Origin of the sequence: Geminocystis sp. GBBB08 (assembly GCF_016743215.1) — a bacterium.
Classification (GTDB): domain Bacteria; phylum Cyanobacteriota; class Cyanobacteriia; order Cyanobacteriales; family Cyanobacteriaceae; genus Geminocystis.
The window spans coordinates 1-56,366 of record NZ_VRZC01000003.1; the positions used below are offsets into that span (position 1 = coordinate 1).

Annotated in this window: 65 protein-coding genes, 1 other RNA gene, 2 pseudogenes and 1 riboswitch; of the genes and pseudogenes, 23 read left to right on the forward strand and 45 right to left on the reverse strand. The window is 33.1% G+C overall.

Features of this window, described 5'->3' with window-relative positions; all coding sequences use genetic code 11:
• A partial coding sequence (locus FWJ34_RS00750; RefSeq protein WP_308253363.1) for a CmpA/NrtA family ABC transporter substrate-binding protein occupies window positions 1-993 on the reverse strand: 993 nt, incomplete at its 3' end.
• Window positions 994-1,496: 503 nt separating this feature from the next.
• Here FWJ34_RS00750 and FWJ34_RS00755 point away from each other — a divergent pair.
• Window positions 1,497-2,663: an aminotransferase class V-fold PLP-dependent enzyme gene (locus FWJ34_RS00755; RefSeq protein WP_308253365.1), complete on the forward strand. Its 1,167-nt coding sequence runs from the start codon at window positions 1,497-1,499 to the stop codon at window positions 2,661-2,663.
• The gene (locus FWJ34_RS00760; protein WP_308253366.1) at window positions 2,653-2,874 is read left to right on the forward strand and encodes a DUF167 domain-containing protein; all 222 of its coding nucleotides are present in this window, start codon (window positions 2,653-2,655) and stop codon (window positions 2,872-2,874) included. The genes FWJ34_RS00755 and FWJ34_RS00760 overlap by 11 nt, the downstream gene beginning before the upstream one ends.
• 209 nt (window positions 2,875-3,083) lie before the next feature.
• Here the strand turns inward: FWJ34_RS00760 and FWJ34_RS00765 are convergent, their stop codons facing one another.
• The 3 genes from FWJ34_RS00765 to FWJ34_RS00775 form a co-directional block, all read right to left on the reverse strand.
• Entirely contained in the window at window positions 3,084-3,410 is a 327-nt protein-coding gene (locus tag FWJ34_RS00765; RefSeq protein ID WP_308253367.1) for an STAS domain-containing protein, read from the reverse strand.
• Window positions 3,411-3,601: 191 nt separating this feature from the next.
• Complete coding sequence (locus FWJ34_RS00770; protein WP_308253368.1) at window positions 3,602-3,727, reverse strand: hypothetical protein; 126 nt, start codon at window positions 3,725-3,727, stop codon at window positions 3,602-3,604.
• Window positions 3,728-4,019: 292 nt separating this feature from the next.
• Window positions 4,020-4,721 (reverse strand): pirin family protein, encoded by a 702-nt coding sequence (locus tag FWJ34_RS00775; RefSeq protein ID WP_308253369.1) that lies wholly within the window; start codon window positions 4,719-4,721, stop codon window positions 4,020-4,022.
• 206 nt (window positions 4,722-4,927) lie between these two features.
• Between FWJ34_RS00775 and msrB the strand changes: the two genes are divergently transcribed.
• The gene (gene msrB / locus FWJ34_RS00780) at window positions 4,928-5,413 is read left to right on the forward strand and encodes a peptide-methionine (R)-S-oxide reductase MsrB (RefSeq protein WP_308253370.1); all 486 of its coding nucleotides are present in this window, start codon (window positions 4,928-4,930) and stop codon (window positions 5,411-5,413) included.
• Window positions 5,414-5,574: 161 nt separating this feature from the next.
• Entirely contained in the window at window positions 5,575-6,126 is a 552-nt protein-coding gene (msrA, locus tag FWJ34_RS00785) for a peptide-methionine (S)-S-oxide reductase MsrA (protein WP_308253371.1), read from the forward strand.
• A gap of 4 nt (window positions 6,127-6,130) precedes the next feature.
• Here the strand turns inward: msrA and FWJ34_RS00790 are convergent, their stop codons facing one another.
• Window positions 6,131-7,294 (reverse strand): mechanosensitive ion channel domain-containing protein, encoded by a 1,164-nt coding sequence (locus tag FWJ34_RS00790; protein WP_396231602.1) that lies wholly within the window; start codon window positions 7,292-7,294, stop codon window positions 6,131-6,133.
• 1,032 nt (window positions 7,295-8,326) lie between these two features.
• Here FWJ34_RS00790 and FWJ34_RS00795 point away from each other — a divergent pair.
• Window positions 8,327-9,406 carry a 30S ribosomal protein S1 gene (locus tag FWJ34_RS00795; protein WP_308253374.1) on the forward strand — a complete coding sequence of 360 codons (1,080 nt, stop codon included), beginning with the start codon at window positions 8,327-8,329 and terminating at the stop codon, window positions 9,404-9,406.
• 95 nt (window positions 9,407-9,501) lie between these two features.
• Here FWJ34_RS00795 and FWJ34_RS00800 read toward each other — a convergent pair whose 3' ends face one another.
• The 5 genes from FWJ34_RS00800 to FWJ34_RS00820 form a co-directional block, all read right to left on the reverse strand.
• Window positions 9,502-9,987, reverse strand: a complete 486-nt coding sequence (locus FWJ34_RS00800) for a hypothetical protein (RefSeq protein ID WP_308253375.1) — start codon at window positions 9,985-9,987, stop codon at window positions 9,502-9,504.
• A 267-nt stretch (window positions 9,988-10,254) separates the two neighbouring features.
• On the reverse strand, window positions 10,255-10,971 hold the full coding sequence (locus FWJ34_RS00805; protein WP_308253377.1) for a transglutaminase domain-containing protein: 717 nt from the start codon (window positions 10,969-10,971) through the stop codon (window positions 10,255-10,257).
• 55 nt (window positions 10,972-11,026) lie between these two features.
• The gene (locus FWJ34_RS00810; protein ID WP_308253378.1) at window positions 11,027-11,374 is read right to left on the reverse strand and encodes a hypothetical protein; all 348 of its coding nucleotides are present in this window, start codon (window positions 11,372-11,374) and stop codon (window positions 11,027-11,029) included.
• 308 nt (window positions 11,375-11,682) lie between these two features.
• Window positions 11,683-11,823 carry a hypothetical protein gene (locus FWJ34_RS00815; protein WP_308253379.1) on the reverse strand — a complete coding sequence of 47 codons (141 nt, stop codon included), beginning with the start codon at window positions 11,821-11,823 and terminating at the stop codon, window positions 11,683-11,685.
• A 150-nt stretch (window positions 11,824-11,973) separates the two neighbouring features.
• Window positions 11,974-13,446: a carotenoid oxygenase family protein gene (locus FWJ34_RS00820; RefSeq protein ID WP_308253380.1), complete on the reverse strand. Its 1,473-nt coding sequence runs from the start codon at window positions 13,444-13,446 to the stop codon at window positions 11,974-11,976.
• Between the two features lie 248 nt (window positions 13,447-13,694).
• On the opposite strand from FWJ34_RS00820, the gene FWJ34_RS00825 reads away from it, so the two are divergent.
• Together FWJ34_RS00825 and folE are read left to right on the forward strand one after the other, a co-directional pair.
• Window positions 13,695-14,423, forward strand: a complete 729-nt coding sequence (locus tag FWJ34_RS00825; protein WP_308253381.1) for an SDR family oxidoreductase — start codon at window positions 13,695-13,697, stop codon at window positions 14,421-14,423.
• 163 nt (window positions 14,424-14,586) lie between these two features.
• Window positions 14,587-15,312 (forward strand): GTP cyclohydrolase I FolE, encoded by a 726-nt coding sequence (gene folE / locus FWJ34_RS00830; RefSeq protein WP_308253382.1) that lies wholly within the window; start codon window positions 14,587-14,589, stop codon window positions 15,310-15,312.
• A 498-nt stretch (window positions 15,313-15,810) separates the two neighbouring features.
• Here the strand turns inward: folE and FWJ34_RS00835 are convergent, their stop codons facing one another.
• The 4 genes from FWJ34_RS00835 to FWJ34_RS00855 form a co-directional block, all read right to left on the reverse strand.
• The gene (locus FWJ34_RS00835; protein WP_308253383.1) at window positions 15,811-17,238 is read right to left on the reverse strand and encodes an NADP-dependent isocitrate dehydrogenase; all 1,428 of its coding nucleotides are present in this window, start codon (window positions 17,236-17,238) and stop codon (window positions 15,811-15,813) included.
• A gap of 147 nt (window positions 17,239-17,385) precedes the next feature.
• Window positions 17,386-18,189 (reverse strand): metal ABC transporter permease, encoded by an 804-nt coding sequence (locus tag FWJ34_RS00840; RefSeq protein WP_308253384.1) that lies wholly within the window; start codon window positions 18,187-18,189, stop codon window positions 17,386-17,388.
• A 381-nt stretch (window positions 18,190-18,570) separates the two neighbouring features.
• On the reverse strand, window positions 18,571-19,992 hold the full coding sequence (glnA, locus tag FWJ34_RS00850; RefSeq protein ID WP_308253385.1) for a type I glutamate--ammonia ligase: 1,422 nt from the start codon (window positions 19,990-19,992) through the stop codon (window positions 18,571-18,573).
• 391 nt (window positions 19,993-20,383) lie between these two features.
• Window positions 20,384-21,256, reverse strand: coding sequence for a CbiQ family ECF transporter T component (locus FWJ34_RS00855; protein WP_308253386.1), 873 nt, complete (start codon window positions 21,254-21,256; stop codon window positions 20,384-20,386).
• Between the two features lie 266 nt (window positions 21,257-21,522).
• Here FWJ34_RS00855 and FWJ34_RS00860 point away from each other — a divergent pair, with 266 nt between their 5' ends.
• Window positions 21,523-21,957 (forward strand): dTDP-4-dehydrorhamnose 3,5-epimerase, encoded by a 435-nt coding sequence (locus FWJ34_RS00860; protein ID WP_308253388.1) that lies wholly within the window; start codon window positions 21,523-21,525, stop codon window positions 21,955-21,957.
• Here the strand turns inward: FWJ34_RS00860 and FWJ34_RS00865 are convergent.
• On the reverse strand, window positions 21,920-23,080 hold the full coding sequence (locus FWJ34_RS00865; protein ID WP_308253389.1) for a glycosyltransferase: 1,161 nt from the start codon (window positions 23,078-23,080) through the stop codon (window positions 21,920-21,922). The genes FWJ34_RS00860 and FWJ34_RS00865 overlap by 38 nt on opposite strands.
• Window positions 23,081-23,248: 168 nt before the next feature.
• Between FWJ34_RS00865 and clpP the strand changes: the two genes are divergently transcribed.
• From clpP to FWJ34_RS00880, 3 genes are all read left to right on the forward strand, one after another.
• Window positions 23,249-23,965, forward strand: coding sequence for an ATP-dependent Clp endopeptidase proteolytic subunit ClpP (gene clpP / locus FWJ34_RS00870; RefSeq protein ID WP_308253390.1), 717 nt, complete (start codon window positions 23,249-23,251; stop codon window positions 23,963-23,965).
• A 47-nt stretch (window positions 23,966-24,012) separates the two neighbouring features.
• The gene (gene clpX / locus FWJ34_RS00875) at window positions 24,013-25,353 is read left to right on the forward strand and encodes an ATP-dependent protease ATP-binding subunit ClpX (protein ID WP_308253392.1); all 1,341 of its coding nucleotides are present in this window, start codon (window positions 24,013-24,015) and stop codon (window positions 25,351-25,353) included.
• 165 nt (window positions 25,354-25,518) lie between these two features.
• Window positions 25,519-26,367 carry an FtsQ-type POTRA domain-containing protein gene (locus FWJ34_RS00880; RefSeq protein WP_308253393.1) on the forward strand — a complete coding sequence of 283 codons (849 nt, stop codon included), beginning with the start codon at window positions 25,519-25,521 and terminating at the stop codon, window positions 26,365-26,367.
• 3 nt (window positions 26,368-26,370) lie between these two features.
• Here FWJ34_RS00880 and FWJ34_RS00885 read toward each other — a convergent pair whose 3' ends face one another.
• Window positions 26,371-27,375, reverse strand: coding sequence for a hypothetical protein (locus FWJ34_RS00885; RefSeq protein ID WP_308253395.1), 1,005 nt, complete (start codon window positions 27,373-27,375; stop codon window positions 26,371-26,373).
• 106 nt (window positions 27,376-27,481) lie between these two features.
• Here FWJ34_RS00885 and pdxH point away from each other — a divergent pair, with 106 nt between their 5' ends.
• A complete protein-coding gene (gene pdxH, locus FWJ34_RS00890; protein ID WP_308253397.1) occupies window positions 27,482-28,126 on the forward strand; it encodes a pyridoxamine 5'-phosphate oxidase in 645 nt (214 codons plus the stop codon).
• 320 nt (window positions 28,127-28,446) lie between these two features.
• Here pdxH and FWJ34_RS00895 read toward each other — a convergent pair whose 3' ends face one another.
• From FWJ34_RS00895 to FWJ34_RS00915, 5 genes are all read right to left on the reverse strand, one after another.
• Complete coding sequence (locus FWJ34_RS00895) at window positions 28,447-29,238, reverse strand: helix-turn-helix domain-containing protein (RefSeq protein ID WP_308253398.1); 792 nt, start codon at window positions 29,236-29,238, stop codon at window positions 28,447-28,449.
• A 90-nt stretch (window positions 29,239-29,328) separates the two neighbouring features.
• Window positions 29,329-29,631, reverse strand: a complete 303-nt coding sequence (locus tag FWJ34_RS00900) for a DUF2499 domain-containing protein (RefSeq protein ID WP_308253399.1) — start codon at window positions 29,629-29,631, stop codon at window positions 29,329-29,331.
• Window positions 29,632-29,663: 32 nt separating this feature from the next.
• Complete coding sequence (locus FWJ34_RS00905; RefSeq protein WP_308253401.1) at window positions 29,664-30,851, reverse strand: homocysteine biosynthesis protein; 1,188 nt, start codon at window positions 30,849-30,851, stop codon at window positions 29,664-29,666.
• Between the two features lie 18 nt (window positions 30,852-30,869).
• Window positions 30,870-31,067, reverse strand: coding sequence for a hypothetical protein (locus FWJ34_RS00910; protein ID WP_308253402.1), 198 nt, complete (start codon window positions 31,065-31,067; stop codon window positions 30,870-30,872).
• Window positions 31,048-31,323: a hypothetical protein gene (locus tag FWJ34_RS00915; protein ID WP_308253403.1), complete on the reverse strand. Its 276-nt coding sequence runs from the start codon at window positions 31,321-31,323 to the stop codon at window positions 31,048-31,050. The genes FWJ34_RS00910 and FWJ34_RS00915 overlap by 20 nt, the downstream gene beginning before the upstream one ends.
• Before the next feature lie 277 nt (window positions 31,324-31,600).
• On the opposite strand from FWJ34_RS00915, the gene FWJ34_RS00920 reads away from it, so the two are divergent.
• Complete coding sequence (locus FWJ34_RS00920; protein ID WP_308253405.1) at window positions 31,601-33,424, forward strand: iron uptake porin; 1,824 nt, start codon at window positions 31,601-31,603, stop codon at window positions 33,422-33,424.
• Between the two features lie 135 nt (window positions 33,425-33,559).
• Here FWJ34_RS00920 and FWJ34_RS00925 read toward each other — a convergent pair.
• The 4 genes and pseudogenes from FWJ34_RS00925 to FWJ34_RS00940 form a co-directional block, all read right to left on the reverse strand.
• Window positions 33,560-34,042 (reverse strand): annotated as a pseudogene (locus tag FWJ34_RS00925) (Uma2 family endonuclease); the annotation flags it as partial.
• Window positions 34,043-34,142: 100 nt separating this feature from the next.
• Window positions 34,143-35,030: a hypothetical protein gene (locus FWJ34_RS00930; protein ID WP_308253406.1), complete on the reverse strand. Its 888-nt coding sequence runs from the start codon at window positions 35,028-35,030 to the stop codon at window positions 34,143-34,145.
• Window positions 35,031-35,059: 29 nt separating this feature from the next.
• Window positions 35,060-35,656 (reverse strand): DUF1517 domain-containing protein, encoded by a 597-nt coding sequence (locus FWJ34_RS00935; protein ID WP_308253407.1) that lies wholly within the window; start codon window positions 35,654-35,656, stop codon window positions 35,060-35,062.
• Window positions 35,657-35,757: 101 nt separating this feature from the next.
• A complete protein-coding gene (locus tag FWJ34_RS00940) occupies window positions 35,758-36,600 on the reverse strand; it encodes a universal stress protein (protein WP_308253408.1) in 843 nt (280 codons plus the stop codon).
• Window positions 36,601-36,755: 155 nt separating this feature from the next.
• Here FWJ34_RS00940 and ssrS point away from each other — a divergent pair.
• A non-coding RNA gene (gene ssrS / locus FWJ34_RS00945) (6S RNA) lies at window positions 36,756-36,939 on the forward strand.
• A gap of 153 nt (window positions 36,940-37,092) precedes the next feature.
• Here ssrS and FWJ34_RS00950 read toward each other — a convergent pair.
• Window positions 37,093-38,163 (reverse strand): LOG family protein, encoded by a 1,071-nt coding sequence (locus FWJ34_RS00950; protein ID WP_308253409.1) that lies wholly within the window; start codon window positions 38,161-38,163, stop codon window positions 37,093-37,095.
• A gap of 65 nt (window positions 38,164-38,228) precedes the next feature.
• The gene (trxA, locus tag FWJ34_RS00955) at window positions 38,229-38,555 is read right to left on the reverse strand and encodes a thioredoxin (RefSeq protein ID WP_308253410.1); all 327 of its coding nucleotides are present in this window, start codon (window positions 38,553-38,555) and stop codon (window positions 38,229-38,231) included.
• A gap of 250 nt (window positions 38,556-38,805) precedes the next feature.
• On the opposite strand from trxA, the gene FWJ34_RS00960 reads away from it, so the two are divergent.
• From FWJ34_RS00960 to FWJ34_RS00970, 3 genes are all read left to right on the forward strand, one after another.
• A complete protein-coding gene (locus FWJ34_RS00960) occupies window positions 38,806-40,017 on the forward strand; it encodes a CCA tRNA nucleotidyltransferase (RefSeq protein ID WP_308253411.1) in 1,212 nt (403 codons plus the stop codon).
• Between the two features lie 20 nt (window positions 40,018-40,037).
• Window positions 40,038-40,205, forward strand: a complete 168-nt coding sequence (locus FWJ34_RS00965) for a hypothetical protein (protein ID WP_308253413.1) — start codon at window positions 40,038-40,040, stop codon at window positions 40,203-40,205.
• Between the two features lie 192 nt (window positions 40,206-40,397).
• On the forward strand, window positions 40,398-40,880 hold the full coding sequence (locus tag FWJ34_RS00970; protein ID WP_396231603.1) for a pentapeptide repeat-containing protein: 483 nt from the start codon (window positions 40,398-40,400) through the stop codon (window positions 40,878-40,880).
• Window positions 40,881-41,130: 250 nt separating this feature from the next.
• Here the strand turns inward: FWJ34_RS00970 and FWJ34_RS19500 are convergent, their stop codons facing one another.
• From FWJ34_RS19500 to FWJ34_RS00990, 4 genes are all read right to left on the reverse strand, one after another.
• A complete protein-coding gene (locus FWJ34_RS19500) occupies window positions 41,131-41,385 on the reverse strand; it encodes a type II toxin-antitoxin system RelE/ParE family toxin (protein ID WP_396231604.1) in 255 nt (84 codons plus the stop codon).
• Window positions 41,386-41,598: a hypothetical protein gene (locus tag FWJ34_RS00980; RefSeq protein ID WP_308253416.1), complete on the reverse strand. Its 213-nt coding sequence runs from the start codon at window positions 41,596-41,598 to the stop codon at window positions 41,386-41,388.
• 514 nt (window positions 41,599-42,112) lie between these two features.
• A complete protein-coding gene (locus tag FWJ34_RS00985) occupies window positions 42,113-42,262 on the reverse strand; it encodes a hypothetical protein (protein ID WP_308253418.1) in 150 nt (49 codons plus the stop codon).
• Window positions 42,259-42,465, reverse strand: a complete 207-nt coding sequence (locus tag FWJ34_RS00990; protein WP_308253419.1) for a type II toxin-antitoxin system HicB family antitoxin — start codon at window positions 42,463-42,465, stop codon at window positions 42,259-42,261. The genes FWJ34_RS00985 and FWJ34_RS00990 overlap by 4 nt, the downstream gene beginning before the upstream one ends.
• Before the next feature lie 187 nt (window positions 42,466-42,652).
• Here FWJ34_RS00990 and FWJ34_RS00995 point away from each other — a divergent pair, with 187 nt between their 5' ends.
• Both FWJ34_RS00995 and FWJ34_RS01000 read left to right on the forward strand, forming a co-directional pair.
• Entirely contained in the window at window positions 42,653-42,844 is a 192-nt protein-coding gene (locus FWJ34_RS00995; protein WP_308253420.1) for a DUF6888 family protein, read from the forward strand.
• 4 nt (window positions 42,845-42,848) lie between these two features.
• Complete coding sequence (locus FWJ34_RS01000; RefSeq protein WP_308253421.1) at window positions 42,849-43,025, forward strand: DUF6887 family protein; 177 nt, start codon at window positions 42,849-42,851, stop codon at window positions 43,023-43,025.
• A 132-nt stretch (window positions 43,026-43,157) separates the two neighbouring features.
• Here FWJ34_RS01000 and FWJ34_RS01005 read toward each other — a convergent pair.
• Window positions 43,158-43,415, reverse strand: a pseudogene (locus FWJ34_RS01005) (Txe/YoeB family addiction module toxin).
• Window positions 43,412-43,645 carry a hypothetical protein gene (locus FWJ34_RS01010; protein ID WP_308253422.1) on the reverse strand — a complete coding sequence of 78 codons (234 nt, stop codon included), beginning with the start codon at window positions 43,643-43,645 and terminating at the stop codon, window positions 43,412-43,414. The pseudogene FWJ34_RS01005 and the gene FWJ34_RS01010 overlap by 4 nt, the downstream one beginning before the upstream one ends.
• A 219-nt stretch (window positions 43,646-43,864) precedes the next feature.
• Here FWJ34_RS01010 and FWJ34_RS01015 point away from each other — a divergent pair, with 219 nt between their 5' ends.
• Both FWJ34_RS01015 and FWJ34_RS01020 read left to right on the forward strand, forming a co-directional pair.
• Window positions 43,865-44,071 carry a type II toxin-antitoxin system HicB family antitoxin gene (locus FWJ34_RS01015; RefSeq protein WP_308253423.1) on the forward strand — a complete coding sequence of 69 codons (207 nt, stop codon included), beginning with the start codon at window positions 43,865-43,867 and terminating at the stop codon, window positions 44,069-44,071.
• On the forward strand, window positions 44,068-44,298 hold the full coding sequence (locus tag FWJ34_RS01020) for a type II toxin-antitoxin system HicA family toxin (RefSeq protein ID WP_308253424.1): 231 nt from the start codon (window positions 44,068-44,070) through the stop codon (window positions 44,296-44,298). Before FWJ34_RS01015 ends, FWJ34_RS01020 begins: the two co-directional genes overlap by 4 nt.
• Window positions 44,299-44,413: 115 nt before the next feature.
• On the opposite strand, the gene FWJ34_RS01025 is transcribed toward FWJ34_RS01020, so the two are convergent.
• Window positions 44,414-44,671, reverse strand: a complete 258-nt coding sequence (locus FWJ34_RS01025; RefSeq protein WP_308253425.1) for a Txe/YoeB family addiction module toxin — start codon at window positions 44,669-44,671, stop codon at window positions 44,414-44,416.
• Window positions 44,672-45,027: 356 nt separating this feature from the next.
• Here FWJ34_RS01025 and FWJ34_RS01030 point away from each other — a divergent pair, with 356 nt between their 5' ends.
• Window positions 45,028-45,567 (forward strand): hypothetical protein, encoded by a 540-nt coding sequence (locus FWJ34_RS01030; protein ID WP_308253426.1) that lies wholly within the window; start codon window positions 45,028-45,030, stop codon window positions 45,565-45,567.
• Between the two features lie 7 nt (window positions 45,568-45,574).
• Here FWJ34_RS01030 and FWJ34_RS01035 read toward each other — a convergent pair whose 3' ends face one another.
• From FWJ34_RS01035 to FWJ34_RS01075, 9 genes are all read right to left on the reverse strand, one after another.
• Window positions 45,575-45,709: a hypothetical protein gene (locus FWJ34_RS01035; protein WP_308253427.1), complete on the reverse strand. Its 135-nt coding sequence runs from the start codon at window positions 45,707-45,709 to the stop codon at window positions 45,575-45,577.
• Between the two features lie 56 nt (window positions 45,710-45,765).
• Window positions 45,766-46,836: a chemotaxis-specific protein-glutamate methyltransferase CheB gene (cheB, locus tag FWJ34_RS01040; protein WP_308253428.1), complete on the reverse strand. Its 1,071-nt coding sequence runs from the start codon at window positions 46,834-46,836 to the stop codon at window positions 45,766-45,768.
• 25 nt (window positions 46,837-46,861) lie between these two features.
• Complete coding sequence (locus FWJ34_RS01045; protein WP_308253429.1) at window positions 46,862-47,938, reverse strand: universal stress protein; 1,077 nt, start codon at window positions 47,936-47,938, stop codon at window positions 46,862-46,864.
• Window positions 47,939-48,145: 207 nt separating this feature from the next.
• A complete protein-coding gene (locus tag FWJ34_RS01050) occupies window positions 48,146-48,325 on the reverse strand; it encodes a hypothetical protein (RefSeq protein ID WP_308253430.1) in 180 nt (59 codons plus the stop codon).
• Between the two features lie 144 nt (window positions 48,326-48,469).
• The gene (locus FWJ34_RS01055; protein WP_308253431.1) at window positions 48,470-49,621 is read right to left on the reverse strand and encodes a MotA/TolQ/ExbB proton channel family protein; all 1,152 of its coding nucleotides are present in this window, start codon (window positions 49,619-49,621) and stop codon (window positions 48,470-48,472) included.
• Between the two features lie 406 nt (window positions 49,622-50,027).
• Window positions 50,028-50,810, reverse strand: coding sequence for an ABC transporter ATP-binding protein (locus FWJ34_RS01060; protein WP_308253432.1), 783 nt, complete (start codon window positions 50,808-50,810; stop codon window positions 50,028-50,030).
• A 63-nt stretch (window positions 50,811-50,873) separates the two neighbouring features.
• Window positions 50,874-52,271, reverse strand: a complete 1,398-nt coding sequence (locus tag FWJ34_RS01065; RefSeq protein WP_308253433.1) for a CmpA/NrtA family ABC transporter substrate-binding protein — start codon at window positions 52,269-52,271, stop codon at window positions 50,874-50,876.
• 5 nt (window positions 52,272-52,276) lie between these two features.
• Window positions 52,277-53,083 (reverse strand): nitrate ABC transporter permease, encoded by an 807-nt coding sequence (gene ntrB, locus FWJ34_RS01070; protein WP_396231605.1) that lies wholly within the window; start codon window positions 53,081-53,083, stop codon window positions 52,277-52,279.
• Window positions 53,084-53,400: 317 nt separating this feature from the next.
• Window positions 53,401-53,538, reverse strand: a riboswitch (cyclic di-AMP (ydaO/yuaA leader).
• Window positions 53,539-53,724: 186 nt separating this feature from the next.
• Window positions 53,725-54,204, reverse strand: a complete 480-nt coding sequence (locus FWJ34_RS01075) for a hypothetical protein (protein WP_308253435.1) — start codon at window positions 54,202-54,204, stop codon at window positions 53,725-53,727.
• 157 nt (window positions 54,205-54,361) lie between these two features.
• On the opposite strand from FWJ34_RS01075, the gene FWJ34_RS01080 reads away from it, so the two are divergent.
• The gene (locus FWJ34_RS01080; protein WP_308253436.1) at window positions 54,362-54,601 is read left to right on the forward strand and encodes a virulence-associated protein; all 240 of its coding nucleotides are present in this window, start codon (window positions 54,362-54,364) and stop codon (window positions 54,599-54,601) included.
• Between the two features lie 21 nt (window positions 54,602-54,622).
• Here the strand turns inward: FWJ34_RS01080 and corA are convergent, their stop codons facing one another.
• Together corA and kdpC are read right to left on the reverse strand one after the other, a co-directional pair.
• On the reverse strand, window positions 54,623-55,750 hold the full coding sequence (gene corA, locus FWJ34_RS01085; protein ID WP_308253437.1) for a magnesium/cobalt transporter CorA: 1,128 nt from the start codon (window positions 55,748-55,750) through the stop codon (window positions 54,623-54,625).
• Window positions 55,751-55,768: 18 nt separating this feature from the next.
• On the reverse strand, window positions 55,769-56,347 hold the full coding sequence (gene kdpC, locus FWJ34_RS01090; protein WP_308253438.1) for a K(+)-transporting ATPase subunit C: 579 nt from the start codon (window positions 56,345-56,347) through the stop codon (window positions 55,769-55,771).
• Window positions 56,348-56,366 lie beyond the last annotated feature (19 nt).

Below are 56,366 nucleotides of genomic sequence, written 5' to 3' on the forward strand. Positions count from 1 at the left end.
CATTAAAGCTGGTTCGAGTATTGTTGCAGGAACATTAAAATAGTTAGCACCAGACAGTATTTGTGCTAATTCCGATCGATTACTCTGAGTATCACACCATTGTTGAGCTTCCATTACCGCTTTGAGTACTGCTTTTGTCGCTTTGGGATTTTTGTCCACCCAGTCAGCACGAATAGCAAGATATTCTTCAGGATGATTTGCCCACATTTGAGCCGTCAATGCTGGCATAAAACCAATGCCATCGGCAACAATACGGGTAGGCCAAGGATCGCCTGTACTAAATCCTTCCATCGAACCTGTTTTCATATTTGCTACCGTTTGGGCAGCAGGTACAGTCATTAAATTTACATCTGTATCAGGATTAATCCCTCCAGCGGCTAACCAGTAACGAATCCAAAAATCTTGATTGGCTTTGGGAAAGGTAAAGGCAGCTCGAAATGGCTTTCCTGATTGCTTTAAACCGACTATATAATCTTTTGCCTTACTCATATCTAAGGTGATATTTTTACCTTCTTGACTCTTGGCGATCGCAATACCATTACCTTGAGTGTTCAACATAGCAAGAACATACATCGGTATTTTGACGTTATTCTTGGTGATCAATCCCTCAGAGATAAGATAAGGCATCGGCATTTGCCATTGTCCTCCATCTATACCACCACCGGCTGAACCAATTTCAACGTTGTCTCTTGCCGAGCCCCAGTTAGCTTGTTTAGCTATTTCGGCTTGATTCATGCCATATTTGGCGAAAAATCCTTTTTCTTTAGCCACAATTAAAGGAGCAGCTTCAAAAATCGGAGCAAATCCCAATTTTATAACAGGAGTTTCGGGAGTCATTTCTGGTGTCAAAGTTGTTGTTGCAACTGGGGTGCTAGGGGTACTACTAGTACTACGAGGTTCGGGAGGATTTCCTAAACATCCTTTTAAAAAAATAGCTGTAGCTGCAGTAGTTCCAGCAGTAGTTAAAAATCGACGACGGGAAAAATTGGACATTTAACCTCCTTATAGCAATAAAGTCATAGTGGTTTTTATATTCACAAAAGACTATGATTTTTTAAAAAATCATTGATTTTAGTCTATGAAAATAATGATACAGCTAAATGTTCCTGAAAAGCTATAAATGGTATTGATTTTTTTTTATAAGTGATATATGTTTTTGTTATAAAAAGATTTTTGAATATAATTTTTATATTACTTAGTACTAAGCTCCAGACGCATCTAAGTTAACTATGGGAGATAAGGAAGAAAGAAGAGGTAAACGTTTGAGTCAAGGCAATGTTAGGAGTTAGGAAACATAGGGAAGAATTATACAATTACATACTCTAATTCTAGCAAGGGGTTTGAGCATCGTTGCCTATTGCCCATTGCCCATTGTCTATTGCCTATTGCCTATTGCCTATTCCCCATTGGCTAGGATACGTTAAATCAACAAATAGAACTAAAATCCTGATATTATTTATCTTTGAGCTTTTAGTTGATTTTTATTTTTTCTATTTATGCAAGATATTCAACAACATCGACAACAATTTTTGGGTTTAAAGGATAAATTTTATTTTAATTTTGGAGGGCAAGGAATTTTACCTCAATCTGCTTTACAAAAAATTATTGATAGTTACGAGCATATTGATAAAGTTGGTCCTTTTGGTTTAAAAATGAATAGTTGGATAGAAGAAAATATTAGCACAGCGAAAAAATCCATCGCCTCGGAGATTGGGGTGACTTCAGAAAGCATCACTTTAACAGAAAATGTTAGTGTTAGTTGTAATATTCCTTTATGGGGTATTGAATGGCAAAAAGAAGACGAAATTTTATTAACAGATGCTGAACATTATGGAATCATTGCTATTGTTAAAGAAATTAGTCGTCGTTTTGGGGTTAAAATCGTTACTTGTCCAATTATTGATACTCTTAATCATGATAATCCTGTCGAAGTTATCAAAAATCATCTAACTCCCCATACTCGATTAGTGGTTATCAGTCATATTCTATGGAATACTGGACAAGTTTTACCTTTAAAGGAAATTGTTTCGGTATGTCATAACTATACTTATAGTCAACAACAAATTCAAGTATTAGTGGATGGTGCGCAATCTGTGGGAAGTTTACCTTTAAATTTAATAGAATCGGAGGTTGACTTTTATGGTTGCACGGGGCATAAATGGTTATGTGGTGCGGCGGGGGTAGGCTTTCTTTATGTTAGGCAAGATTTAATTACTTCTGTTTCTCCTACTTTTATCGGTTGGCGTGGATTAAATTACTCTAAAACTGATTTACCTTTTGCCGATGATAGTCGTCGTTATGAAGTGGCAACTTCTGCTTATCCTTTGTTTACTGCTTTAAAAGAGGCGATCGCCGTGCATCAACAGTGGGGTACAATAGAGCAACGTTACCATCGTATTTGTGAATTAAGTAATTATTTATGGACACAATTAACGAAGATAGAAGGCATTGAATGTTTAAAACATACTGCACCAGAATCGGGGTTAGTGTCTTTTTATTTGAAAAACGGAAAAGATGCCAATAAAATGGTGAAAATTTTGGAAGAAAAGGGGTTTTATTTGCGTACATTAGTTAATCCTTATTGTCTTAGGGCTTGTATTCATTATTTGACTTTAGAAACTGAAATTGAAGCATTAATTAAAGTTATTAAAGATGAAAATTAATGTTAAAGTAAAGCCTAAATCTAAACAACAAAAAATAGAAAAAAATCCTGAAGGTATTAGGATTATACATTTAAAATCAGCCCCCATTGATGGAAAAGCAAATCAAGAATTAAGGGAAATAATTGCACAAAAATTTAAAATAAAAAAAGCTCAAATAACTATAAAACATGGATTATCTAGCCATAATAAAGTTATCCAAATTGATGACTAATTCTTTGTTGTTTTTACTGCAATAATATAGCAATTTTATGTGAGTTCTGAGATTTTTAGAGGTGTTAGCTATCAGCTTTCAGTGGTCGGCTTTAAGATATAATAAGATTTACAGATTTATTTTTTAATCTTTAATTCTTCACAAATGATTTAGGATCGCTATATTATTAAATAACATGACAAAATTTATAAAGTTTGATTGTTTATTATTTAAAAATTTCTCAATCTTTCTTCTAATTCTGATTTATCTTCAATAATCTCGAAAATATTCCCCATATTAGTTAAATCAAATAACATTTTAACTTGATCATTTAAAGACATTAAAAATAATCGCCCACCACTACTACGAATCATTTTTAAAATTAGTACTAAAGCACCTAAACCAGAACTGTCCATAAAAGTTACTTTTTTGAAATCAATAAGAATAAGATTAGTACCTTCACTGATTAAATCACTTATCTGTTGACGAAATAGACTAGATTTGGCATTATCAAGAATACCTTCAGGACGAAGAACTTTTACTTTATTAGGAAGCATTGATCAATAAATAGATTTTGAGTATAGATTATTATTAGTTATCTTAGCGGAAAATGGATAGTAGTTATCTTCATGATTATATTTTGACAAAACTAATATTTTTCAGACTTCTTTACAAGCGATGACTAATGCTATTAATGGCTTATAGATTAATCCTGCTTTATGTTTGGTGAATAGTAATGCTTCTTTGCCTAAGTTAACATGCCTTTGTCTTCTCTCAAATCTTCTTCTCTTTTTAATAAAATATATTTACATCCTTTCATGCTTTTTAATAATTTTTCTCTCTCAGTTATTTTTAATTCTTCAGTATCTTTCATCTAAACTTCTATAATAATTTCATGGTCAGAATTGTGATAATCTGTTACTTCAATACCATCTAAATTAAGTAATTGGGTTCTATCAACAATTAGCGATCTCTTCTTAAAAAAGATCCCAAATGGGTTCTATAACAAGAAAGTGGGATTAGTTTCGGAGTTGATGGCTATTGCTTAAAATATGACTAAAATCATAAAATCATCGTAGAGTGGGCATTGCCCACCTTTATTTATTTTTGTCCCAATTTCCGCTTTAGTAATCTCTTAAAATATACAGAATGTGGGTTATAAATCTTCATTGAAAGTGAAATAATAAAAACTCAGTGTTTTCTTGAAATGATTTTAAAATTAATTTATTTTCTTCTTTAATGGCAAGTCCATCACCAGTTTTTAAAATTTTTTCATTAACATTTAATTCTCCTTTTACAATTTGAATCCAACTATAATCATTATTTTTTAATTGATAGTTGATTGTTTTATCATTACCCAATATACACCCAAATAAATCCACATTTTGATGAATTTTTAACGAGTTTTTTCTACCATCATTAGAAGCTAATAAGCAAAGTTTATCTTGTTTTTCTGCTTGAGAAAATGATTTTTGTTCATAACTAGGAGTTAAATCTTTTGTGTTAGGAGTAATCCAAATTTGCAATAAATGTACAGATTTTTCCTGAGAGTGATTGTACTCACTATGACGAATACCAGTACCCGCTGTCATTCTTTGCACTTCTCCTTGAGGAATTGTGGCTATATTGCCAATACTGTCTTTATGTTCTAACTCTCCTTCTATTACATAGGTAACAATTTCCATATCTTGATGTCCATGAGTACCAAAACCTTGACCAGGCGCGATAATATCTTCATTAATCACTAATAAATTGCCAAAACCAGTATATTTAGGATCATAATAACTACCAAAAGAGAAAGTATGTTTTGTGTCTAACCAACCAAAATTAAGGTTTCCTCTTTCTGCTGATGGACGAATTGTAATCATTTTCTTTTCCTCGGATTTAACGATATTTTTACTATAACAATCTAATGTGAGAAAAAGTTTAAGGTTTTACCGACTTTTCTGATACGGTAATCAGTAATTATTAATGAAAAATTAATTCTTTAGATGAATTAGTAAGTTAAAATATGCTTATTCCTTCAATAAAATTGTCAACTAAAAAATATTTTCACCATAAATATATAACAAATATGAAAAGACGAACTTTTTTCTCTATAATGTTATCAAGTGTTCCTTTATTTTTAGGCATAAAAGAAGTTAAATCTGCTGAAAATAAACCTCAAAAAATATCTTTGTCTGATGCTCAATGGAAACAAAAACTTACCAATGAACAATATAAAGTTTTAAGAAAAGAGGGTACTGAAAAACCTTTTTCTAGTCCTTTAAATGATGAAAAAAGAAAGGGAATTTATGCTTGTGCTGGGTGTGATTTACCGCTATTTAATTCTACTGCTAAATATAATAGTGGCACTGGTTGGCCTAGTTTTTATGAAACAATTGTCAACGCCATTGAAACAAAAAAAGATTTTAAATTAGTAATTCCTCGCAAAGAATATCATTGTGCTAGATGTGGTGGTCATCAAGGTCATGTTTTTAATGATGGACCAAAACCGACTGGTAAACGTTACTGTAATAATGGTGTTGCTTTAAAATTTGTTCCTGAAAAAACTAACTAAAAATTCTTTAATTATTACAAATCAATCAATTTACAATGTTTTTATTCTTATTTAGCGTTTCTTTGTTTTGCTTTATTTTACTTTTTTTCCGTACCGATAGACAATTAAGAATACTATTGGGCAAATTTTACAAGGGATTATTCATTATAATTTTTGCATTCTTGATAATAACACATTTTGCTGAAGCCGACACCATTAAAATTGAAAAAGCTACTTTTGCAGGGGGTTGTTTTTGGTGTATGGAATCTCCTTTCGATGAAATCAAGGGAGTTTTATCGACTACTTCAGGTTATACGGGAGGAAATCTCAAAAATCCTACCTATAAACAAGTAAGTAAAGGTAACACTGGTCATGCAGAAGCGGTAGAAATCGAATATGATAGTAAATTGGTTAATTATAGTCAATTATTAACAGTTTTTTGGCATAATATCGATCCGACGGTACAAAACCGACAATTCTGCGATGTAGGGAATCAATATCGCAGTGCTATTTTTTACCATAATGATGCACAAAAAAAGTTAGCGGAAGAAAGTAAAGAAAAAGTTGCAAAACAATTAAATAAACCAATTTTCACCGAAATTAAGACTATTTCTAGCTTTTACCCGGCGGAAGATTATCACCAAGATTATTACAAAAAAAATCCCCTTTTATATAAATATTATCGTTATCGTTGCGGTAGAGATCAGCGATTAAAAGAAATTTGGAGAGGTTAGATTGTTAAGATATGATGTCTAATGGTGTGGTAAAAATTTGTTGGAAACATTGACGAATTAAATATAAAGGATTTTTATTTTCTTCTTGTGATAATAAACCTATTTCTTGTAATTGTTGTTGATAATCTTGAATCATATCTTGACGCAGATTTAATTCTTGAATAATTTGCTCTGCTAAAAAAGGGTATTCTTTGATGAGATGATAGAAATTTTCTTTTTTGATTAATAATAATCTTGTGGGTTTTGTCGCTTTCATTGTGCTAGGATAAGGAGTTTTTAAAAGTAAAGGTAATTCTCCAAAATATTGTCCTTCTTCAAAGAAGAATAGTGATTTTTGAGTAGTTTTTCCAATAAAAATTGCTTCTATTTCTCCTTCTAAAACTATAGCAAAAAAATCTCCATATTGCCCTTGTTCTATTAAAGTTTCTTCAGGTTGTAAATATTTTTGACCACTTGATTCTATTAAACGAATTAGTTGCAAGTCATTAAAATTATGAAAGAGACTAACTTTTAATAGTAAATATTTGATATGTTTTTCATTGTTAATATTTGTGTTAGGGGTAATTTTTATATCATCTTTATTATTAACATTATGTAACCAAATATCTCTTTGAGGAAAGGGAATAATAATATTATTTTGCCTAAAATTATATTCAATAACATATAGTAAAGAACTGGTAATTGCCGCTCGAAAATTGATTTTTTCTACCCATACCCATAATGAAAAATTGAGGGAATTATCGCCAAAACCCAGAAAAATAACTTGAGGTGGCGGAGTTGATAAAACTTCTTTTACCATAAGAGCTGATTGCAATAAAACATCAGTGACAAGTAATAAATCACTGCCATAAGCTACTCCTATTGGTACTTGAATTCTACCTTGACAATTACTATAATTCCAATTAGTTACACTATTATTAGTTAGTTCTGTATTAGGTATAATTAATTCAGAATCATCAAACATTTTGATCACTGTACAACGAATAGAAACTTCCATAATATAACCCAATTTTCCTTGAAATTCGATCAAATCTCCTACTCTTAATTTGCCTTCTCCTAATAAAGTAATACCACTAATTAAATTACGAGTTAATTCCTGAAAACCAAAGCCAATACCAACGCCTAAACTACCAATTATGACGGCTAAAGAGGTTAAATTTATGCCCATTATATAAATAACAATTAGATAGCCAATGGTGGCAATCATAAAACTTATAAATGTGGAAATAACTTCTCTATTACTCTCACTTATTTTTAAACTTAAAAGTATTTTATATTTTAAAGTATTTTTTAAAATTTTGGCTATAATAGTTACTATTATTAGTAGTAATATAGTTTGAAAAACCCATCCTAAAGAAATTGCTTTTCCCCCTAGATAAAATAATGGATTAGTGAAGGTATTTTTTTACCAATTAAACATTCTTTTCCTCCCAGCAAATTATGGGATATTAAAATATAGTAATGCTCTGTAAATTATGAGAATACGATCAATATTTATTTGTCTTCGATAGATTCATGATAAATTTTAACACTGATAGATAAATTTGATTTATAATTTCGGGATTTCTGTTAATATGTGTTTTCGATATATAGGCTGCGAAAAAAATTGCTTGAACTGATATTTATATTTAATAATTATGATTAAACCGTTTCAAAAGTTTCACCAATACCGTTAAATGCCTTTTTATCCTTTAATAATCTCTCAATTCCTTCGATTTGATAACATCTTAACCAGTATTGAATGATAACTCAATGTTTACCGATGATTTGCGCTACTTCGGTGATGGTTTTTGCTTGTGGACTTTTAACAAGAATAGAACTATTTTAAAATAATATTGATATAAGTGAAAAATTGCACCTTTTTAGTGTTAGATTAGATAATTGGCTATTATTCACCAACCCAGTTTTTCCTAAAAGGAATCAGTCCAACATGAATGTTACCAAGAAAATTAACCATTAAAAGTTGATAACTTGGTCAATGTTTCTATCTTAATCCATGTCAATCATCACTTAGTTGTGAGTACAAATATCTAAAAAACTAAATAAGTAATTATAGATTGTTTGGACAGTGATTAAAATTCATTATCAAAATAATGAGAATATCAATTAGTCAGTAAACTTGAGTAAACTTTAAGTTTCTGAGGAGGGATTTAAAATTATAGCAATAGTAAGTAAATTTGAAACAATAAATGAAATGCCTATGGTCAGTCAGACACAAACCCTAAATAATAATAATAATATCGGCTTTACCCATGAAGACTTTGCCGCCTTATTAGATCAATATGATTATCATTTCAGTCCTGGTGACATCGTTGCTGGAACTGTTTTTAGTATGGAGCCAAGGGGAGCTCTGATTGATATAGGAGCAAAAACCGCCGCTTATATTCCTGTTCAAGAGCTTTCTATCAATAGAGTTGATGATCCCAAAGAGGTATTACAATCTAATGAAACTAGAGAGTTTTTTATTCTAACCGATGAAAATGAAGATGGTCAATTAACTCTTTCTATTCGTCGTATTGAGTATATGCGTGCTTGGCAGAGAGTTCGTCAATTACAAGAAGAAGATGCTACTGTTTATTCTAATGTTTTCGCTACTAATCGTGGTGGTGCATTAGTCAGAGTTGAAGGTTTAAGAGGTTTTATACCAGGATCTCATATTAGTGCTAAAGATACTAAAGAAGATTTAGTTGGTCAAGATTTACCTCTCAAATTTTTAGAGGTCGATGAAGAGCGTAATCGTCTTGTCCTCAGTCATCGTCGTGCCTTAGTTGAACGCAAGATGAACGGCTTAGAAGTTAGCCAAGTAGTAATTGGTTCTGTTCGTGGTATTAAACCTTATGGTGCTTTCATCGATATTGGTGGTGTTAGCGGTTTATTACACATCTCCGAAATTTCTCATGATCATATTGATACTCCTCATAGTGTATTTAATGTTAATGATGAGTTAAAAGTGATGATTATTGACTTAGACGCTGAAAGAGGACGTATTTCTCTCTCCACTAAGCAATTAGAACCCGAACCAGGTGATATGCTTAAAAATCGTGATTTAGTCTTTGAAAAAGCCGAAGAAATGGCGGTTAAATTCAGAGAAAAATTATTAGCAGGTGACACTACTACTATAGATCCAGCAGAATTAGAAGGTATTTCGGCGGAAGAAGATGTAACTATTGAAAATAATCCCAGGGATGATCGTGAAATTGTTTCTGTAGTATCTAATGATAACACAGATTCTCATGCCACTGCTCTAGATGAAGAGCTTATTCCGTCTGCGGTTGAGTAATTTTTTATTTTTAATTTGTTGTGTAAGTATCAATTTCAGATACTTTTATCTAAAACATAGCAAGGGGTTTTCAAATATCCCTTGTTTTTTATTGTTTATTTGTATTCTAATAAAGCCCAATAACGGGAATCCTCTGGAAATTTAGCAAATACGATTATTTTTCCTGAATCTATATTGATATTCCCCGTAAAAACATTTCCATAACGGGTTAAATCTTGCCATTGATTAGTTGATTGATTAAATACTTTTACTTCTATTGCTGAATCAATTTTTAGTTTAAAATAAGTACTTGGATTGGCAGATAAATTCGCCATTAACGGTGATTCTAAATAACCATTATTATCAACAAAATGTTTAAAAGTTGTCGGAAATTTATCGCTACTACTACTTGCCGAAATTTGATACGTTACTATTAAAGGATAATTATTACTACCATCTTTTGGTTTCGCAAATATCTCCAATTCATAATCCCCTTTTTCAGGAAACCCCGTATTAACTATAATATTTTTTCCCTGTTTCTGCACAAAAGTATAATTATCTGATAACTCTTTTTCTCCTGATTTTAATTTGGCGATCGCCACAACATTTGTAGGAGCATTTAAAGTAATATTAAGACGATTATTAGTATTAATTTTAAAATTTTTATGACTAACTAACTTTATATCATATTCAAATAAAGTAGAAGAAACATCAGGTAAAGTATCAAATTGAGAACGAGAAATAGGTATATTTAATAATTGCCATTGGGGATTTTCAGGGAAATGACTATAAACAAATTCCTCTGGTTTTGTGGCAAAATAATAGGGATTAAAATTAGCATAAAAAACATTATTACTAACAGTACCTGCTCACCAAGTAGTATCAATTATATACCAGTTTTGATTAATTTTAACTGCATTCCAAGCATGATTAACTTCATTATCATCTCCGACAACATAGTTAATACCTTTAGCATATCCAGTAACAATAACAGATTTTAACCCCATATATTGAGCCAATTGTTGATATAAATTAGCATAACCAGAACAAATAGTTGATCGAGTATTTAAGACAGTTTCAACTTTTATATCAGGATAAATATTGTTTTCAAATAAATCAGCTAAAGCCGCTACATCATAAGTAATATTATCGGTAATCCATGTATAAATAATTCGAGCTTTTTCTTCTTCAGTGTCAGCATATTGAGATAAAATATTAGCTAACTCTTGAACAGAATTGCCATTATATTGAATATTTCTAGCAGTATTATCAATACTAGTAAATCTTTTTTCTTGAAGATTAACAGGATTATTAATAACAATAGGTTCATCAATTTTTGTAACAAATTCTTCTGTGATGAATTTAAGAGAATTAGGAGAAAAAGACAAAAAGTTAGCAATATTTTTCCAGGTTAATAATTCAGAATTTAAGCCAAAAAATTGTGGATAATTTTTAATCGTCAACCCAAAAGATAAAAATATAATTATTATCAATAAATTTGAAATAAAACTACTCTTTTGTTGATGATTTTTTCGAGCTTTATTTATGCGTCTTTCCCATTCTTGATATTCTCTATTTGTCGCCATAAAAATAGTTAGTAGTTAATAGTTTTACTTTAGGCATCTTGTCATTTCCTAATTTTTAATTATTAAGAATTTCTTCCATAAAAAGTCTTAATTTTTGTTTAGCAATGATTAACTTATTTTCGTCAAATTGAAACTCTTGTAACTCAGATAAAAATTCTATATATTCAGTATCAAAAACTATTCTAAAATCATTAATGTTCCATAATAAATCAGAAGTAAAACGTAAATCATGAATGGTATCTTTCTGAGAAAAATAATTATGATTTTGAGCTTGTAAATCAACTAAAAGTATAGGTCTAACCCAACATATTTTACGCTCATTAATTACTTCAATAACTTCACAATATAAAGAATTTTTGGTACTATCTAAACACACTATTTGACGGTTAATAAATTGTGCCATTTTTTAGTTAATAGTTTTTGAATGTTTAGCAAGATGCAAAGGTTAGTTATATAGCAATCCTATGTGAGTTATAAGATTTAAAGAGGTGTTAGCTATCAGCTTTCAGTAGTCAGCTTTAAGGTATAGTAAGATTTACAGATTTATTTTTTAGTCTTTAATTCTTCCCGAATGATTTAGGATTGCAATAGAAAAGACAAAGAGATAAAATAGAATTTATGTTGTAGAATAAAACCCCTAAGTTACCATTGAAAAAAGATAAAATAGAGGTAAATAATAACTTATTTTGAATTATTGAAAAATAATTAAATTTAAACTACAACATAGGCAAATTTAAGTGCCCAGATAATTAAAGCGATAATGCTTCCCAGAATAACGACAGCGGAAATACCGATAATAATAGGCTTGTCTGCACCATCAAACTTCATGATGCCACGATTTAAGTCAGACATAAAATTCTCTAAAGGAATATAAGATTATTTCTTATTTTCTAGGTTAGCTTAAAAAAAGCGATAATTATCAAATCTGAGAGAAAAATTCACCATTCTTAATCTTTTTCTCACCAATTATAGAGTTTAAACCCCTTGCCTATTTATCATTTTTCATTCCTCATCATTAGCTTTCCAACTGCCATGCAATCCATAAGGGATATGTTGCTTTAAATGTAATGTTGTTATTGGGTTACTAATATCTTTCCCCTCAAATATAACTAATTTTGAATGATGAGAACTAGAATCATAGATTAAAACCAATATCCAACCATCATCTTCTGATTCTGGATTCTTTTTAGGTATAAATACTGGTTCACCGGCAAAGCCTTTCGGGGCAAAGGAGTATAATTCTTCTTTTTGGGTAGTTAAATCTAGTTTCAGCAAACCTTGTAAAGGAGCATTTTTTGTGGGATGATCTACAGCACCAATAAAAATATAACGGTAATTTCTGCCTACATTTTTTGGATTGATAGAGGGAAATTCGACACAACGATTATTAATTAATTCTTGACTAACTTTTTTATTAATTAAATCAAGTTTAAACCGCCATAATTTTCCGGGTGCAAGTTTCTCGAAATCCACTTCTTTATAACTATTATCAGGATCAATTTGACTTAATTGGGCATAACAAATGGAGTCGATAGCAATTTCATTACTATTCACCTCAAAGGCATTAGCATGATGGAAAATGAAACCTGCTTTTGTTTCAATAGTAATAACTTTTTCATGGGGTGCATGACGAGGAATTAAAATAATTTTAGTGGGTTGGTTACTATCAAAATTTACACATTCTCCAGCACCTTTAAAACCGAAAATAAAAGGAAAAGGGTTATAGGTGGTAGGATTTTGAAAAAAGATGCAATAGTTAGAGGTGATCAAAAAATCATGGATAAAAGAAAATCCAGGAGTTGTATGACTATATCGATCAATAATTTTGCCTAATTCGTCAAATTCATAAACAGTAATAGTGCTAGAAAGTCCAGGTTTGATACCAAAATTGACTAAAGAAGGTTTATCGTGATTCAATGGGGAATAAGGATCTATTCTAGGATGAGCACTAAATACATCTCCTTTTTGTAAAATACCATCTAAATTATCTAAACCCATGGTTTCTAAATTTTCAGGATTAAGACGATAGGGGTGTGCTGCTTCCCATAAAGCTAATAATTTATTTCCCCAATAAATAATGTTAGTATTAGCAATATTTTTTACCCGTATATCAAATAAGTTAGCTAACAATCCCCCCGGTTTTTGACTACCAAAGACTCCCCGATAAAGCATTTTACCTGCTTTTTGCTCTTCTAAATATTCCTTAGTTTTTACAAAGCGATTACGAAAAAAACACCGCCCATTTTTAAAAGTAAAAGCACAAATCATACCGTCACCATCGAAGGGATGTTGTAAAGGTGTACCATGAACTTCTAATAATCCTGGTCCATTACGATATAATGTTCCCGATAATTCTAAAGGTATCTCTCCTTCTATCTCTTCAATCAAATATTCTAATTCTTGGAATTGGGATTCATAACCTTGTCGCCAATCTGATAATGAGTATGATTGAGACGGTTTTTCTAACTGTTGCATCGTATTTGCTTAAAATAAGTTAATATTTATTAATAATTCTTTACCAATTATAAATTAATTAGCCATTAGAAATTAGAAATTAATCACTTCCCTCTCTTCTCATTATTGATGTTATAATGCAGAGGGTGATTTTTGTTACAAAACTTCACATTATTGACAACTACTAACCTGATACTCTAATAACAGAAGCTAGTTAAAGTTTAAATCCAATCTAGTTTACTAACTTAAAAAGGAAAGCAATATTTATCATGGAATATTCCCCAAATCAACGAACAGCTATCATTACCGGAGCTAGTAGTGGAATTGGTAAAGCAACCGCCATCGCTTTTGCAAAATCAGGCATTAATTTATGTTTAATTAGTCGTCAACAAGCAAAATTACAGGCAGTAGCAGATATAGTTTCTGAATATGGAGTAAAAGTTAAAATAGTTGCCACTGATTTAGCTGAAGTATCTACCGTAAAAGCACAAATAGAAACCATTGCCAAGGAATTGGGAACGATCGATATTCTTGTGAATAATGCAGGAATAGGTTATACAAACCTTCTTCGAGAAACATCCTTAACAGACTGGCAAGAAGTATTAAATCTAAATTTGACTAGCGTTTTTCAATGCGTTATGGGGGTACTACCGCACATGAGAAAACAAGGTCAAGGTACAATTATTAATGTAGCGTCTATTGCTGCCAATAATGCTTTTCCAGAATGGGGAGCTTATGGTATAAGTAAAGCGGCTTTAGTTACTTTTAGTCAGTGTTTAGCTGTAGAAGAAAGAAGCAACGGCATTCGAGTCACAATCATTTCTCCGGGTGCAGTTAATACACCAATTTGGGATACTGATACAGTACAATTGGATCTTAATCGAGGGGCAATGCTTAAACCGGAAACTATCGCTCAAACTATCTTACAAGCAGTATTACTTCCTCCAGAAGCAGTTATCGAACAATTAACCATAACCCCTAGTCTTGGGGTGTTATAGATTAATATTTACTTTTCAAACCACGAATTTCATTAACTTTTTTGTGGTGGTGTTTTTGCTGGATAAATCCCTAAAACATCTTAATTTGTTGAGCTTTTTTGGTTCAAGTAACGAAAATCCCTCCCCTAAAATCACACCATTAAACTAATTTGTTAACTTAACTATGACAGACTTTTCCAACGGTTCTAATTCTAACAAGACTTATCCTGATATTTCTTCTTCCATTCTCACAGATGTGTATAACAATGTAGCGACAAGACCCGATCGTAATACCCATAACGGACAAGTAGCCCAAATTCATCTTAGTCAAGAAGAAGAAAATAAACAGCAAATGATGGATGCTGTCACCACAATGTTAAAATCAGTGGGAGAAGATCCCCAAAGAGAAGGACTACTCAAAACCCCTAAAAGAGTAGCAGAAGCCATGCAGTTTTTAACCCAAGGTTATAGCCAATCGTTGGAAAAACTGGTTAATGGTGCTATTTTTGATGAAGGTCATAACGAAATGGTATTAGTCAGAGATATTGATTTTTTCAGTCTTTGTGAACATCATATGTTGCCTTTTATGGGCAGAGCTCACGTTGCTTATATTCCGAATCAAAAAGTAGTTGGTTTAAGTAAATTAGCCCGTATTGTAGAAATGTATTCTAGAAGATTGCAAGTACAAGAACGCCTTACTCGTCAAATCGCTGAAGCAATCCAAACCATTCTCGATCCTCAAGGAGTAGCTGTGGTAATGGAAGCGACTCATATGTGTATGGTAATGCGTGGAGTACAAAAACCCGGATCATGGACTGTCACCAGTGCTATGTTGGGAGCATTCCAAGACGAAAATAAAACCCGTGAGGAATTTTTAGGTTTAATTCGTCATAAACCCAGCTTTTTATAATAATTACTCATTCCTAATTAGGGTTTGCGTCAAAAAATTACAGAGGATAGAGACACCCTTTTTACCCACCCCTTGTTTTGCAGGGCTTTTTCATTCTCCCAATTTGATTTAACTCAAAACTATAATTGACAAGAAATCTAGAGATTTTTTCATATTAGCAAATCAATTATTGAAAAAAAACAGGATATTTTCGAAGCAAATTAACTCACTTTAGTAGAGTTGGGCTCTGAGCAATGAAATTTATTTCTTTGCCGGATAATGATTTTCATCAATAACTCGCTTTGCAATAAATTGACAAAACTAATAAATAGCTAAAGTCAGAAGACAGCGACTCCAAAAAATGCAATTTAGCCCCGACTTTGAAAAAACCCTGCTTAAAAAGAGGGAAGAGAATGGACACTCTTACAATTAACAATTAACAATTGATTTGGGCAATGGCTCAATTCTTAATTCTCAGATTTTTATTGCCTTATAACTATTTTAGTATTACTAAGCACTTCAATGATCGAAATTATCAATGATTGCCTGTGCAAACTCTGAACATTTCAACGGTGGTTCAACAGGAGGTGTCATCATCCTTGCTAAATCGTAAGTAACTTGTCGAGAGGCGATCGCCTTACTAATTCCGTGACGAATTAAATCTGCCGCTTCTTGCCAACCCAAATATTCTAACATCATCACACCTGAAAGGATAACAGATCCTGGATTAATGCGATCAAGTCCTGCGTGTTTCGGTGCTGTTCCATGAGTAGCCTCAAAAATAGCACAACTATCACCAATATTAGCACCTGGCCCCATACCTAAACCCCCGACAATGGCAGCGGCGGCATCAGATAAATAATCGCCATTGAGGTTCATAGTTGCTAAAATAGAATATTCATCGGGACGAGTTTGGATTTGTTGGAATATACTATCAGCAATGCGATCATTCACCATAATTTTATCTTTCCATTGTCCATTACCGTGAGTATTCCAGATAGCATCTAAAACCTTTGTTACTTCTGCATTGATTTGAGCTTGTTTTTCAGGGGTTAAAGCATCATATCCGGGTTCAATTTTACGAGCATTATCTTCTATCGAAAGATTAGGATTAGCCTCTTTATTACTTAATATCCATGATTCAGTTTCGGTAACGCAAACATTCCGAAATTCAGTAGTCGCAACTTCATAACCCCAGTCACGAAAAGCACCTTCGGTATATTTCATAATATTGCCTTTGTGGACTAAAGTCACCATTTGCTTATGTTTCGGTAAACGTAAGGCATTTTGAATAGCACGACGCACTAAACGCTGTGAGCCTTTTTTACTAATAGGTTTAATGCCAATACCAGCATCGAGGGGAATTTGTTTATTTTTATGTTCAGGAGTAGCAGGAATTAATTCCTCATTGAGAATTTTAATCAATTTTTGTCCAATTTCTGAACCTTCCTTCCATTCAATACCTAAATAAATATCTTCGGTGTTTTCCCGATAAACAATAACATCTAATTTTTCAGGAGTTTTATGGGGGGATGGTGTCCCTTCATAGTAACGACAAGGACGAACACAAGTATAAAGATCAAAAATCTGTCTCAAAGCTACGTTAAGAGAGCGAATACCGCCACCAATGGGCGTTGTTAAAGGGCCTTTAATAGCAATACCATATTCTTTAATAGCGGTTAAAGTGTCTTCAGGTAAATATTGATAAGTGCCGTATTTTTCACAAGCCTCATCCCCAGCATAAATTTTAAACCAGTTAATTTTCTTTTTGCCACCATAAGCTTTTTCCACCGCAGCGTTAATGACTTTTTCCGAAGCCGGCCAAATATCTACCCCTGTACCATCACCCCGAATGAAAGGAATAATCGGATTATCAGGTACAATAGGCAAACCGTTGTCAAATTTAATTTTATTACCAACTTCAGGCAGTGTCAATTTTTCAAACATATTATTTTTCAAAGTTATATTTTTTCTTCTTTAGAATAATATGATAAAGGATATTGAATAGTGAATAGTGAACAGTTAATAATTAGGAAGTTAAGATTAAGGGTTGATTTTTCCGTATTTATTTTATCTTCTGTATTATGATCGAAATCAGTTATTAATGGTTTTAATACCTAAACTTAAAAAATAAGCAAATCCTGACACCACAATAATAGTTGCCCCTGAAGTCAGGTTCAAGGTATAAGAAAGCCATAAACCAATTAAAATGAATAAGATACCTAAAATACTGCTTAATATGATCATCTGTTTGATTTCTCTGACAAATTGATTAGCTACCGCCGCAGGTATAGTTAGTAAAGCGATTACCATAATTAATCCTACTACTTGCATCACCATCACAATGGTTAAGGCGATTGCACTTATTAACATCAAGTATAATTTATTTACTGGAATATTTCTAGTCGTGGCGAAAACAGGATCAAATGATATTGCTAATAACTCCTTATAAAATAAGCATACCATCATCACGATAATCACATCTAAAATAACCATGATTAATAAGTCACTTTTTGGCACAGCTAAAATACTACCGAAAAGATAACTCATCAAATTGGCTTTATAACCTTTAGTTAAGTCAATCAAAATGATACCAATACCCATACCAATTGCCCACATTGTGCCTATAATAGTATCTGCTCTTTCTTTTGTATTTTTTTCTACTAATGCCATACCTAACCCTGATAATACGGCAAAGGCGATCGCCCCTATAATGGGATTAAAACCAAAAAAATAGCCTAAACCAATTCCACCATAAGCAGAATGAGCGATACCACCACTAATAAACACAATGCGATTAACTACGACAAAAGTACCGATAAGACCACAGGCAATGCTAACTAAAACACCCGCCATTATGGCATTTTGCATAAATTCTAATTGTAAAATCTCGAACATAATTTAGGAATGAGGAATAAGGGGAGGAGATACCTAATATTTAATTTTAATTATTAGTCAATTTATAAATTAAGATAACTTCATTTCTTCGATAATCTTAATCGTAAAGATTCGTTCCCATTTTGGATTAAAACGGCAGTTTTGGTATCTTCAAATAAAATATTGTCCGTAGGATAAACTTTCTTCGGTTTTGCCTCAATTTCTGCGTCTAGGCTATCCTTTTCGTCTTTAGCTTCTCACTATCATCCCCAATCTAGCTTTAAAGTATCTTTAATTCCTCTAATTCAATGGAAACTGAAAAAAATAACTTTTGTTTTTCAAATTGAATCCGAGAATGAAAATCCCCTGCTTGAAAAAGGGGACTTCAATCTTCTTCTATATTTAACAATCGTAATATAAAGAGAACTCGTAAGGATGAGGACGAAGACGCATAGGGTTAACTTCATTGTCTAGTTTATACTCAATCCAGTTTTCAATGAAATCTAGGGTAAAGACACCTGTATCAGTTAAGAAACTATGATCTTTTTCTAAGGCTTCCAATGCCGCTTCTAATGATCCTGGAGTAGAAGGAATTTTGCTTAATTCTTCAGGAGACAAATCATAAATATCCACATCTAAAGGTTCACCCGGATCGATTTGATTCTTAATACCGTCAATACCTGCACATAACATCGCAGCAAATGCTAAATAAGGATTACTGGTAGCATCCGGACATCGAAATTCTAAACGCTTGGCTTTGGGGTTAGTACCAGATAAAGGAATACGAATAGAAGCAGAACGATTACCTTGAGAATAAGCTAAGTTTACAGGAGCTTCAAAACCCGGAACTAAACGCTTATAAGAGTTGGTGGTAGGATTGGTTAAGGCTAAAAGAGCGGGAGCGTGTTTGATGATACCACCAATATAGTGTAACGCCATTTGACTTAAACCTGCGTATTTATCTCCAGCAAATAAAGGTACTCCTCTATCCCAGATAGACTGGTGAGTGTGCATACCAGAACCATTATCATTGAATAAAGGCTTAGGCATAAAGGTAACAGTTTTACCATATTTTTTAGCAACGTTTTTGATGACATATTTATAAGTCATTAAATAGTCTGCCGCTTTTACTAAAGTCGCAAATTTAATCCCTAACTCATTTTGTCCACCAGTTGCAACTTCATGGTGATGTTTTTCGATGGGTACACCACAAGCCGCCATCGTTAAGAGCATTTCAGTACGAATGTCTTGTTGGGTGTCTGTAGGAGCTACGGGGAAATATCCTTGTTTGTAACCCGGTTTATAACCTAAGTTACCACCTTCTTCTACTCGCCCAGAATTCCAACGTCCTTCAACACTATCAACGTAGTAATAACCTTTATTTTCAGTTTGATCAAAACGGACATCATCAAAGATGAAAAATTCGGCTTCCGGACCAAAATAAGCAGTATCACCAATACCACAAGTTGCTAAATATTCCACTGCTTTAGCCGCAATACTACGGGGATCTCTCGAATACCATTCCCCAGTACGAGGTTCTTTAATACGACAAATCATGCTTAAAGTCGGTTCAGCATAAAAAGGATCGATCCATGCGGTGGTAGGATCAGGTACCATTGCCATATCAGAGTCGTTAATAGCTTTCCAACCACGAATACTTGAACCATCAAAAGCTACACCATCCACAAAAGAACTTTCGTCTATTTGATCATAATAAAAAGAACAGTGTTGCCAAATACCGGGCATATCAATAAATTTGAGGTCAATAATTTTAATATTATTATCTCGAATCATTTGTAAGACTTCTTGTGCTGTTTCTGGCATTAATTATTTCTCCTTTAACTTTACTTACTTTATTTTGTCGCTCAAACACTTAATGCTAAGGATAGATTTATTTTAATTTTGTAGCAATTGATACATAATCAAGAAAACAGACAACGATGCACAGGCAATGGGCAATGGGCAATGGGCAATGGGCAATGGCTAAATTCTTCAGGGAATAGTTATTAAAATTGATAATTTCTCACCTAAAATAGATTTTCAGTACCAGTGTAAAATTAATCAATGCCCTTTGTTTTTCTCAAATCTATGATAACAAGGGGTTTAAACTCCTTGCCTATATACAATTAATTTTGCCTACTTACTTAATTTTTATTTTGCACTCGTGTCTAATATCTATTATCTTAAATTTGTTCTAAAAATAGTTCATTTTCACTTATGTACCTATAGTCATTCTGCCAACCCAAAATAAAAATAATAAAAATAAAGATAAAAAATCAGATATATTTAACTTTAATTTATGCCATTTTACTTGATGTTTATTCGGAGTAGTAAATCCTCTTATTTCCATCGCAATCGCAATTTGTTCTGCCCTTAATAGGATATTTTCTAATAATCTTTCTACCACAATTAACCAAATTTTGATACTTTTTTTGATCCCTAATTTTTTCCATTTTATTGCTCTTGTATGAATTGATCTAATTAAATTTTGGATTTCTTCTAATACTAAAGGAATAAATCTTAAAGATAAAGTTAAGGTTAAAATTATCTCTGTAATCGGTAATTTAAACTTTCTAAAAGGTAATAATAATTCTTCAATTCCTGCGGTAATTTCTTCAGGTGCAGTAGTTAATAAATATAAAATGCTACTATAAATTAAAGTAAAAAATAAAGTGCTAACTCTAATGGCTAAATCAAGCGATCGCAAAGTAACTTTAAAATTATTAATTTGAAATAAAATATATTGATAATCTTTAGGTTGCTTGATAAGAATATCGCTACTAGGTAACCTTGGTTGATAAGAGAAAGTTAAACCATCAGGGGCAAAAGATGTTAGGCGAAAAATAATACCAGCAAAAAATAATAGCCAAGTCATCTGTTTTTTCTGTACTCGCCAAGGAATTAAAGCTAGACTGGTGACAATTACTAAAAATAATACTAAAAAAATACGCCAATAAGGATTAGCTAATAATGGAGAAAGAATCAGACTCATCAACCATGCTAATTTAACTCTTGGATCGAGTTTATGTAACCATGTTAAAGGTTTCTCTAAGTATAAACCAATGGGAAGCGATCGCAATAAATCCATAATTGATAGTTAATAATAAATTGTGCTAATTCTTAAACAAGGGGTTTAAACCCTTTAATAATAGACTTTTTGCAGAAGTTAGGGAAAAGGGAAGGGGGAAAGTAAAGAAATTTCAGATTAAACTTGATCAATTTGATCTTAGTTTTTCTACAAGAGATTTAATGATTAATTGCTATATCATAGTTTGGTTTTTTTCGTAATAATTGCAACATTTTTTAACAATCATTTCTGTTAAATTTAAAAAAAGGACTAGAGGTGAAAAAAAGATGTCACTAAAAAGAAAAATTGAAATCAAAAAATTAGAATCAATTCAAGGAGGAATGTCTCAATTTTATACTCCTCAATCTAGCCACGAAACAATGTTAGTGCAAATACCACCCCAAAGTATTGATGATTTATTTGTACATCATTTTCAAACGGATCAATTATTAGTTGTTAAGGGTAATTTTGTTTTAATAATTTTGCAAAATCGACAATATCAATATATATATTTAACGGAGGATAATCCTCAAGTAGTCACAATTCCTCCTGGAATCCCCCATAGTTCTATAAATTTCAATGATGAACTTTGTTTATTAGTTAATGCAGTATTACGTCATGGAAAACCTCACCCAAAAGATTATCAATCTATTAAAAAACCTTTTCCCTATGACTTGAATCAAGTTAAACAAATAAGCTCATCACTTGTGCTAAAGTCTTAGTCAGATTATCCATACTATAGTTATTAATACAAAGTTGCCTCGCTAAATTACCTTTATTCTCCCCTTGGGAGTAATCATTGAAAATAAGATTAATCTTTTCGGCGATCGCATGAGGAGATTGAGGTTCAATCAAATATCCCGTATCTTTTAAAATATTAGGGATTTCTCCGACTTTAGTGGCAATAATCGGTTTTCCCATGGCCATTCCCTCAATTAACTCCAAGGGAAACTTGGCAACAGTGGTTAAACTTTCCTTCGGTGTTACTATTACGATATGACTCATGGCGATAAATTCTGCCATGTCATCAAAGGCTACAGGGATTATTTGTATTATCCAACGTTCCCATTTATCTATTAAAGTTTTTAAATAAGAAGATTGATTTTTATTACCTCCAATTAATACTAATCTGAGATCATTTTGATTTAAACTATCTAAGGCGGTAAATATATCTTCTAAACCCTGATCTGGTTTCGGTGTACCTGTAAACATTAATAATCTATAATCTGATAAGCCATATTTTGCCCGAATAGCCATAGGATCAAATTTACTAGGATCAAATAAATCCGTGTCTTTTACATTAGGCAGATAAGTGCCACCATAACGATATTCTAAAAATTTACTGCTTAAGGTTATACCATTTACCTTTTCGATAACTTTTTCTAACCATTTAACATATAAAGGATGTTGGGGTTTTTTCAACTCCCCATTACCAGACAAAAAATCGCCAATCAAACTACCTTGATATTGCCAATCATCACCCCCAAAAGCCCCCATTTCCCAATCATCAATATCTAAAATGATGGGTTTTTTACTACGCCATGCTTTAAATAATCCCAATCCAAAACTACTTAATTGCGGTTTAATAACATAAAGAATATCCCCATCAATTTGTGCCGATAAATCTAACCCCAATTTAATCAAACTAGGTAAATTTACACCATGAAAATAGGTAATTGGTAAACCAACAGGAGGTTCAGGGTATATTTGTTCTCCAAATAAAAAACCAAAAATATTAACTTGATAACCTAATTTTTGTAAACCCTGGGCAATAATATAACCCCTAGTAGTGCCTTGAGATGATAAATCAGGAATTAAAACAGAAACTTTACTTTTATTCGTCATAGCATCAAATGCGATCACATGAGGTTAACTAGAATGGTGAAGCAGTTAAGAATGAGTAATCATTGTATCATGAATTGAAAACGAGAAAATAGAGCTACTGATCGATCTGAAATAGTATAATATTAGATATTAGTACTTAATAAGGCTTAACTGTAACGGCAAAAAGCTATGCTAAAATCTCAATCACCTCGAAGTTTATTCCACAATAGTTATAAACCTAATCTATATTCCATTAGGCCAGAAAATATAATTAATAACGCTATACCGATGGTAGTTGAATCTTCCGGCATGGGAGAAAAAGTTTTTGATGTTTATTCAAGACTACTGAGAGAAAGAATTATTTTTGTGGGTACGGCTATTGATGATAAATTAGCAAATTCTGTCGTAGCTCAGTTACTATACTTAGAAGCCGAAAATCCGACAAAAGATATTTATCTTTATATCAATTCACCAGGAGGTTCAGTTTACTCAGGTTTTGCTATTTATGACACGATACAACATATTCAACCCGATGTTTCTACTATTTGTTATGGTATAGCCGCTAGTATGGGGGCATTTTTACTCTCTGGAGGAACAAAAGGAAAACGTCTAGGTTTACCCAATTCTAGGTTTATGATACACCAACCTCTCGGCGGAGCAGAAGGTCAAGCCAGTGACATTGAAATTCAGGCAAAAGAAATTCTCCATGTGAAGAAAAGATTGAATCAGTTATTATCAGATCATACCAGTCAACCTCTTGAAAAAATTATCGAAGACACGGAAAGGGATTTTTATATGTCATCCACAGAAGCTAAGGATTATGGACTAATAGATGACGTAATTATCCGAGATGGTATTGATCTTCCCATTAGTCGCCAATCCTTAGATTTAAGCGAACTTCTATAGTTAATTACTTCTTCTTTTGAGCAAAAATATTTATTAATCTTAATCCTATGGCTAAATACGACTCTCATCTTAAATGTTCCTTTTGTGGTAAATCTCAAGAACAAGTACGCAAATTAATCGCTGGACCGGGTGTTTATATTTGTGACGAATGTGTGGAACTTTGTAACGAAATTTTGGAAGAAGAATTGATACCCAGTGAGAGACAAAATTATCCACCGAAATCAAAAGCCAATAATAAATCAGCTACCTCCAGTCATCGTAAACCCCTTACTTTTCATAAGTTACCAAAACCAGTTGAAATCAAAAAAAGATTAGATGAATACGTTATTGGGCAAGATGAAGCGAAAAAAGTTCTTTCAGTGGCTGTCTATAATCACTATAAACGTTTGACTGTTGCTGAACAGGATCAATCTTATGGCGTTAATCCTGAAAATTCTGTTGAACTTCAAAAATCGAATATACTATTAATCGGTCCCACAGGATCAGGTAAAACCCTATTAGCTCAAACTTTAGCAAAAATTCTTGATGTGCCTTTTGCTATTGCTGATGCTACTACCCTTACAGAAGCAGGATACGTTGGGGAAGATGTAGAAAATATCCTCTTACGCTTATTACAAGTCGCTAATTTGGATTTAGAAGAAGCTCAACGGGGTATTATCTATATTGACGAAATTGATAAAATTGCTCGTAAAAGTGAAAATCCTTCCATTACTAGAGATGTATCAGGAGAAGGTGTACAACAGGCATTATTAAAAATGTTAGAAGGTACAGTGGCAAATGTACCACCTCAAGGAGGCAGAAAACATCCTTATCAAGACTGTATTACTATCGATACTAGCAATATCTTATTTATTTGTGGTGGTGCTTTTGTAGGTTTAGATAAAATTATAGAACAAAATAAAGAGAAAAAAGTTTTAGGCTTTGAAATTGTCCCTGACATCTCCACCAAAGAACAAAGAGTATCTGATGCTGCTCGTCAGTTACAACCAGATGATTTAGTGCGTTTTGGTTTAATACCTGAATTTGCAGGGCGTTTACCCGTAGTAGCTGTGTTAGATTCTCTTAATGAAGAAACTTTAATTTCTATTCTCACTCAACCTCGAAATGCTTTAGTTAAACAATTTCAAAAATTAATAGGTATGGATAATGTTACTTTAGATTTTGAACCTGAAGCCATCCGGGCGATCGCCAAAGAAGCCTACAGACGTAAAACTGGTGCAAGAGCTTTAAGAGGAATTGTGGAAGAAATCATGTTAGATGTGATGTATGAGTTACCTTCTCGTCAAGATGTTCAACACTGTGTCATCACCAAAGAAATGGTCGATAAACGCAGTACAGCAGAACTATTACTTCTTCCCTCATCCTTACCTAAACCAGAATCAGCTTAAATTAATTAAGGTGTGCTATTGGGAATCAGAAAGCTATTAAAATTTTAGAATTTAGAATTTAGAATGAAGATTTTACCAGAATATCCGAGCATCGGAGCATCATTGCCTATTTCCCCGTGCATCGTTGCCTATTAATTATTCCCTATCACTCATTATCTACTATCAATGACTTCTAAAAATGTCGTTTCTACCACTAGATTAAAAAATCGTCGTGATGAAATTAAAAATCAGCGTAGATGGCAAACTTTTGTTGCTGTAAGTCGTGGTTTGATGATTATGTGTTTTGCCGGAGGAGTTTTTTGGGTGTTAACCTTACCTCATTGGGTGATTCGAGATAGTAAACAAATTAGGCTACAAGGTAATGATTTACTTAGCGATGAGGAACTTCGTAGTTTAATCCCTCTTCAATATCCTCAATCTTTACTAAAATTATCTACTTCCCAATTAACAGAAGATTTACAAAAAAAAGTTCCTTTAGCGAATATTGTCGTCACCAGAGAATTATTACCTCCTAGTCTCACGATCAAAGTTACTGAGAAAAAACCAGTGGCGATCGCCTTAGCTCCAGTGGTATCTCCAAAAACGAAAAAATTAGAGATGAAACAAATCGGTTATATTGACATAGATGGTATTTTTGTGTCCAATAAAGTATATAAAAAAATACACCAAAAACCTGAGCAACTTCCGTCATTAAAAATTTTTGGCACACCACAATTTTATTTGCCCTATTGGCAAGATTTATATGATTTAATTAATCAATCTAATGTAAAAATTACAGAAATCGATTGGCAAAATCCCACAAATCTTATTTTAACGACGGAATTAGGAAAAGTTCACCTAGGGGGGTATAACTCAAAATTTCCTCAACAATTAATGATATTAGAAAAATTAAAAGTTATCACCGCCAAAATTCCCAGAGAAAGAATTATTTATATTGATTTAACAGATCCAGAAACGCCTTCAATTAAGGAGAAAAAACCGCCAAAAGAGGAAAAAGAGGAGAAAAAAGAATAATTCTTAATCTTTTAAATGACTTTCATATTTATTATAGATAGTTAATGCAGGTATTTCTTCACTAAAAATAAAAGGTTGTTTAAATTCTTCTGGAGGATATTCTTGACGAATAGCAATTAAAGAATTATAGAATTTTTCCCAATCTTTTAATAAAGTTAATAATGACTGAAATTGTGCAAAAGATTTTCCGTGTCGATTTCTTAAGGCAATATATTGTAACATTAAAGCATAGGTTTCTGGTTTATTTTGTTTCTGGGGTACTTGAATAATTTGTCCTAATTTCAAGAAGATCTCCGAATTTACCTGCACTACTACCATAAATTCCTTAGTACTTTCTAAATTTTTATCATAAAAAGTATCAGCAATGTCGCCAACAGTACGCAATAGAGCAAAATTACTTAAGTCGTATTGTTTGAATAACCAAAGTAGTTTTAATCCTAGCTTATCTTTACTAACGATTTCTAATGAGTTAACATAGCTTTGTATTGCCGCCTTACCTTCATCAGTTTTAATTTGAGGGATAATATCTATCAATTTACGTTCTACTAATTCTTTAAACTGATCTACTTCTAAATCTTGTTGTAAATATTCATAAATATATTCATAAAAATCCTGTTGTGCATAACTGCGATAACGGGTTTCTGTAGCTTCAATTTTCAAAAAACTTTCTTTTGTTTCTAATGCTACCCGTAATAAGTCCATACTATATTTTAAACCTTCATAAGAGCCAGTATTCTGCTCAAGTTGACGATTTATCATCAAAAATTTGACAAATTCTCGGCTACTAAATTTTTCATTATCAATGGCTTTGACCATCACGGAAACATTTTTTAAGGAATTAAAACAATCACGATATAAGGCTTGAGTTGTCTCAGGAATTTCCTCTTTCCTCCCACCGAAAAGAGATTGAAGCCATGCAAAAAAAGATTTATTACCCCATAAAGGGCGATTATACCAAGTATAAAAATTAATTTCTTTTCCGTCTTTTTCTTTAATGTTTGAATTCATGATTACAATTAGTGAAACTAATTAATATGCTAAAATTGATCCTAGTATTACACAAAAATATCTAAAACAACAATTAATTTTTTTGACATTTTTCTCCGTAACTTAAATGAATATACCCATTGCTGATTTAAGAAAAAACTATACCCAAGGCGGTTTAACAGAAACACAAGCCAATTTAAACCCTTTTGATCAATTTCGGCATTGGTTTCAAGAAGCAGTATCCGCAGAAATACTCGAACCTAATGCCATGACTTTAGCTACTATCAATGAAGGAGGTAAACCAAGTGCTAGAATTGTACTCCTAAAGAATTTAGATGATCGAGGCTTTACTTTTTTCACTAATTATGACAGCCATAAAGGGAAAAATATAGAAAAAAATCCTTGGGTATCTTTAGTTTTTTGGTGGGGAAAATTAGAACGTCAAGTGAGAGTAGAAGGTAAAGTAGAGAAAATAACCTCCGAAGAATCAGATCAATACTTTTATAGTCGTCCTATAGGATCACAATTAGGTGCATGGGCTTCAAATCAAAGTCAAGTCATACCCAACCGAGAAGTGTTAGAGATTAAATTAGAAGAAATAACTCAAAAATATCAAAAACAAATAATACCCCGTCCAGAACACTGGGGAGGTTATCGAGTATTACCTTATTTAATTGAGTTTTGGCAAGGGCGAGAAAATCGTTTACATGATCGATTATGCTATACCCTTAAAGAGGATCAACAATGGATTAGAGAGCGTTTAGCTCCTTAAATAATTAGGAGTTTTAGAATTTGGAATTTAGAATTTAGAATTTAGAATTTAGAATTTAGAATTTAGAATTTAGAATTTAGAATTTACCATTCTCCATTGCCTATTACCTATAGTTGCCCATTCCTTTACCACCTTCAACCTTTCTCCAAATATATTAAGTAAGTAGGGGCTGCTGAATTAATGAGAAAGCTATAAGAATAAATGATTTAAACACACTACATTAACAACAAAAAAATGCACAGTTTTAGCAAGTAGTTTAAACCCCTTGTTATCATAGATTTGAGAAAAACAAAGGGCATCGATTAATTTTGCACTGGTACTTAACGTAAAGGCCACCATGAAACTTTGTCTCTAGTGGCACTATAAACTTCTTTTAATTCTTCAGGTCTTAAAATATTAATCACATCTTCCGAAGTCTCGTTATCCTTGTCTAAACTGATTAATCCCTCTTTTTGCATACCCTTCAAAACCTGCTCAACAGTACGCTGATTCAATTGACAAGCTTTTGCAATTACATCTACGGACAGATCAAACACATAAATCCCTTTTTCATTAGGTTGACTTTGTAATTCTCTTTCTTGATAAATTAAGGCTCTTAACAATGAGGCTACAGCTTGAGGTGGATAGCTACTACAATTTAATAAATGGTAAGTAAATTTTTCTCTTAATTCAAATAATGTAGTATAGCGATCACGCACTATCTCAAAATGATCGTAAATTTTTTGTAAAGATTGTAAAGGAATTTTAGTGATATAGGTAGTTTTATAAGCCTCGACTAAACTAGGGAAACTTTTAGTAGCAAAACCATGACTAAAAGGTAAACTACGCATTCCAAAACATCCACCAGCATAAGTAATAGAGATGATTCTATCTAAGGGATTACTACGGGCAATAATAGGACCACCTTCTAAAATTACATATAGATTATCTACACTTTCATCAGGTAAAAAGGCAGTGAATACTGGGCGATTAGAAAATAGTTTTTCCTTAACAAGACTATCCTTTGGTAAATAAAAACTCAATTCTTCTTGATTTAATCCTTTAAACAAATAAGAATTTTCTGTCAGTAAATTAATAATGTTAGTTTCATCAGGAATCTTTTTTTTTGCCATAGTCTTGTAACTTAAATTTATTATTTTCAATAATATCATCTTATAACAACCCCTAAGATTTGGTTATTCAGATATTTCGATAGAAAAATTTTATAATTCTGATTGAGAGGTTTGCCAAATTTTCCAAGCAGCGATACATAAAGTAAGATTCCCTATCACTGTAGTTAAGGCTTGAATTGTCACTAACCACTCCCATGATTCAGCGTTATCAAATAAATGCCAAGTACAAGCGCACATAGCACTAATTAAAGCAGGTAACATTCCGTAGGCTAACCAATACCAACTATCATCCTCCGTTAATTCTCCGAAACGCCAAATAAACCAAATTGCCGCTACCCATTCTATAACGCTGGAAACATGAACAATCCATGTAGGAATTGATAAAGTGTGCATTGATCATCAAAATTTGAGTTCTCATTGTTGTTTTAAATTATACCATCTTGAGACACAAAAGATCGATCTTGCGGTAAAGGTGCAACGGGTTCTGATAGAGTAAAATCACCGTCTAAAATCCATTTTTTCAAGGTTTCTGCAACTTTTCGCCCTAAATACATACTTGCCACAGAGGCCACTGTGACGGTTTGTCCTTCTATTTTTATTTTACCGTGTTTCAACTGAGCATAATTCACTAAACCAAAACTAGGACGCACCCGTCTAGGTATGGAAAAATCTACCACTGGGGCGACTATATTTTCATCTTCTACGGAACAATGTTCGATGATTTTTTCGTTTAACACTGGAAAAGGTATTCCTACCCCTAACATTAAGGATGAGCCGTAATTTTTGAAATAACAACCCCTAACCCATTCTCTACTCATTTTCTTGGCATCCCCCACTAAAGCTAAAGTTGCCGCTGGTCCTATAGGGGTATCATTAGGTAATCTTTTTTGTAGCGGAAAATGTTGTGTCCCTTCCCACACAATCATACCTTGTGCACCACCTAAAAATATTTTTGTGCCAATACCGATAGCTTCTAAATGAGGATCATTTAATAAGGGTGACATTGCCCCAATACTAGAATATACCGCATTACCTAGACGGGGTAACAAAGGACCTAAATAAGTATATAATATGCGATCGCCTCCGTTCACCCCCACAATGAAATTTTGATACAGATTACGGGGGTTATATAAGTAAAACTGATTGATAGTTTCGGCCGTGATGTTAGACTCAAAAGAAGCACGGGGATAACAGTCTGTAACTTGCCCAATGGCTTTGATGGTGACAGATTTACCGGCAATTAAATTTTCAATGACGTGAGAACCGCCTTTTTCAGCAATATGGGAAGGAAAATTATCACCATGATCATTAATAGAGCTATAATCACTTAACGCAGTGGCTCCCAAATACAGATCTACAGCACCAAAACCAGCATAGGCTGGAACTCCATCTAACCAACATTTACGAATTTTCATCGGGGGATCTGTGTGTCCTAAATTTAAAATTGCCCCTGACGACTCCATTGGTTCAAATGTACCCGTACAAATTACATCGACTTTTTCATAAGTTTTCTTTATACCTAGTTTTTTAACTTTGGCTTTTAATTCTTCAATAGTCCAAACTGTAGCTTTACCACTGAGGATTTTTTCGTTAATTTCGGCGATCGTGCGCATAAGTATGAGTAGATTAAATTATATGTTTGTTGTTTGATGAATTTCTCTAATTATTGACTCAGGAAGCTCTAAATTTTTTTCAATCATTTGTTTTCGTCTTTCAATAATTTCATAAGTTTTTCCAATTCTAGTAGTATGAGAAGCAAAATAAGTATCAATTATTTCTTCTCCCGTTTCAATTTTTTGTTCTAGTTGTTCAATAGAAATATTGTTCATAAATTTGTCTCTCTTTTTTGGTACTTTTCCAGTAAGTAATTAACCAAATATATTCTCCTTCTTCATCATACCGAATTTCATAAATGACGGAAACAAGAATATTACCCAGATAAGCAATAGCAATAAATTGTTCTGGAGCATCATTTTTGATTCTTTCTACATAATCATTCCTAAATATATTGGCTACTTCTTGTAAAGTATATCCTCTTGTTTGTTTTAGTATCTTGCTTTTAGAATCATCCCAATCAAATCGCATTATGTTATCGATTTCAGCATAATTTACTTAAAATTGTTCTGATTATAACAAAACCGATAATTTTATTCGATCTACTGAAATTAAGTAATTAATTGATCTAAACTAGCAACCTGAAACCTGAAACCTAAAACCTGAAACCTGAAAATCACAGAATTGATAATTTGCATAAAATTAATTCAATAATTGTGTTCTAAAACACTAAAACACTGGTCAAGGATAAAATTTTGTGCTAATAATTATATGTAGATAAAAAAAGGTGTGAGAAACTTTTAAAATTATGTTTAAATCTGTAAAGAGTTATGCCATCGCAACTCCTGCGATTCTTGCTTTAAGTATTGTCACCAATAGTGTCGTTGTCAAATCAGCTAGTGCTAACGAAGTAAATGCTGATGCCACTTTAGAGCAAATCTCTAATTACAACGAAGCACAACCGATGAATCAAGTAACTTCCGTTTCTCAATTAAGAGATGTTTCTCCCACAGACTGGGCTTTTGAAGCATTAAGAAGCTTAGTTGAACGTTATGGTTGTATTGTAGGTTATCCTGATCGTACCTTCAGAGGAAACCGTGCCTTAAGTCGTTACGAATTTGCCGCAGGTTTAAACGCTTGTATGCAACAAATGGAACGTTTAATTGCTGCTAGTGAAGCCGTTACCAGAGAAGATATTGAAAAATTAAAACGCTTGATGGCTGAATTTGAAACTGAATTAGCTGCCTTAGGTGCAAGAGTTGATAACTTAGAAGGAAGAGTCGCTTTCTTAGAAGATCATCAGTTCTCCACTACTACCAAGTTAAAAGGGGAAGTAATTATCGCCGCTACAGCACAAACAGGTCCTGATTTCAAATTAAATGAAGTCTATAATACAAGAGACTCAAATGTTTCCGTTACTAATACTGGTACACCTAAAATAACCAATAGAAACAATGCTGAAAATCGTGCGACAGATTCTGATGAACAAGCAACCCTTAGCAATCGGGTTCGTTTAACCTTAGATACCAGTTTTACTGGTAAAGACTTGTTAAGAACTCGTTTAGCCGCTGGAAATGTTCCTAACCTTGGTGCTGCTTATGGTACTGACTCTGCTCGTCTTAACTTTGAACAATCAGATAGTACCAATAATGATGTTATTATTGATCGCCTTTATTATAAAACTCCCCTAGGCAAAAAAACGACTTTTTGGGTTGGTACAGCTTTACCCTCTAATGATATTTACGATACAGTAAGTCCTTACACTTCTAGTGATGCTACTGGTGCCTTAGCTCGTGTTAACCGCTATAACCCCTTCATTTATCGTCAACCCGGTGATACAGGGGTGGGTTTCAAATATAGCTTTAATAAACAATTTGATATTACTGCTTCTTACTTAGCCGGTGGTGCATCTGGATACGCTGCTAATCCTGTCGGTGGAGCTGGATTATTTGATGGTACTTACAGTACTGGTGTTCAATTAGGTTTCCGTCCTACCAAAAACTTCAACATAGCGGCCGCTTATATGCACTCGTATTTTACGGGGCAGAGAACAGGAATACCAGCTGATGTGGCGTCGAGAGCCAATTTAACTGGTGGTACTGGTAGTGATTATACCAGTGGTGTGTCTAACGGTATTCGTGATTTAGGCGGCGGTGCTAAGGCTGGTAATGGTGGTTTCCGTGGTTCAAGAGATCCTTTCAGTGGGGCGGCAACATCCTCCGATAACCTTGGTTTACAAGTAAGTTGGAAACTAGCTAAAAGCGTTAACGTTGCTGGTTGGGTAGGTTGGGCATTTGCAGAAGCACACTCCTATGACAGCACTGGTGTTAATCGTGATGGTGATAGTGCCGATTTATTTACATGGAATGCTAACGTTTCTTTCCTTGATTTAGGTAAAGAAGGTTCTGTATTAACTCTTGCTGGTGGGCAACTTCCCCGAGCTGGTAGTGTAGATGGTACGGTAGGGCGAGATCGTGGTCAATCTTGGATTGTTGAAGGACAGTATTTATATCCTGTAACTGATAATATCTCTATCACTCCGGGTGTTTATGCGGTTTTTGATCCAAATAATACTAACAGTGGCGAAAACACTATTGTTGTCGGGGTACTCCGTACTGTCTTCAAATTCTAAGATAGATAAACTAATATTCCAAGTAGGGTGGGCATTGCCCACCATTAATCCCCGTACATTGAAGACCTGTTAACTGTTGATTAATAGTTAATCAAACTTTGCTTACCTAAAAAGGATAAAATTTCTTAATTATTTTTAATTAAAATTAACATCGGTATATAAATTTAATATGGGAAAAGATACTTCAATAGATTCTAAATTAACCTCGATATTTTCTCCTTGAGTTTCTTGAAATAACCACTGATTTTCACCCGTTTTGACATAATTTTCAATGGTATATTCTGACTGACTAATTAATAAATATTGTTTTAAAGTAGGAATAGAACGATAATAACGAAATTTATCTCCTCGATCATAATTTTCAGTGGCGGGAGATAAAACTTCAATAATTAAACAGGGATTTAACACCTCATCTTGACGATTATTATTTAACATTACCTCCCCTTCAATTACCATAATATCAGGATAAGTTGCTTTATTATGAGCAGGAATATATAATCTTAAATCACTGATGAAAACTTCACAATTTTTATTTTGAAAAGCTAAATCTAAGATACGAACTAGGTTACGAATAATGCGATTATGATTAATTGTACCACATGTCATATCTTTAATTTTTCCATTATGATATTATTGTATTATAAGCAAGGGGTTTAAACCCCTTATGTAGCTATGAAAGCAATTTCATTAAATGAGAGAGTTAATCAAAGTTAACTAATTAACGGCGACGACGACTACCAAAACCTCCGCTTCTTCTGGCAGGTGTAGTGCGACGAACACCACTAGATTTATTACTACCAAAACTATTTTTACTAGGTTGTTTAGCTTTGGTGGATGTACCATTAGTTTTAAGATTACTAGATCCTACACCAGAACCTGTTCCTTTACTGCTATTGCTATTAACTCGATTAATGGTATTACCTGAACTATTTTTTATCGTACCTGTTGAGCGGAAAGATTGACGATTTTTCTCCACAGATGGCACAGAATTATTATTATTATTACTATAGTTTTGCACGGCTTGATTATAACTACTGCCATAACCGCCAAAACCTGTTAAGTTACCACCAGGTTGATATACTGGCGGAATATAATACTGTGGTCTAAATAGCATACTACCTAATGCTTGTCCTGCTAATGCACCAGCAAACGGACTCCAGAAACTTGATTGTTGTCTAACGATTACGGTTTCTTGTTTTCCCGTATCGGGATTAGTGACGATTTCTGTCTCATTATGGACATATTCTATCTTAAAGTCTTCGGTTAGGTGCATAATTGCTTCATTACCGTTAATTTCTACGAAGGTTTTTTGTCCATTTTTGATGTCTTCATTGCTTAATCTTGCCATTTGTAAGTTAGTTGTCCTAAAAGTAGGTGTACTTCCTGCTGGAGTATTTAATAACATTAAGGTATATTCGCCGTCAACATCGTTAAAAGTCGCCTGTTGTACGTCATATCGTCCACTAGCAAGATTATTTTTAGAAATGCTGGTATTATTAGTTAAAGTAGCAGGATTTTTGGTACTTACACTATTAGATGAACCACAAGCAACAGTACTGAAACTAAGGATAATAGTTAAAAAAATGGCTATAATTGACTTAAACATTATGGGGATTCTTTTTAAATTTGTTACTTTTATAACGGAATTAATTCGGGAAAGTTTATTATAATTTGGTCAGAAGTTAATCTTTCTCCTAATCTAGCAGGGGAAAAATGAAAAGCGATCGCCCTATATTTATTTTTGTAATTAAGATTAATAAGAGCTTTCAAACCATTAGTTAAGGCTTCCATATCTGCTAAATCAGTTTCAATATCTAAAACTTCACCTTCAAGGGCTACTATGATCATAACAATAATATTGTCAGTAACGGGGAGAGATAGGGGTGTGTTTTTCTCTACTTCCTCTAAATCAGGCTGACTAAGATACCGTTGTGCCGAATCTGTAAATAATTCAGTAACAAAATCTCCGGCTTCGCCTTCATCCCAGAATACATCCCCTTCATTAGAAGCACTTTGCCAATAGGTTTTATATTGTAATATTGCTTCACAAAGATTAACTAAACATTCTCCCATTACCTCCATATCCCCGTCTGCATCTACCGCTATCCGAGCATTTTGGTTTAAAACTCCTAATAAAGGTGCAATGTCGTTTCCTTGTAAATGAATAAAAATTCTTGAAACAACATACCTTGTTTTACCTACAAATTGATTAAAACGATCGGCTATACTCATAAATAATTAATAATTGATAGTTAATCATCAGGGAAGAGAATAGAAGAAGGAAGAGAAAAGAGTAAAAAATTGATGATTCCTCATTCCTTATTCTTTTTTTGTTATTTACGCACTAATAAAACAGGACAATTTGCATTTACTCGAACATAGTCGGATAAAGAAGTACCTAATAAACGGTCTAAATCAATCAAGTTTTTGGCAATAGAAGGACGGCGATCAGGTGAACCTAATAATAATAAATCAATATTTTTATCCTCAACTAATTGACAAATTTGTTTACTCGGTCTGCCCCCAGTGACGATACACTTAGTATTTATCCCCATACGTTTCGCTTTGGCTAAAGCAGGTGCTAAGATAGCATTCTGTTCCATGTCGGCGGTAGATAATTCTAAATCAGGATTCATGTCTGGGTTAACTCTAACTAAGTATAACTGAGCTTCAGAATAGTCTTTAAGCAGGTATAGAGCTAATTCTAGGGCATAATCAGAAGCAGCAGATTTATCTAAGGCTAACATTACTCGTTTGATTTTACGCACATATATATCATCTTTCACCAGTAGCATAGGGCGATCGGTAAGTTGAAAGACATATTGACTAACAGAGTTTTCTAAGAAAGATTCTAAACGAGTTAAACCCCTCGATCCCATTAAAATAAGATCAGCATTAATCTCTTTTGCTGTGCTACAGACAGTATCTTTAGGATCACCTTGTTTTAAGATAGTAGAAACTTTAGTAGGATTGATATTGACATTTTTGACTATATCTGAGAGAATTTTTCCCCCTTCTTCCCATTTTTCCGCTAAAGCATCGGCGGAGACTTGAGGAGGTATGATGTGAAGAATAGTAATTTCACTTTGTTGAAATGTGGGAATATCTAACAACATTTTCAACATTTCTTGAGTGTGACCAGTCCCAGAATCAGCATATAAAACTTTATTTAACATATTGAACTATTTATTGTTTTTTCATAAGGATCTTTATTTCTAAAATACAGCGATTCGTCACTGCATAATTTAACATTTTGTAACGAAGAGGGGATATTTCCGTTAATGATAAAAAATGTTGCTCAAAGATCATTAAACCTTTATCATAGTTAATAAGTTGACTACTACGTTGGTGACTGCCAATCAAGTTTTTTGATCTATACTTGAGTTATAAGGAAACTAACTGAGTTCTCGTAGCAGTAAACCGAGCATTTGTACTCGGAAACGAACACAGAAACGTTGGTATCCCCCTGGTTTTCCAGGTCATAAACTGAGGTAAAACGGCGTAGCGGTCATATACATCGCTTTTCAGATAAATAAGCCACATTTTTTATTTCTCGCTCATGAAGCTCATGGTGCCAAGGCACCCTTGGCAGAATCCAAAGTGTGGTTTAAGGAAATAAAAACTGTTGTAATCAGTTATTAGCAACTTATGGTTTTATTTATTAAGGTTTAACGGTATTGAGGTTGACAATAAGGGGAATCTTGACAAGGAAAAGTGTTGATAACGTTAATCATCGAATAAAGACGGCTAAATTTTCTTGATTGTAGATAAAAGCTAATACCTGGTAAATAATCGGTTTCTGCTTTTTGTTTTTGTGGAGTTGGTAATTTTTCAATTTTTCCTTTGATTAGTATATCACTAAATTTTTCGTTTAATTGTTCAATTTCTAGAGGAGTTAAGTCATAATTTAATCTCATGACAAATAAATCTTTCAGATAACGACAAGAATGATATACTCGATAAAATTCTTGGATAGCTTTACAAGCACTCTCAACATTATCGGTAATAGTGTAAATTTGTGTATCTTCAGGTTGAATATAACCGTTTTCTAAAAGATGATCACAAATATAATTATGCCAACTTTTCCAGTAATTACCCTCCGGTTTATCGATTAAAATTAAAGGAATAGGCGGTTGTCTTCCTGTTTGACATAAAGTTATGGTTTCAAATGCTTCATCTTGAGTGCCAAATCCACCAGGGAAAAGTACGATAGCATCACTTTCCTTTAAAAAGAATAATTTGCGAGTAAAAAAATACTTAAAACTAATTAGTTTAGGATCATTTTTGATAAAAGAATTAGCATTTTGTTCAAAAGGTAATTTGATATTTAAACCAAAGGATTTTTTTGAGGTTGCTCCTTGATTTCCCGCTGCCATAATACCTCCTCCTGCACCAGTTAACACCATAAAACCTAACTCAGTAACTTTTTGAGCAAAATCTTTAGCTAATTTATATTCTAAGGTATCAACAGGTGTTCTAGCTGATCCAAAAATGGTTATTTTACGACACTGACGATAATCAGAAAAAACTCTAAATCCTTTTTCTAAATCTTTTAAGGTAGCTGTCAAAATTTTCCATTCTAAAGAATCAACTTGATTTTTTTTGACAATTTTTGCTAATATCTTTAAAGATCTTTTTAACCATTTATTATTTTCATAATCTGGCAATTTATTTAACAAACGTTGAAGATTTTTCGGTTGATATAAATAAGTTTTATCAGACGGTGTTAATAAAGACATTTTCTTTCAAATAAAAAATTCCCACGAAATAATCATAACGTGGGATAATGCAAAGGTTACAGTAACTAATCAATATACTTATCTAAAGTATTAGAAAGAGTATTTTTAGGCACCGCACCAACTACAGTTTCTTTAACTTCCCCTTCGTTAAATACAATCAAGGTAGGAATGCTACGAATTCCATAATCAGTAGCAATTTTAGCATTTTCATCGGTGTTGACTTTTACTACTTTGACTTTGCCGTCATATTGTTGAGCAATTTCGTCAACTACAGGAGCTACCATGCGACAAGGACCACACCAAGGCGCCCAAAAATCAACCAATACAGGAAGATTACTCTCTAAGACAACCTCTTTAAAATCCGCTTCTTTGACTTCTGTCACTTCTGACATTTTACTTATCCCTTAACTAGATTATTTGCATTTAAAATATTATCAGATTTTACCATAGCAAATATTTGATCTCTTGCTCTCAATTATTTCTATAAGTTTACATAATTTGACTTAAATACCATTTTAATGTACTTGAGGCGATCGACTGAGAATAAGTAACAATTAAGAATTAATCAGTAATAGGGATTGCTATAGTATGCTTAGAAAAGGACTATTGCCAAATTTTAGGGACTTTTTTTGTCAATTTCTAATGTTTTTAAGTACTTTTATTGTTGATAATTTACCTTTCGATATTGATTTATTACCTTCTGATGGTTATTTAGTAGGCGGTGCAGTTAGGGATGTATTACTAAATCGGACTAAAAAATATTTAGATTTAGATTTTGTGTTACCTCATTCGGTAATTAAAATAGCGAAAAATATTGCTAATTTATATCATGCTGGTTTTGTGGTGTTAGATTCAGAACGAAACATTGCTAGGGTAGTTTTTCCTCATGCTACCATCGATTTTGCTCAACAGGAAGGTGATTCCATCGAAAAAGATTTATTGAGACGAGATTATACGATTAATGCCATCGCTTATAATTGTCAGGAAAAAAAATTAATTGATCCTTTAAATGGTCAAAAAGATTTAAAACAGAAGATAATGAGAATGATCTTGATGAAAAACTTGGAAGATGATCCTTTACGATTGTTAAGAGGTTATCGTCAGGCTTGTCAACTTAATTTTACCATTGAATCTGAAACCCGTAAAGCCATTAGAGAATTAACTCCCCTTTTAATAAAAGTTGCACCTGAAAGAATTAATAGTGAATTTACTTATTTATTAGAGAGTGAGAATGGCACTTATTGGCTAAAAGAGGCTTTTAAAGATGGTTTATTATCTATTTATTGGCAAAATCTCGATGAAGAAAAGATAAAATATTTAAACAAAATTGATTTTTGGATTGGATGGTTACGAGAAAATTTTAATGATTTTAAAAATATTAATGTAGAGGCTTATAGCAGTGCAAAATTAGCTTGTTTAACAGACAATAATATAGACATTGCACAAAAAGAATTAGTGAATCTAAAATATTCTCGTCAAGAAATTAAAGCAGTAATAATTATTCTGAAATATACTTCTCGTTTATTAGAAGAAGATTTTTCGACTAATTTATCGTCACAATATTTTTTCTTTTTATCCGTAGGTAAAATATTCCCTAATTTAGCAATTTTTGCTCTTGCCCATGATATTTCTCCTAATTTAATTACTATGTTATTTGAGCGTTATTTAGATAATCAAGATTCTGTGGCACATCCACAACCCTTACTAACAGGGAAGGATTTAATGGAGTCTTTGAAAATTCCTCCTAGCCCATTAATTAAACAATTATTAATAGATGTGCAAATTGCTTATATAGAAGGCAAATTTATTGATAAAAATGGGGCGTTACAGTGGATAATGAATCATAGACTATAATTATTTTAGATCTTAAGATTATGACCAAAGCTATTATCAATCAAATTAATTCTATCGCTAATAAAAGACAATTATTAATAAAACTATTAGACAAACCGGACTTGGGTAGTTTGCGTTTAGATGTAAACCAAGCCATTGAGGAGATAGACGAATTAATCGAAGACTTAAATAAAACTTTTAAAAATTGATAATAGACTTTTTGCACAAGTCGCGGCAACAATGCAATAAGCAACGATGCACAGGGCAAATTTCTTCATTCTAAACTCTAAATTCTAAAGTAGGTTTTGAATTGATATACAAGATTTAACTATTTATTTCTTATTTCTTATTTCTCATTACGAATTTGAATTCTTTATAAAAAAATTTTTTGACAATAATTCATGATGATTTTATTAAAATTAATTAGTCTAACGTTAGCATTAATAATCAGTTTTATAACGATAGTTAATCCTGTAGAAGCCTTAGATTATACCAAAAGAGATCTATTTGAAAGTGATTTTTCAGGACAAGATTTAGTAGGATCAACTTTTAATAAAGCTAATCTTCGTAGTAGCAATTTTAGTCACGCAAATTTACAAGGAGTTAGTTTTTTCGGGGCTAATATGGATTCAGCAAATTTAGAAGGTGCTAATTTAACTAACGCAGTATTAGATTCAGCGAGAATGACAAGAGTTAATCTTCATAACGCTATTCTTGAAGGTGCATTTGCTACGAATACTAAATTTGAAAAAGCGAATATAGAAGGTGCTGATTTTACAGATGTAATTTTACGTCCTGATTTAGAAGAGTTGCTATGTGAAATGGCCAGTGGTACTAATCCTGTTACTGGTAGAAATACCCGTGATACTCTTTATTGCTCATGATTTTCTTGATTTCAAGTATTATTTCACTTTTATTTTACGGCCGTTTTTAGATCAATGAACCACAAAAATTTATTATAAATGTACTCTGTGGTGTGCATTGCAAGTTTAGGCAGTGGTTTTCCAATTTGAAAAGTACTATATGTTTTAAACATACTGATATATCACAGATTTGCTCACTTTTACCCTAGTTTTTTCTGTTTTAAAGTGGCATAATTCACCCTGAATTAAATCAGGTTTTTAATGATTTACCTTAAGGGAATATTTGGTAAATTTCTCTACGATGTGTCACTCGTTGACAGATAATAGTTTGATTGGTTTTATCAATGGTTAAGCCAATTCTATAATCTCCCACCCTAATTTTATACTTATCTTTATAGCCTTTCATTTTGTTGAGATAACCTAATTCAAAAGGATTCTCGGTTTCTAATTGATTGAAAACAATTAACTCTATACGAGATTGTATATCATTTGGTAAAACTGTTATTTCTTTTACAAACTTTTTGATTCAATTTTCCACATTCTGATTTTTGATTTCTGCTAAATAGTCTAAGGCTTTTTCTTTAGAAAGAGTTTCTTCCTTTTCAACTTCTTCTATCAGTTTTCCTAGTCCATAATCTTCAAGAATTTCTTCGATTTTTTCAAATTCAGTAATGGAAATCTGAACCGCAATCGGTTTTTGATTAGTGTCTAAGACATAGTTTTTATTGATTTCTAGCATCTACTTTTCTCCAAAAGTCCTCTACACTATTATAAACCATCACTTTTTCAAAAATCGATGCCAAAGGCACCCGGTGCGCCCGAACCTCCCAAAATCAAGGTAAATTAATCGCTTCAGCAGATTCTGGTTGACATTTGCCCTCAGCATACTCTTGTTGAGCTTCCTTGACATCTTTTACTAATTCGGCTCGTTTTTATTCAATAAGACGATTTTTTAAAATCTGAATTAAGTTTCTTGATCTTCTAAGGGAAGTTGTTGGGAGGCATCTAATATTTCCCTAAAAATTGCTTGTATTATAATTCTATTTTATTTCTGATAGTTTTATCTTTTCAATTATAAATCTAACAAATTTCCCCCCCCCACAAAAATCGATACCAAATGCACACTGCTTGATCGTACCACCAAAATCAAGGTAAACTAATCGCTTGAGCCGATTTAAACTATTGGGAATGTCTGTGAAGATTGTAAAGCGAGTCATGAAGACAACCAACAGTCTTTATCTTCAATTTTCCCCTTATTCTGGATAATGATACCGACAGGAGATAATGGTTAAATAATCATCAACTCCAGTTTGAGGATTAATCCAGGGGGAGTGAGAAGAACCTTCTCGTTTAAGATAGCAACCAGCTATGCGTAACTTCTTTTCTAATTTCTTACGTTTCATGGAATGCAAATTTTCTCCTCGATCGCTTCTTGACGAATATCTGCTAAACGATCTTCAAAAATTAATTGAATGGTACTTTTTAGGCTTTCCTTTGCTTCTTCAATCGTTTCTCCCTGTCCATTTGCTCCGGGTACTTCAGGACAAATAGGCCAGTAACCTCCTTCAGTTGCTAATTCAATAATGGCGGTAAACTCTGCTTTCATAATAATTTTTTATGCACAATTTCATATTGATTATAGCTTTTTAAGAGTAAATTCAGGGATGGGTATTGGCTTTGATCTTCAAAACCGATCGCGCTCCCAAAACCGATGGCATTACTTAAAAAATTTATAAAATAAAATCACTTAAAAGTTGTAAAATCAAAAAATCAAAAAATAGAGGAAAATAATATTGCCGACAGTTAATCAAATGCGACAAGTGGTGATTATATGTCAATATCTATCTAATTTTTATCAGCCAATTTATCTATTCAGATATGATGTAGATAGAGAAGAAATATTTATCATTGCTGGTGACCTTGAAAGTATTGAAATAACAATTTTTAGGGATGGTACATGGAGGTACGAAATTGTTGAACTTTAAAGAAATGTCCTTAAATGAATTAAGAAAATATATTTTGAAAAATAGAAAAGATGAAATTGCTTGGAAAGAGTTTGTTAGTCGTCCTCGCCCTCATGCAATCATCGTAACGGCTGAAACATCACTGGAAGAACAAGAGCGTATTTTGCAAGAAGCTAGTAGAAAAAAACATAGTAGCAACTAAAATTAAAATATTATCAATAGGTAGGATCGCTCTCCCAAAACTCGATCAAACTTCCAAAACCGATGGCACTCTCTAAAACTCGATCGCACTCCCTCAAAAAAAATATGCTAAAGGTACGCTGTACACCCATAATTAATAATGAAACTTACAAGAAATAATAACAATCTCTTGATCACAAACACGATATACTAAGCGATGCTCTCTCGTAATACGTCGTGATCATAATCCTGATAATTCGTGTTTTAATGCTTCTGGTTTTCCTAATCCAGAAAAAAGATTTCTTTGTATATCTTTAATGAGATCAACTATTTTAGTGTAAATTTTTTTGTCGTTAATTGCCCATTGGTTAAATTCATCGAAACTTCTGATTAGAAAAGCTACCTTTCTCATAATTTAGCAGGATCTACATAAATATAGTTATCAGGATTTTTAAGGGATTCTATGGCTTCTTGGAGATGCTGACGGTTAGCAGATGTTGAAAGCAGATAATCTGTTTCATCCATTTCCGTTGATTCTTGAATTAATAAAATTGCCTCAACCACTGTTCCTTCAGGTAAGTCAATAGTAGGTAAGTTGAGTTGACCGTTTTTTACAGTTGCTTTATATTTTAGTGCATTCATTATGAGTATGTTATGCTAACAACTTTTTAATTTTAACAGTTTTAAGGTTGCTTTGGGTTCATCTTCACAACCCAACCTACAAACTCAATTCCCAAAACCGATTGCCCTCTAAAATTGATCGAACTCCCTAAAACCGATCGCACTCAAAAAAAATACTAAGAGAAATCATCTTCAATCATGCTAGGATCAAAATGATAAAATTTTATCGACAAATCACTGATGAGACAAGTAATTATCTATCCTGGAGAAAACGGTTATTGGGTTGCTCAATGTCCCAGTTTACCTCCTTGTATTAGTCAAGGAAAAACAAAAGAGGAGGCAATCTTTAATATTCAAGAAGCAATAGAATTATATCTTGAACTTCTTCGGGAAGAAGGACGTATTATTCCTGAAGATAAAGTTGACACAGTAACACTTTCCCTATGAGTAAATTACCTCAAATTTCGGGCAAAGAGTGTATTCAAACATTGGGAAAAACAGGTTTTTGCATTAAGCGTCAAAAAGGAAGTCATATTATTCTCTGTCGAGATGATCCTTTTGCTGAAGTAGTAGTTCCTAATCATAAAAATCTTGATAAAGGAACTCTAAGAGCTATTATCCGACAAGCTGACTTAGAAGTGGACGAATTTATTGAGTTATTAAAGAATAAATAATTTTTATCAAAATATTGGGGAAATACCCGAACTCCCAAAACTGATCGCACTCTCTCCAAAACTCGATCGCACTCCCTCAAAAAAAATATGCTAAAGGTATGCTGTACACCCATGATTAATAATGAAACTTACAAGAAATAATAACAATCTCTTGATCACAAACACGATATACTAAGCGATGCTCTCTCGTAATACGTTGTGACCATAATCCTGATAATTCCTGTTTTAATGCTTCTGGTTTTCCTAATCCAGAAAAAGGATTTCTTTGTATATCTTTAATGAGATCAACTATTTTAGCGTAAATTTTTTTGTCGTTAATTGCCCATTGGTTAAATTCATCGAAACTTCTGGTTAGAAAAGCTACCTTTCTCATAATTTAGCAGGATCTACATAAATTACCTGAGTTCGATATAATCATAAACCTGAAAATATTTTCTAGTAACGGTTTTCAGTTTTTCCCTCATTTTCTTTGATAAGTTGATATTCCTCAATCACTTGGGCGTATTGCTGTTGATTCTTGTCAATTAAGAAGCGAGTCTCCTCACCATCCACATTAATCGCTACTCGGATACCATTATGATCATACTCAAACTCTCAGAAAATGTTGTCGTTATCATACACTATTGATAGACTTATGTCAACTCTTTGATAAAATTGACAAAAATAAGATGTATTTGCACAATTAATTTAAACTAGCTATATAAGTTAATTAATAATATAATTAAGATTATGAGTAAAATTAAAACTCAAGAAGAAGTTGATAAAGAACAACAAAATTTACAAGAGATTTTAATACTTTTAGATCAATTATTTAGACGAGAAGAAGCTACTGCTAAAAGTATTGTTGGGTGTTTATATGATATTGCAATGATAAATTTAATCAATAAATATTGTCCTTTATGGGGTATTAATTTAACTCTAAAATATTTAACTCGTTTACCTCGTCCTGTGGCTCAATCTTTAGGAGTAAAATTATATTTACAGCCAAAATGTCCTCAACTTATCACTGACTGGCTTTATACTCTTGTAGAGTTTCCTGATAAACCAACGACAACTTTAGAAGCAGAAGTGATAGCCCATGAATTATTTCCTACTCTTCAAGAAAGTAAATTAGAAATCAAATCTTTACACCAAAAAGTAAAATTATTGACAAGTGCATTAGTAGTAACAATAGCAATTTTTAGCGGTGGTTTTGCGTGGATTGCCTATAATTTAGACATGAATCCAATGCAATTACTGACTACCTCTCAAGGAAATTTAAGAGATTAGACTTTCATTAATTCATTTGATTAATAATTTTAATTGTTTCAACACTAACAGTAGTTACTTTTTTTAATAACTCAATTACTTCCTGTTTATAATCAGCAAATCGATAATTATTAAACTTTTGTGCAATAGTTAAATCTTTCAATTTTTTTTCTTTATATTGATCTAAAATCTACTCTACAGCTGATAATTGTAGCCTAGTTATCTTGTTAATGTCATCAAATGAGAAGCGATAGCATGATCTGGTAGAACTTTTTTAGCACCACCTAAACGAATAGCTTCCCCGGGCATACCGAAAACTACGGAACTAGCTTCATCTTGAGCGATGGTGTAAGCACCTTGTTGAGACATGGCTAGTAAACCTTGAGCACCATCTTTACCCATACCTGTCAATAAAACACCAATGGCATTTTTACCGAAAACTTTGGCACAGGAATTAAATGTAACGGTTACAGAAGGGCAATGCCCATCAACAGGAAGCCCAGTAAAACAGAAAAATCTCCCATTACGATCAAATTCTAAATGATGTTTTTCTCGGGGAAAATAAATATAACCTCCTTGGGGTTTTTCTCCCGTCATCGCAACTTTTACTTTTAATTGACAATTATTGTTCAACCAATCAATTAAACCATCTAAAAAACCTTCACTGATATGTTGTACACAGACAATGGGCACAGAAAAATGAGCTGGGATTTTACCTAAAATTTCTAACAATACTTGCGGGCCACCAGTTGAAGTGCCAATAGCAATCATTTGAATTTTCTTATGGGAAGAAATAGTTGAAGGAGTACTTTTTACTGGGGTGGATTGGGAAGTAGAGGAACTAGGGATAGGTAGAATAGATGTAGAGGATGATTTCCGACGAAAAACCTTGATACCCGATAATACTCGAATTTTGGTTAGTAAAGATTCAGTGATAAAATCATAATCTTTAGGTTGTCCGCTACGGGGTTTTGGAAATATATCTACTGCACCGGCATTTAAAACATCAAAAACGTGTTTTGTATCTTCTTCTTGTACCGACGCACTAATAACTAAAATTGGTTTGGGGAAATTAGCCATAACTTCCTTTGTAAATTCTAAGCCGTTCATTTTTGGCATATGTAAATCACTACAAATAACGTCTGGATTTAATTTTTTCAGTAATTCCAAACCTTCAAGACCATTTTTAGCCGTACCGACAACTTGAATATCAGAGGAAGCATTGATAATTTTTTGTAATAATATAGTAGCAACAGGAGAGTCTTCAACGAGTAGTACTTTTATGGTCATTTTTTTAAGAAAAGGTATTTAAAATTTAAGGAGTGGCGATAATGTGTAAATCAATTTGTTTTTTCCAGATTAACTTTATTAATTTTTGAGTAAAAGAACCTTTAAGAAATTGTTTCCAACGGGATTGTTGACTTTCTCCGATGACAATTTGAGTGATTTTTTCTTTTTCAGCAACTTCGGTGATGGTATTAGGAACATTATAACTCTTAATTACTAAAAAATTACCCCCAAAATCTTGACACAATTGTTCACAGGTTTCAATATGTAAGGCTTCTGCTTTGGAGAGAAAATGGTCAGGATTTTGAACAAACAAAACGAATAGAGGGGCATTCATATAATTAGCTAATCTTGCACCCCGACGTAATAAACGTAAAGAATTAGGATAGGTAGATACACAAACTAACACCCTTTCTTGAATAGAATAAGATTGAGCTGGAGATAAAGATTCTTCTCCTTCTTCTTCAACGGTATCCGCCACTTCCCTTAAAGCTAGTTCCCTTAAAGCGATTAAATTTTTACGTTGAAAAAAATTTCTTAAAGATTGCTCAATTTTATTACTAGCGTAAATTTTACCTGCTAATAAACGTTCTTCTAAGGTTTCTGGGGTAACATCAATGACAACGACTTGATCAGCTTCTTCTAAAATACGATCAGGGATACGTTCTCTAACCACTACACCAGTAATTTTTGCTACAAGATCATTAAGGCTTTCTAGGTGTTGAATATTAACAGTAGAATAGACATCAATTCCGGCGTTAAGAATTTCTTCCACATCTTGATAACGCTTTGGATAACGAGAGTTAGGGATATTAGTATGGGCTAATTCATCAATTAACACTAATTGGGGATGGCGATCGACAATCGCTTTCGTGTCCATTTCTGTTAGAGTGGGATTAGTTTGAGAAATAGACTTCCGGGGGATAACTTCTAAACCTTTAGCCTGTAATAAAGTCTCTTGACGGTTATGGGTTTCTAAAAGTCCAATGACTACATCAATACCTTGTTGTTTAAGACTTTTAGCATCCTGAAGCATTTTATAGGTTTTACCTACTCCTGGTGCCATACCGATAAATATTTTATGTCTGCCTCGTTTTTTATTCATTTTTTTTTCTCGCAAAGGCGCAAAGTCGCAAAGAAATGTACAAAGAGATAATGGTAAGATAAGGACAAGAAATAATTGAGAAGTGTTATATTAGTTTTAGAAAGTCCTAAAAGTCAACAATTATCTGAAATATAAGTAAATAACTTTGCTGTTAATTGCCTTATATTATACTTATTGCAGAAGTCAGGGAATAAAGATTAACGAATATTAAAATAGGGTTAATTGCCCTTCTCCTTTTAATTTCCAATGGTTTTCGCAGACTTTTTCGGCAATGTCTTCTAAAACAGTCAAAATTGTCTGATTTTCTGGAGTTGTGCCATTTTTTAATAAGGGTAAAATATTTAACACAATCTCATCAAATGTCGTAGTTTTATTTTCCCTTTCCATTCTTCTTAAATAACTGATTAAATAATATTTAATTCTCAGTTTTACATCAAGATGAGACTTGAATATAGTTTCACGATTTTGTATTACTGTTACCTAAAATTTGGTTTTGTGAGGGAAGAGGAATAAATAATCAAATCAAACAGGTTATTTTTTGAAAAATAAAGATAGAATGACAACAAAAAGAAAAATTCCCAAATAGACGATATAATATTTGATTAATTTATCAAAATCGCTTTTTCTCGGTAAATTTCCTTCTTGTAAAATAATTTTATTAACCTCATTAATACTGTCAATTAGTTCAATCTGTTTAATTTGAATTTCTTGTAACTGATTCATAAAATTTTCTATCAAATTTTTAGCTGCTTCTTTAGCGTAAATTTCTGCAGGATTAACTAATTCTTCCGTAGTGGGTAAAACATCTTTTACTGACTGAATTAAATCATATTTATTAGGTAATTTTTCTTCAATAATATTAATAATTTGCTCGGAAATAAGTTGTGTTTTTAGCTCAATTTCTTGTGGTTCTTTATGTTCTTTTAAACGAGGTAAAATATGATCATTAATATAAATTTCGGTATTTAATAATAATTGAGATTCCATTTTTTCTACTATCACTAAAGGAATCATCACCATGACACTTAAAAATAATGCTAATAAAGTAGTATCAAAGGCGATCGCCAATCCCGTAGTTACAGTAGCAATACCCTCTTTAATTTGATCAACTTGTGCAGTATTGTTAAGGAAACCATTAAAACCATTAACAGCCTGACTAATACCCAATACCGTACCGATAAATCCCAATAAAGGAATAGCCCAGACTAAAATTCGGGGTAAAGCATAAGAAGATTCGGAAGCACTAAGATAAAACGAGCTATCATCTAAGGCTAATTCCGTCACAATTTTACGACTACCAGAGAGAATATAAGCATTTAAAATACGACTTAATCGCTTAGTAATCATTGTAGGGGTACGAGCAAAATCTTCTTGAAGAGAAACTAATTGATATGATTTATGATCATGAAAATTAATATTATCAGGTACTCCAATTTTATTTAAAATATTGGTTTCTTTGATAATCTTTTGATACTTATTTACTGTAATAATAGCAACAATACAAGAGAAAAAAATAGCTAAATGTTGGGTAAAACCTCTTTGGTAAAGAAGAATACCTAAATAAGATTGTTGGAAAGGAAAAAGGATTGCATAAATGATAATTGTTAATCCTAATGCACCGAGAAAAACCTGAATAAAATTAATATCTAATTCGGCTCTACTATTATTATTTATTTGTCGCATATTTTAGTATATTTACTTCTTGAAAATAAAAAAATAAATTATTATTTAACAATCTAAATTTTGTATAAATTAAGTCACTTTAGTCAAAAAAATTATGTAGATTGGGCTATACCCACCAATGAAAGTTTTTGAGAATTTTTAATATTATTAAACTGTTTCATTCTTATTTGAAATAACTATATCTCATTATAGGATAATGGTTACGAACTACCTATTACTAACAAACACAGTATAACATAGGCTTCATCATTCATAGGCTAATGCTTCAAGACAGACTTCCGTTCGACTTTTAATTTTACTGATGCACAGGCAAGATGCTTGTTTACTGATGCACAGGCAAGATGCCTGTTTTACTGATGCACAACAGGCAAGATGTTTGTTTTACGATCGAGGCAGAGAAAAAACCCTACTGATAATTTTCCAGAAAATCTAACGCCTCATTACGCAAATGATAATATTCCGTTGTCTCTCGTAATTCATGGGCATGACGGGGGCGTGGTAAAGGAATATCAAGTACCTTACCAATCGTAGCGTTTGGGCTATTTGTCATCATCACAACTTTATCAGACATAAAAATAGCCTCATCCACATCGTGAGTAATCATCATCACAGCCTGACGGTGATTTTCCCAAATATCGATTACCTGCTGTTGTAACTTCGGGCGAGTTAAAGCATCTAACGCTCCAAAAGGTTCATCTAACAATAATAATTTAGGACGAGTAGCTAAGGCACGGGCAACCCCAACTCTTTGTTTCATACCTCCTGAAAGTTCGTGAGGATACTTGTCGGCGGCGGGAGTTAATTTTACCATTTCGATATGTTTATTCACAATGCTGATTTTTTCAGCAACGGTGGCTTTTTTAAATACTTCATCAACCGCTAATCTGATATTTTCCCTGACGGTTAACCAAGGTAAGAGAGCGTATCCTTGAAATACCATCATGCGATCGGCACCGGGTTTAGTGATTCGTTTTCCTTCTAGTGTCACCATGCCAGAGGTAGGCTTTTCTAATCCCGCAACGATTCTGACGAGGGTTGATTTGCCACAGCCTGAATGTCCGATTACGGAGACATATTCTTTTTCTCCTACACTTAGGTGAATACCGTTTAAAACGACAAAATCACTGCCGTCTGGTTTTTTGAAGGATTTGACTACGTTTTCGATAGTTAAAAATTGTTGTTGTGTCATTTTCTTTTGATGGGTTATTGTTTCTCGCAAAGGCGCAAAGGCGCAAAGAGGTACAAAGAATTCCTAAGTAAAACTATAAATTTGTGGGCGATTAGCTCGAATGTCGAAGGAGTTAATGTAGTTAATTGGGTTACTCGCATCAAAGGATTTTCCATCAATAAAGGCTTTTCCGTCCACTATTTTATAATCGTCTTGAGGGCAGTTGATGCCCATTTCGGTAGCTATTTCTCGGTATAAGTCGGTACGCCACGCTTTTTTGGCTATTTCTTCGGCATTACGAGGAAATTCAGGAATTTGCCCCCACCTTGTGGCTTGTGTCATTAACCAGAAGCTATCGGATTGCCATAGGAAGGTTGAATGATCGTTTTCGATATTTGATACTTCGGGAGGTAAGTCAAAAAATAGAGTCGTTTCTAAACTTTTTTTTATTCTCGGTTGATCATCAAAGCCTCCATAATTAAAGTTACCGATTATACCGGCTTCTGTATATTTACTTTTAGCACCAGTAAATGATCGTTGAGAGATAATTTGGGCTACTTCTTCTCGATTTTCTTGTTTACTGCAATATTGACAGGCTTCTATCATGGCTTTCACTAATGAGCGATAGGTTTTGGGGTTTTGCTCAATGAAAGATTCTTGTACTGCTAAGAGTCTGTCTGGATGCCCTCGCCATATTTCTCGCCCTTGAGCAAAGGTAAAGCCGATGCCTTCATTGCCACTGATAGCCCTTGTATTCCAAGGTTCAGCTACCATATAGGCTTGCATTGCTCCGATTCTCATATTACTTACCATTTGCGGTGGAGGGGTGATGATTACTCGCAATTCATCGATGGGATTTAAACCCACAGAAGCCACAAGATAACGAACAAAATACTCATAAATAGCGGAACTCAGCACCACAGCCCAAACTCGTTCATTAAGGGGAGCTTTTTGCCAAAAATTGCGTAAATCCTGTCCAAAAGCGTCTAAATTACCATTATAGGTGAACCAAGGTCTTATTCCCCCTTCCCATAGTTTACGATTCATGGTTAAAGCGTTGCCGTGACGGTGAATTGTCATAGCCGCACACAAGGGAAATTTTCTCGCCCCTTCTGCCCCTAATCTGGCGTTTGTTATCGAACCTGAGACAACAGGAGAAGCATCTAAACGACCAAAAATAATCCCGTCTCTGGAGTTTGCCCAACTCGCTTCCCGACTCAAAGTTACATTTAAACCATACTTGCGAAAAAAGCCTTTTTCCCATGCGATCGCAAAAGGGGCGCAGTCATTAACAGGAACAAAACCAACGGTTAAATTAGGTTTTTCAAGGGTTTCTGGCTTGATAATCGGTTCAACGGCTAAAGCAGTATCAGGGATATTTGAGGGTTGATTACTTTGTGTTTTGGTACAACTATTAAGGGTGATGGCACCAACGGTTGCCCCTATGCCTTGCAAAAATAAACGACGATGATAATTTGTCATAAATTTTACCCCCTCGCAGGACGATGAGTAACGAGAGTTTGTAATTTAGCAAGGGCATAATCAAGAATTAACCCCGTAATACCAATGACAAATACCGCTAAAAATACCGAACTAACATTAAGACGATTCCACTCATCCCAGACAAAAAAGCCAATACCGATACCTCCTGTCAACATTTCTACGGCTACGATGACTAACCATGCAATCCCTAAACTGATGCGTAACCCGGTGAAAATATAGGGCAAACTAGCAGGAAGCATTACCGTTACCAACTGTTTCCAACGAGGCATTTCCAACACTTGAGCCACTTCTAAATATTCCGCAGGAACGTTTTTAACTCCCTCTGCGGTATTGATAATCGTTGACCATAAAGAAGTAATAAAAATTACAAAAATAGCTGAAGGTTCAGCAGAATTGAAGATTGCTAAAGCGATGGGCAACCAAACAAGAGGAGAAACAGGTTTAAAAACTTGAATAACAGGGTTGAGAATTTGCCATGCGGTGTTATTCATCCCGATTAAAAAACCTACAGGAATAGCGACGATCGCACCCAATAAAAAACCAATACAGACTCGCCTCAAACTAGCTAATAGTAACCATCCTAACCCTAAATCTCCTGGTCCTCGACGGTAAAAAGGATGTAAAATAAAGTCAAGATTTTTCGCTAACGCTTCGGGAGGAGTAGGCATCATTTCACTACGAAAAAGAGCAATAATCCACCATAAAACTATGATTCCTGCAAAACCAATTAACGGTAAAAAAACCTGAGAATTAGTAAATTTTTCGAGAAAATTATTTTTTTTAAAACCCATATAAAAAGCCTTATTTACTTTATTTTTACTAAAAATATTCATGAGTACTACTAAAAAGCAACATCCACAAAGACTTTTAAACCTTTGCGTCCTTTGCGCCTTTGCGTGAAAATATCTCTTTAAAATTAAGTACAAAAACAAGTAACCTTGCTTAAAAATTAAAGCAAAATCAATCAGTTTTTATAGTTAATAAAAATTAGAAAATTAACAATAATTCATATTAAATTACACCTCAAAGTCAAATAAAGGTAATCGAATGTAGAGATTTGTCAAAGTCGGAATACCTAAATGAAATTGAGACAAAAAATGCTCATTCTTTAGTCTCCTCTCAATGCCTACGAAGTTAGCTGACGGGCTAGGACTGAGAGATGTCCCTTTTTACTGTTAAAGTAAAAATAAGCCCCCAATTTGGTTCCTCCGCTTCTTTTTAACTCGGAATTAGGCTGACTCACTCTAAAAGTTGATTATATCTTATAGATTCTATTTTCGCTGTAATGGTGAACACAAAATTTAAGGATTGTTTCTCGCAAAGGCGCAAAGCCCCAAAGAAAGGTACAAAGAATTATTAGTGTCTTAGTTAGTTTTTCTACGAGAGCCAATCCTGTCTCTTTTACTTGTCTTAATTTATCTATAACTGCTACTCAAGTTTTTTTATGAAGCTGAATTTGTCCTCCATTTAAAAAACTTGAGTATTTTTCGATCGACATAAAATCAGTATAACGAGAACTCATTTCTGGTGGGATAAATTCAAACATGAAATGGTTTTCTACCCACACTTCTATTAAATCAAAAGGACCTCGATCGCAATACCGATGTAGCCAACCTTCATTTTCTGCGATCGCTTCAATTTCGGCTTGACTACTAGGTACTGTCATAGCGGCATGAGTCGAACTAAAACTAGAAGGAGAAGTATTTGTTTGGGAAATAACTGCTGTTTCACCCGGTATCAATTCTAAGCCTAGGGGTTGAATTTCAATGGCAGTACCATATTTATCTCCCACTATCACAATATATGAATTAGGAAAAACAGGAAAAGGAAATTCTTGTCCTTGTACAATCTTTGCAAGTACTCGGGCAACATGAGCTGGATTTTTGACTGCGATTGACAGATGATGTAACATAATTTTTATTCCTTTAAAACTATTGTTAATTGAAAATCTCTTTGACTGAACAATTAACTTTCTTTGTCTCAATTCTAATTAAATTCTCATCAAGTTTATGTAATAATTTGTTTCAATGTCATCGATCAACTGTTATATTATTGATACATAAAAAACTATGGAAAATGCAGAATGTAGAATTAACAATCTCATTGCTTTTACTTCTTACTTTTTAGAAAAAGAAGCTAATTTATCGGCGAATATTAGGGCTTTTTTAAGAAAAAATGGTACTTCTATTGGTGCTTATGATATTTTAATTGGAGCTAAGGCATTATCAACAGGATTAACTTTAATTACTGCAAATACTAAAGAATTTGAAAGAATCCCCAATTTAGAATTTATTAATTGGCGAAAATAAAAAATTCATCACTATTATTTTCTATTTTTTGAGGTTATCTAGGTTACTAAACCAACCTTTTCGCCAAAAAAAGAGAATCATCCCACTGCCTACTATTAACATTAATATCCAGACAAACACATATCCCCAATACCAATTTAATTCTGGCATATTATAGGGAGATTTATCAGTGTTGAAATTCATGCCATAAATCCCTGCAATAAAGGTTAAGGGAATAAACACGCTGGAAACCACCGTTAAGGTTTTCATGATCTCATTCATACGGTTACTTACTGAGGAAAGATATATATCTGTTAAACTAGATGCTAAGTCTCGATAGTTTTCTACCATGTCGAGAATTTGAATGAGATGATCATAACAATCCCGTAAATAAACCCTTGTTTCATCAGATATTAATTCATTTCCATCTCTGAGTAAGGAATTAACCGCATCTCTTAAAGGCCAAACTGCACGACGTATTAAGAGTAAATCTTGTTGTAATTGATGAATTTTTGTTAATGATTGACGGGTAGGAGTGGTGACAACTTCATTCTGCAATAATTGCACCAATTCTCCATATATCTCCATCACGGGGAAAAAATCGTCTATGATAGCATCAATAAGAGCGTAAAATAAATAATCCACCCCTTTTTCCCTAATTAATCCTTTTTGATGACGAATTCTGTCTCTTACTTCATTAAAACCATCGGAATCAAATTTTTCGTGGATGGTTAAGAGATAATGTCTTCCTAAAACGAAGCTAATTTGCTCACTGACGAAGAAATTCGATTGTTTATCTATCGTCACCATACGAGAAATCAAGACTAAATGATCATCGTATTCTACTATTTTTGGACGCTGAGGAACATTAACAATATCTTCAAGGGTAATCGGATGAAGGTTAAACACTTCCCCTAATTGCCTCCAAATTGTTTCATTCCCTAACCCGTCAAGATTCATCCATGATACCGATTCTGTATCCAGATACACGGCACAATCTAAAGGGTTTTCTAATTCTTTGCGAAAGGCTTGGTTTTTGTTATAGTCGATTAAAGTAATTTTAGGTGCGATCGCACGAGGTTGAAGATTAAGACTGCCAGGTATAGTATTATGAGCATTATTAAAGTAATTAAAATGATTTCTCAAATGGGATGGACGAAAATAAGTCATAGTCGTTAGTTAATTATGTTATAGTTGATCAAGTTCAAGATTAAGTTTTAGTATATTTATTCTAGGTTCGCCAAAAATACCTAACAATCTTCCTTCAGTATGGCTTTTAACTAACTCTTGTAGTTGAGTGGATTCAAGGTTACGAGCGATCGCAATTCTGTCAACTTGATTTAAGGCAGACTGGGGAGTAATATGAGGATCTAAACCTGAGCCTGAAGTGTAAACTAAATCAGCAGTAGGAGTAATATTAGCTTGTCTAAGTTTTGTAATTTCTGTTTCGATATTTTTGATTAAATCGGGGTTACTAGGGGCTAAATTACTTGCACTGGAAACACCAGTGATACCTGCATTTTCTTCAGTACTATAATTAATGGTACTAGGGCGACTCCAAAAATATTTATCAGACTGAAAAGGTTGACCAATTAAACTAGAACCAATAATATTATTTTGATTATCTTTAATAAGACTACCATTAGCTTGATATGGTAAAAATATTTGTCCAAAAATTAAGATAAATAAAGGATAAATAATAGCTGTAATTGTCCATAAAATAAAAGTTACACGAATAGCTTTTAAAAAATCATTAATAGAAAGCATTTTAATTCTTCTCCATTTA

Coding starts and splice junctions, on each gene's coding strand:
- ntrB (WP_396231605.1), bottom strand. CDS start 53,083: ATGGGTTTTAAAAAAAATAATTTTCTCGAAAAATTTACTAATTCTCAG.
- FWJ34_RS01075 (WP_308253435.1), bottom strand. CDS start 54,204: ATGTTACATCATCTGTCAATCGCAGTCAAAAATCCAGCTCATGTTGCC.
- FWJ34_RS00820 (WP_308253380.1), bottom strand. CDS start 13,446: ATGCAACAGTTAGAAAAACCGTCTCAATCATACTCATTATCAGATTGG.
- FWJ34_RS00760 (WP_308253366.1), top strand. CDS start 2,653: ATGAAAATTAATGTTAAAGTAAAGCCTAAATCTAAACAACAAAAAATA.
- FWJ34_RS01030 (WP_308253426.1), top strand. CDS start 45,028: ATGAGTAAAATTAAAACTCAAGAAGAAGTTGATAAAGAACAACAAAAT.
- FWJ34_RS00775 (WP_308253369.1), bottom strand. CDS start 4,721: ATGATTACAATTCGTCCATCAGCAGAAAGAGGAAACCTTAATTTTGGT.
- FWJ34_RS00915 (WP_308253403.1), bottom strand. CDS start 31,323: ATGCGATTTGATTGGGATGATTCTAAAAGCAAGATACTAAAACAAACA.
- FWJ34_RS00825 (WP_308253381.1), top strand. CDS start 13,695: ATGGAATATTCCCCAAATCAACGAACAGCTATCATTACCGGAGCTAGT.
- FWJ34_RS01055 (WP_308253431.1), bottom strand. CDS start 49,621: ATGCGACAAATAAATAATAATAGTAGAGCCGAATTAGATATTAATTTT.
- FWJ34_RS00990 (WP_308253419.1), bottom strand. CDS start 42,465: ATGAAAGCAGAGTTTACCGCCATTATTGAATTAGCAACTGAAGGAGGT.
- FWJ34_RS00910 (WP_308253402.1), bottom strand. CDS start 31,067: ATGAACAATATTTCTATTGAACAACTAGAACAAAAAATTGAAACGGGA.
- FWJ34_RS00960 (WP_308253411.1), top strand. CDS start 38,806: ATGTTTTTAAGTACTTTTATTGTTGATAATTTACCTTTCGATATTGAT.
- FWJ34_RS00860 (WP_308253388.1), top strand. CDS start 21,523: ATGTCACTAAAAAGAAAAATTGAAATCAAAAAATTAGAATCAATTCAA.
- FWJ34_RS00965 (WP_308253413.1), top strand. CDS start 40,038: ATGACCAAAGCTATTATCAATCAAATTAATTCTATCGCTAATAAAAGA.
- FWJ34_RS00865 (WP_308253389.1), bottom strand. CDS start 23,080: ATGACGAATAAAAGTAAAGTTTCTGTTTTAATTCCTGATTTATCATCT.
- FWJ34_RS01015 (WP_308253423.1), top strand. CDS start 43,865: ATGAGACAAGTAATTATCTATCCTGGAGAAAACGGTTATTGGGTTGCT.
- FWJ34_RS00755 (WP_308253365.1), top strand. CDS start 1,497: ATGCAAGATATTCAACAACATCGACAACAATTTTTGGGTTTAAAGGAT.
- FWJ34_RS00815 (WP_308253379.1), bottom strand. CDS start 11,823: ATGTCTGACTTAAATCGTGGCATCATGAAGTTTGATGGTGCAGACAAG.
- FWJ34_RS01050 (WP_308253430.1), bottom strand. CDS start 48,325: ATGGAAAGGGAAAATAAAACTACGACATTTGATGAGATTGTGTTAAAT.
- FWJ34_RS00770 (WP_308253368.1), bottom strand. CDS start 3,727: ATGAAAGATACTGAAGAATTAAAAATAACTGAGAGAGAAAAATTATTA.
- FWJ34_RS01025 (WP_308253425.1), bottom strand. CDS start 44,671: ATGAGAAAGGTAGCTTTTCTAACCAGAAGTTTCGATGAATTTAACCAA.
- clpP (WP_308253390.1), top strand. CDS start 23,249: ATGCTAAAATCTCAATCACCTCGAAGTTTATTCCACAATAGTTATAAA.
- FWJ34_RS00940 (WP_308253408.1), bottom strand. CDS start 36,600: ATGTTAAATAAAGTTTTATATGCTGATTCTGGGACTGGTCACACTCAA.
- cheB (WP_308253428.1), bottom strand. CDS start 46,836: ATGACCATAAAAGTACTACTCGTTGAAGACTCTCCTGTTGCTACTATA.
- FWJ34_RS00895 (WP_308253398.1), bottom strand. CDS start 29,238: ATGGCAAAAAAAAAGATTCCTGATGAAACTAACATTATTAATTTACTG.
- FWJ34_RS00835 (WP_308253383.1), bottom strand. CDS start 17,238: ATGTTTGAAAAATTGACACTGCCTGAAGTTGGTAATAAAATTAAATTT.
- FWJ34_RS00855 (WP_308253386.1), bottom strand. CDS start 21,256: ATGGATTTATTGCGATCGCTTCCCATTGGTTTATACTTAGAGAAACCT.
- FWJ34_RS00905 (WP_308253401.1), bottom strand. CDS start 30,851: ATGCGCACGATCGCCGAAATTAACGAAAAAATCCTCAGTGGTAAAGCT.
- FWJ34_RS00765 (WP_308253367.1), bottom strand. CDS start 3,410: ATGCTTCCTAATAAAGTAAAAGTTCTTCGTCCTGAAGGTATTCTTGAT.
- FWJ34_RS00930 (WP_308253406.1), bottom strand. CDS start 35,030: ATGTTTAAGTCAATTATAGCCATTTTTTTAACTATTATCCTTAGTTTC.
- FWJ34_RS01060 (WP_308253432.1), bottom strand. CDS start 50,810: ATGACACAACAACAATTTTTAACTATCGAAAACGTAGTCAAATCCTTC.
- trxA (WP_308253410.1), bottom strand. CDS start 38,555: ATGTCAGAAGTGACAGAAGTCAAAGAAGCGGATTTTAAAGAGGTTGTC.
- FWJ34_RS01080 (WP_308253436.1), top strand. CDS start 54,362: ATGGAAAATGCAGAATGTAGAATTAACAATCTCATTGCTTTTACTTCT.
- FWJ34_RS00790 (WP_396231602.1), bottom strand. CDS start 7,294: ATGGGCATAAATTTAACCTCTTTAGCCGTCATAATTGGTAGTTTAGGC.
- FWJ34_RS01000 (WP_308253421.1), top strand. CDS start 42,849: ATGTCCTTAAATGAATTAAGAAAATATATTTTGAAAAATAGAAAAGAT.
- FWJ34_RS00950 (WP_308253409.1), bottom strand. CDS start 38,163: ATGTCTTTATTAACACCGTCTGATAAAACTTATTTATATCAACCGAAA.
- FWJ34_RS00985 (WP_308253418.1), bottom strand. CDS start 42,262: ATGAAACGTAAGAAATTAGAAAAGAAGTTACGCATAGCTGGTTGCTAT.
- FWJ34_RS01045 (WP_308253429.1), bottom strand. CDS start 47,938: ATGAATAAAAAACGAGGCAGACATAAAATATTTATCGGTATGGCACCA.
- FWJ34_RS01010 (WP_308253422.1), bottom strand. CDS start 43,645: ATGAATGCACTAAAATATAAAGCAACTGTAAAAAACGGTCAACTCAAC.
- FWJ34_RS00810 (WP_308253378.1), bottom strand. CDS start 11,374: ATGGCACAATTTATTAACCGTCAAATAGTGTGTTTAGATAGTACCAAA.
- FWJ34_RS00920 (WP_308253405.1), top strand. CDS start 31,601: ATGTTTAAATCTGTAAAGAGTTATGCCATCGCAACTCCTGCGATTCTT.
- FWJ34_RS00885 (WP_308253395.1), bottom strand. CDS start 27,375: ATGAATTCAAACATTAAAGAAAAAGACGGAAAAGAAATTAATTTTTAT.
- FWJ34_RS00795 (WP_308253374.1), top strand. CDS start 8,327: ATGGTCAGTCAGACACAAACCCTAAATAATAATAATAATATCGGCTTT.
- FWJ34_RS00935 (WP_308253407.1), bottom strand. CDS start 35,656: ATGAGTATAGCCGATCGTTTTAATCAATTTGTAGGTAAAACAAGGTAT.
- FWJ34_RS00880 (WP_308253393.1), top strand. CDS start 25,519: ATGACTTCTAAAAATGTCGTTTCTACCACTAGATTAAAAAATCGTCGT.
- kdpC (WP_308253438.1), bottom strand. CDS start 56,347: ATGCTTTCTATTAATGATTTTTTAAAAGCTATTCGTGTAACTTTTATT.
- FWJ34_RS00980 (WP_308253416.1), bottom strand. CDS start 41,598: ATGCTAGAAATCAATAAAAACTATGTCTTAGACACTAATCAAAAACCG.
- pdxH (WP_308253397.1), top strand. CDS start 27,482: ATGAATATACCCATTGCTGATTTAAGAAAAAACTATACCCAAGGCGGT.
- FWJ34_RS01065 (WP_308253433.1), bottom strand. CDS start 52,271: ATGACAAATTATCATCGTCGTTTATTTTTGCAAGGCATAGGGGCAACC.
- FWJ34_RS00805 (WP_308253377.1), bottom strand. CDS start 10,971: ATGGCGACAAATAGAGAATATCAAGAATGGGAAAGACGCATAAATAAA.
- msrB (WP_308253370.1), top strand. CDS start 4,928: ATGAAAAGACGAACTTTTTTCTCTATAATGTTATCAAGTGTTCCTTTA.
- glnA (WP_308253385.1), bottom strand. CDS start 19,992: ATGCCAGAAACAGCACAAGAAGTCTTACAAATGATTCGAGATAATAAT.
- FWJ34_RS01020 (WP_308253424.1), top strand. CDS start 44,068: ATGAGTAAATTACCTCAAATTTCGGGCAAAGAGTGTATTCAAACATTG.
- FWJ34_RS00900 (WP_308253399.1), bottom strand. CDS start 29,631: ATGCACACTTTATCAATTCCTACATGGATTGTTCATGTTTCCAGCGTT.
- folE (WP_308253382.1), top strand. CDS start 14,587: ATGACAGACTTTTCCAACGGTTCTAATTCTAACAAGACTTATCCTGAT.
- FWJ34_RS00840 (WP_308253384.1), bottom strand. CDS start 18,189: ATGTTCGAGATTTTACAATTAGAATTTATGCAAAATGCCATAATGGCG.
- corA (WP_308253437.1), bottom strand. CDS start 55,750: ATGACTTATTTTCGTCCATCCCATTTGAGAAATCATTTTAATTACTTT.
- clpX (WP_308253392.1), top strand. CDS start 24,013: ATGGCTAAATACGACTCTCATCTTAAATGTTCCTTTTGTGGTAAATCT.
- FWJ34_RS00970 (WP_396231603.1), top strand. CDS start 40,398: ATGATGATTTTATTAAAATTAATTAGTCTAACGTTAGCATTAATAATC.